A 42,290-nucleotide genomic window follows, 5' to 3' on the forward strand; every position below is an offset into this window, starting at 1 on the left:
GCTTCGGCTTCGGCTTCGGCTTCGGCAGTATTTGACTCGGCGCTGGCCTCGGCAAGATTATCTTTGTCGAACTGCAGCTCTGAGTTCAAAGAATCTAAATCGGCAATCTCAGCCAGACTGGGCAGTTCGTCGAGATTACTGAGATTAAAATAGTCCAAAAACTGACGCGTGGTCGCATACATGGCCGGTCGGCCCGGCACATCTTTATGGCCAACAACGCGCACCCACTCTCTCTCCAGCAGTGTTTTAACAATGTGAGAGCTGACCGCAACACCCCGTATTTCTTCGATGTCACCGCGAGTGATCGGTTGGCGGTAGGCAATCAGCGCTAGGGTCTCTAGCAGCGCGCGTGAATAGCGCTGGGGCTTTTCGTCCCACAAGCGACCTACCCAGGGCGCGAACTCTTCTCGCACTTGAAAGCGATAACCACTGGCCACCACTTTGAGCTCGTAACCACGACCCTCACAATCCCGCTCTATTTGCGCCAGAGCATCGCGAATTTCATTGGCCGCAGGCCGTTGTTGTTCGTCAAAGAGTTCAGCCAGCTGAGCGAGTGTTAGCGGCTTTCCCGCTGCCATCAGCGCCCCTTCGAGTATTCTTTGTAACTGCTGCGCGTCAATCATCAGGTGTTCTTAGCTTTAACGTGAATGGGGGCAAAAGGCGCTGACTGAACAATTTCAACCAGAGACTCCTTAATGAGTTCCATAATAGCCAAAAAGGTCACAACAACCCCGAGACGCCCTTCCTCGGGTTTGAACAGTGAGACAAAAGGCACAAAGGTATCGCCGCTCAGCCTCGCTAATACTTCCGACATTCTCTCACGAGTGGACAGCTTTTCCCGCTCGACCTGGTGGCTAATGTACAGATCTGCGCGCTGCAAGACTTCACTGAGCACCAGCATCAATTCTTTCAGATCAACATCGGGCTCTTGCTTAACCTTTTTCATTGGCGGCGGTGCCACCTCGCTAAGGTAAGTTTCGCGGCCTACTCGCGGCAGCTGATCGATATTCTCTGCGGCCTGCTTGAAGCGTTCGTATTCCTGCAGCCGTCTTATTAACTGCGCACGGGGATCTTCGTCGTCTTCCAGCTCTTCGCTGGAGCGCGGCAGTAGCATCCGGGATTTAATTTCCGCCAACATCGCCGCCATCAACAGATACTCAGACGCCAGCTCGAACTGCATGGCGTTCATCATATTGACGTACTGCATGTATTGCTCAGTGATCTGAGCAACGTTGATCTCCAAAATATCGATGTTCTGTCGCTTTATCAGGTAAAGCAGAAGGTCAAGCGGCCCCTCAAAGGCTTCCAGGAAGACTTCCAAGGCTTCAGGGGGGATATACAAATCCTTTGGCAACTCGGTAAGCGGCTTACCCTGGACGATCGCAAACGGCATTTCACCCTGCTGGGGCCGACTGCGCAGCGCCTTAAGGCTAACAATGTCCATGGCACGCTGCATGGGTGCACGGCGGGGCGCACCGGGCAGATTTTCTGCTACCGGCTGTTCGTTATCCTGACCGTTGCCCTGCTGCACGAGCGCCCCCTATTCTCACTAAGCCGGCGATTATACGGCTATCTGCTCGAGCGTCACAGCGCTTGTTCAAATTGACTGACATCGCCAAGGCCGCGGCGAAGCACTACTGGCACGTCATCCACGAGATCGACCACAGACGTTGCCTCCATGCCACAGTAACCGCCGTCTATCACCAAATCGACTTGGTTCGCCAGCGTATCGCGAATGTCATAGGGGTCCGTCATCGGCAAGTCTTCGCCTGGCAAGATCAGGCTCACGCTCATTAGCGGCTCATTCAGCTCTGCTAGTAGGTCCAGGCAAATTTGGTTGTCGGGTACGCGCAGGCCCACGCTCTTGCGCTTGGGGTGGTGAAGGCGCTTAGGGACCTCGGGCGTGGCACGCAAGATGAAAGTGTAAGGCCCGGGAATAAGGTTTTTGAGCAGGCGAAAGCTGCTGTTATCAACCCGGGCATAATTACCCAGCTCAGAAAGATCTCGGCACATCAGCGTGAAATTGTGCTTGTCGTCCAAACGACGAATCGTTCGGATACGCTCCAATGCACTTTTATCCCCGAGGTGGCAGCCCAGCGCATAGGCCGAATCAGTGGGGTAAGCGATCACGCCGCCACTGCGGACGATATCGGCCGCCTGCTTGATTAACCGTGACTGTGGATTTTCGGGGTGGATCTGAAAAAATTGACTCATAATTATCCTTAAATGCGGTCAGCTGGCCCTTAGCCAACGCTGCCATACCGGCTGACAATTTCCCACTACCTCGGCATCACAGCCAAGATCACACCACTGGCTTAAGTGGTGAAAATCACTGCCAGCCGACGCTTCAAATTCAAAGTGCCTGCACAGCTCACGTAGGTAACGTAACTCTTGGTCCGCAGGCCGGCCATTACACACCTCCAGCGCCTCGCCGCCCAGGTCTTTAAACTCTGTGAGCAAGCGACGCAGCTTTGCATTGGTCATTTTGTAGTGCATAGGGTGAGCAATCGCAGCCACACCACCGCCAGCGTGTATCCATGACAGCACAGACGCCAACGATGGCCACATCGCCTTTACATCGCCAATTTTGCCAGCGCCCAAAAAGCGGTCAAAGGCCTCATTCATCGACCCCACATAGCCCTTTTCAACCATATAACGGGCGAAGTCTGGTCTACCCAGCGGCCGGTCAGCCACACTGCTCCGCAATGCCTCAACATCAATATCGATGCCCTTCTTGCTTAAACGGGCGGCAATTGTCTCGCTGCGCTGCTCCCGCGCCACTTTCTGCCCCGCGATGGCATCGCACAGCAGCGGCTCAGATACGTCCAGCCCCAAACCCAATACGTGAATGTTGACGCCATTCCAGTTGCATGAAAACTCCGCACCACACACCAGCTGCAGATCGCCGGGAAGGTCTTCTAGCGCCTGGTAAGCATCGACCGTATCGTGATCAGTAATTGCCAACAGATCAACGCCACGATCGACCGCGCGCGCCACCAACTCCTTGGGGGTCAAACCGCCATCGGAGGCGGTGCTATGGGTGTGTAAATCGATTATCAAGCTTTAATACTCCAGCACCTCTGTGGCGCTCACCCCCTGCGCTAGTGATAACGCGGGAAAATGGTTATAGTGAGCCGCGCATTCGCGCAGACAATCCCGACCACAGGACGAACCATGCCCCCAAACAATCAGGGCAAGCCACGGCACAGTGCCGTGACCAACCTTTTATTCAATATTGTGATACCGACGCTGATACTCACCAAGTTCAGCGGCGAAGAAGACTTGGGGCCTAGCCTGAGCATCATTATCGCACTGGCTTTTCCCGTGAGCTTCGGCGCATGGGATTATATTAAAACCCGCCGCACCAACATTTTTTCCATACTCGGTTTCGTCAGCATCTTACTGACCGGCGGGATCAGCCTGTTGGAGCTGGACCCTCAATATATCGCCATTAAAGAGGCGGCGATCCCCGGCCTGATAGGCCTTGCTACGTTGCTGTCACTATACACGCCCTATCCGCTGATCAAAACGCTGTTGTTCAACGATGAGGTTGTCGACACCGCGCGTATCGAGAAGGCGCTTAGTGAGCACAATGCCCACAACGCCTTCAACGTAGCCCTTCGCCGAGCAACCTACTTACTGGCTTTCTCTTTTTTCCTGTCCTCGACCCTGAATTACCTGCTCGCCAAGTTTATTTTGGTCAGCCCTCCAGGCACCCCGGAGTACAGTGCCCAGCTGGGAAAAATGACCGGACTCAGCTTTCCCGTCATCGCACTGCCCTGCACAATCGTGATGATGGGCGCCCTGTTCTACCTAATGAACAGAGTTAAGAGCCTCACAGCACTGGAGCTCGAACAGATTTTTAGATTACACCAGGATCAAAACTAATCATGTTTTACGCCATTCTCAGTGAAGACGTCAGCAACAGCTTAGAAAAGCGCCTGACCGCGCGCCCTGCCCACCTCGCGCGCCTAGAGGAACTAAAAGCCGATGGCAGGCTCTTAGTTGCCGGCCCTCACCCCGCCATTGACAGCAACGACCCGGGAGACGCGGGTTTCACCGGAAGCCTGGTGATCGCCGAATTTCCCAGCCTGGAAGATGCTCAGCGGTGGGCCGATGCAGACCCTTACATTGCGGCCGGCGTGTACAGCAAAGTTAGTGTAAAACCGTTTAAAAAAGTACTGCCCTAGAACAGGGCGCCAAATTGCAGTCTGCAACCATGTACATTACTCTTATTCATTAATACCTTACCGCAATTTTTTAAAGTGGAATTAACAGTGAAGAAACTCACCCTTCTCGGCCTTGTGACCGTCCTGCTCACCCTGTCTGGCCAACTGTTCGCCGAAACCCGCTATATCAGCGACAAGGTTTATGTACCACTTCGTGTTGGGGATGGCAGCAAATACCGAATCGTTCATCGCGGCCTGCCCAGTGGCACTAAGCTTGAACTCATTACCACCAACGAGAGCACGGGCTACTCTAAAGTCAAAACAACAAGCGGTACCGAAGGCTGGCTGCCCAGCCACTACCTTGTCGAGGCGCCCGTTGCACGCACACGCTTAAAAGAAGCGGAAGCCAAACTCAGCAGACTCAGTGAGGCAAACAAAGCCCTCCGCGAGCAACTCAAAAACACCACGCAAAGCAGTGAGCAAACTGCCTCCATTGTGGAACAACTAGAACGTGAGAACACCGCCCTCAGCGAAGAGCTGGATGCGATCAAACGCATCTCTGCCAACGCCATTAAACTCGACAGCGACAACCGCCGTCTGCTTGAGAGCAACCAGATGCTGAGCAGTGAGGTCGATGTGCTCAAGACCGATAACGCTCGCCTGCGTGAAAACAAAGAAAACGAATTTTTCCTAAACGGCGCTTTCGCGGTGCTTATCGGCGTAATGATCGCTCTAATCGTCCCACGCATGATGCCTAAGCGGCGTTCCGAATGGGGCTAAGACGATGCGTATAACCGCTTTTTTATGCCTTTTACTCTCACTCAGCATCGCGCCTGCCCACGCTGGCGATAAGCCCGTTGTCACCCTGCACACCAGCAAGGGAGATATCCGCATTGAGCTGTTGCCAGACCGCGCGCCCATTACCGTGGAAAATTTCCTCAATTACGCGAAAAGCGGTTTCTACGACGGAACCATTTTTCATCGCGTCATTCGCCGCTTTGTCGTTCAAGGCGGCGGCTTTACAGCGGATATGGTTGAAAAACCCAACGGCGAACCGATTGTTAACGAGTCCAAGGCCAGCCGGCTGAGCAATCAGCGCTGGACGGTTGCCATGGCGAGAACCGACGACCCGAATAGTGCCCGCTCGCAGTTTTTTATTAACCTGCGAATGAATCTGTCGCTCGACGCACGCATGGGCCGCGACGGCTATGCGGTGTTCGGCCATGTCATTGATGGGCAGCATGTCGTAAGAGACATTAGCAATGTGCGCACCCAGCGCGTCGGCGACTTTGAGGACGTGCCCATGGAGCCGATTATTCTGGAGCGAATCAGCATCAGCAAGGCAAGCCCCGCCACTAAATAGCCAGAGGCCGCGATGACCGCACTCAGCATCAACCTGAACAAAATTGCCTTAATTAGAAACTCGCGCGACACCGAGTACCCAAGTGTCATCGAACACGCGAAGCGCTGTATTGCTGCAGGCGCACAAGGTATTACCGTCCACCCTCGCCCCGACCAGCGCCACATACGGGCAGACGACTGCTACGCCTTAGCAGACGTGCTGGACGTGGAGTTTAATATTGAAGGCAACCCGCTGGCCGCCCCCATGAAAAGCGATCGGACTGGCGTCAGTGACTATCCCGGTTTCATGGAGATCATTCGCCGGACTCGCCCCGCTCAGTGCACCCTGGTGCCGGACAACAACAGCCAGCTAACCTCCGACCACGGTTTCGACCTCAAGCGCGACGGAGAAAAAATTGCGCCTATTATCGAAGAGCTTCGTACAATGGGTGTGCGGGTCAGCCTGTTTATGGACCCCGATGCCGAACAAATACGCCTAGCCAAAACCTTCGGCGCCGACCGCATCGAGCTGTATACCGGCCCCTATGCCCAAGCCTATGGGAGCCCTCAGCAGGAGAACTGCCTCGCCCGTTTCGTCAACGCCAGCCGCGTTGCCGCCGAAAGCGGCTTGGGCCTGAATGCAGGCCACGACCTTAACCTGCACAACTTAGCGCTCTTCAAGCGCAGCGTGGATCAACTGCTGGAAGTGTCGATCGGCCACGCCTTCACCGTGGACGCTATTGAACTTGGCCTGGATCGAGCGATTGCCGCCTACCTGGACTGCCTGCGCTAGACTGCTCCGCGAGGCGGCGTTATTAGCAGCGCGCAAACACAGGCCGCTGGAACGCCGCCGGGATGCCCACCCAAACGCAATAAACAAAGCATCAAAACATAATGCACGAAGACACGACGACCGTCGCGATGCTCTACGGCAAATAATTCGAGGAGAAAATTAAGACAATAAGATGGGGTGGCCGACGGGGCTCGAACCCGCGACAACAGGAATCACAATCCTGGACTCTACCAACTGAGCTACGGCCACCATAACGTATGACTTGACCTGTAATGGCACGCCCGACAGGATTCGAACCTGTGACCGACGGCTTAGAAGGCCGTTGCTCTATCCAGCTGAGCTACGGGCGCAAAAAGCGTCAAGAGTTGACGAAATGGTCGGGGTAGAGAGATTCGAACTCCCGACATCCTGCTCCCAAAGCAGGCGCGCTACCAGACTGCGCTATACCCCGAAACATGTGTAACTCATGCCCCCTTACAGGAGCTGCGCATGATACGCAGACACCTCTGAGGCGTCAACAATTTTAGAAAAAAAACTTACGACTTTATTGGCCAGTGCATTTTCGGCGTGCGACAATAACAGCTTATTTTCAATCATCTTTTTCGGAGACAACCGGGATGGCGGCACAAATTCTGGACGGCAAGGCACTGGCGGCAAGCTGGGAACAACAGCTTTCAACTCGAGTGGCAGCACTCAAAGAAAAGTCCGGTGGCAAAACCCCCATTCTGGCGACGATTTTGGTTGGCGACGACCCCGCCTCTGCGACGTACGTAAAGATGAAAGGCAACGCCTGCAGACGCGTGGGCATGGACTCTATGGCCGTTGAGCTGCCCTCCTCCACGACCACCGAGCAGTTGCTGGCAAAGATCGACGAACTGAATAACGACAGCAATGTGCACGGCATCCTCCTTCAACACCCCGTGCCCGCCCAAATTGATGAGCGCGCCTGTTTTGACGCTATCGCCTTGCATAAAGATGTCGACGGCGTCACCTGCCTGGGCTTCGGCCGCATGGCAATGGGCGAAGACGCCTACGGCTGCGCCACCCCCAAAGGCATCATGCGCCTGTTGGAGCACTATAAGATTGATATCGAAGGCAAGCACGCTGTTGTCGTTGGCCGCAGCGCGATTCTTGGCAAGCCCATGGCAATGATGTTGCTGGAAGCCAATGCCACAGTCACCATTTGCCACTCCCGAACGCAAAATTTGCCCGTGCTGATCAAGCAGGCCGATATTCTCGTCGGCGCCGTGGGCAAACCGGAGTTTATTAAAGCTGAGTGGGTGAAAGATGGCGCCGTCGTCGTCGATGCCGGTTACCACCCAGGCGGCGTTGGCGATATTGAACTCGCCCCGCTGCACGAGCGCGCAAGTGCCATTACTCCGGTACCGGGCGGTGTTGGCCCCATGACCATTAACACCCTCATATTCCAAAGCGTCGATTCAGGCGAGAAAGCACTGGCCTAAGGCGACTCCGTGGCAAAACGACAACGCAAGCCCAAGGTTATTGGCCCGGGGCAGAAAGCAGCACGCGGTATTTTAATCGGCTTTATGCACGGTTTATTTTTGCTGACGCGCAGCGTGCGCTTTCGCAATAAACCTAGCATTGAAACGCCGTGCGTAATCGCGGTGTTTCACGACGAGCTACTGCCGCTGTGCAAGTACTTTGCGCACAGCAACGCCAGCACGATCGCATCACAGAATCACTTTGGTTACGCCATCGGTAAAGCCCTAGAGCGCTACGGTTACCAAGTGGCACTTGGCTCACCGAGCCGCGGCGGCCGCGATGCGTTTTTCCAGCTGTTGCGACGAAGTAAAACGGCATCGGTAACGGTATTCACGGTAGACGGCTCTCGCGGCCCACGCCACGAAATGAAAGCCGGCGCGGTAGCACTCGCGAGAAAGACCGGACTCCCGCTCTACTTAATGCGTGTGGATTACAAAGGCTGGCGGATTCAATCAACCTGGGACAAATTCAAGGTTCCACTGCCCTTTACTTCAGTGACATTCCATAACGAGCGCTTCCCGCTTGAAGATTATTCAGCAGACACCGATGTGGATGCGATCACTAAGGTCGCCGAGCGCCGACTGCAAGGACTGCTGGCTGACGACTACCGGCAAGAGAAGGTATAGCCATGTGGCTTAAGCGCTGGCAGCAATGGCTGCTGCTGTCCGTGTACGCCACTGTAATCACCGCCCTATCACTAACGCCCGCCAGCACCTTGCCGGACATCACGCTCTGGGACAAAGCCCAACACTTCATTGCCTACGCAGTGTTTATGGGCTTCGCTTATCCGGTTGCCAACACCCTGCGCGGGCGCCTGCTATTCGCCATCGCGATTATTCTCTACAGCGCCGCCATGGAATACGGGCAATCCTGGATGCCCGGCCGCGCGCCCTCAGGCGGCGACCTGCTTGCCAATAGCCTCGGAGTGGTTATTGCCTTTGCAATAATGAGCGCGGTTGGCGCAATAATTAAACGCCGACGTCGGCGAGCTTAGGCCCGCCGCCAGGTCGTCCCCTCGCGACTGTCTTCTAGCACCACGCCACCTTCAAGCAGTTGAGCACGAATACCGTCGGCGCGAGCAAAATCCCGGTCTTTCTTGGCCTGTACCCGCTCGGCGATCAAGGATTCAATCTCCTCGGCGCTCAATTCACCCGCACTACCTGCCTGCAGGAAGGCCTCTGCCTCGCAACCCAGAATACCCAGAAGCGCACCGAGCGAACGCAGCAGCGCCGCCTGTTCTGTCACTACTGCGTCCTCGCCAGCGGCGCGGGCGTTATTGAGCTCGCGCACCAGGTCAAATAACACAGCCAGCGCTTCCGGCGCTGCAAAGTCATCACTCATGGCCGCATCAAAGCGCTGCACATAGCGATTGTCTGCTGGCAATTTGTTGTATGGCGTTACCGGCTCGACGGGCAGCCCTTTCAGGGCGTGGTAGAAGCGCTCGAGGTTTTGCCTGGCAATTTGCAGATTATCCTCGGAGTAGTTGATGGCACTGCGGTAGTGACTGGAGATCAGAAAATAGCGCACCACCTCCGGGTGATATTTGTCGAGAATTTCCCTAATAGTGAAGAAGTTACCCAGTGACTTGGACATCTTTTCGTTGTCCACACGCACGGCCCCGGCATGCATCCAGGTGTTCGCATAGGGCTTACCGGTAGCCGCCTCAGACTGCGCGATTTCGTTTTCATGGTGAGGGAAAACCAAATCCGGGCCACCGCCATGAATGTCAAAATTATCGCCCAGGCAGCAGGTGGACATCGCCGAGCACTCGATGTGCCAACCAGGACGCCCCTCTCCCCAGGGTGACGGCCAGCTGACTTCGCCACTTTTTGCGGCCTTCCACAGCGCAAAATCGCGCGGGTCTTCTTTGGCCTCGTCAACCGCTATTCGCGCTCCCGATAGCAATTCGTCTGGCTTCTTACCGGATAGCTTGCCGTAGCCCTCGAAGCGACTCACACGATAGTAAACATCGCCGTTGTCTGCCGCGTAGGCAAAGCCGCGCTCGATCAACCGTGCGATCATTGCCAGAATATCTTCTATATGCCCAGTCGCTCGCGGCTCGGCATCCGGAGGCGCTACCCCCAAACGCTCCGCATCTTCATGCATCGCCGTAATGAAGCGCTCGGTCAACGCGGTGTAATCCTCGCCGTTTTCGTCTGCACGGCGCAGGATCTTGTCATCGATGTCGGTGATATTGCGCACATAGTTCAGCTCGTAACCCTTGGCGCGCAAATAGCGGCTGATCACATCAAAAGCCACCAACACCCGCGCGTGCCCCAAGTGGCAGTAGTCGTAGACGGTCATGCCGCAAACGTACATCTTCACTTTGCCAGCTTCGATCGGTGTAAAGGCTTCTTTCTTGCGACTCAGGGTGTTGTATATCTGCATACTGATGCTTTCGCTTATTCCGTCGGCGCGTAGAGAAGCGCCGAGTATCTATTTAAGGGTAGTGACTATTTATGTGTCGTGCCTATGTGGTGGCCTCAGGCCTCCGCCTTACCCCAACTATCGCGCAGCGCAATTGTGCGGTTGAATACGGGCTGCTCCGCCGAGTGCTCGTAACGGTCAGCAACGAAATAGCCGGTGCGCTCAAATTGGAAACGGCTCTCCGGCGCGCAATTGGCCAAGCCCGGCTCTATCCAGCAGTCTTCCACAACACTCAATGAGTCGGGGTTAACATGCTCCAAGAAATCTTCACCGCCGCGATCCGGTGAGGCGTGGTTAAAGAGCCGGTCATAAATGCGAACCGTCGCCCGACGACCTTCACTGGCAGAAACCCAGTGAATCACCCCCTTGGGCTTTACGCCATCGCTGGGGTCTGCACCGAGAGTATCTGGGTCATAGCTGCAGTGAACCTCAACAATATTGCCCTGCTCATCTTTGACCACCTGCTCAGCGAGCAGCACATAGGCATTGCGCAACCGCACTTTTTTACCCAGCACCAGCCGTTTGAACTTCTTGTTCGCCTCTTCACGGAAATCATCACGCTCGATATAAACCTCGCGCGTGAACGGTAGCTGGCGCTCACCCAGGTTATCGCGATTGGGGTGGCCCGGTGCGCCAAGCTGCTCCACCTGGCCCTGCGGGTAATTGTGAATAACCAGCTTTAGCGGATCCATCACGCACATTGCGCGCGGCGCATTTTTATCGAGGTCATCGCGGATCGCGTGCTCAAGCATCGCCATGTCGACAATCCCCTCACTGCGGGCCACACCCACCATCTCGCAAAAATGGCGCAGCGCTGCGGGCGTGAAGCCACGGCGACGCATCCCGGCAATAGTCGGCATGCGCGGGTCATCCCAGCCAGCGACAATATTCTCGTCAACCAGTGCTTTCAACTTGCGCTTGCTGGTAACGGTGTAATTGATATTCAGGCGCGCAAATTCATACTGCTTGGGCTCGGCTGGCACCGGCAGGTTTTCTATAAACCATTCGTACAGCGGGCGATGATCTTCAAACTCCAAGGTGCAGATCGAGTGCGTAATCCCCTCAATGGCATCGGACTGACCGTGAGTGAAGTCATAGGTGGGATAAATACACCACTTATCACCCGTTTGGTGATGGGTCTGCTTGCGTATGCGGTAAATGATCGGGTCGCGCAAATTAATATTCGGCGCTGACATGTCGATTTTGGCGCGCAGCACTTTCGCACCCTCTTCGTATTCACCGTTGCGCATCGCCTCAAACTCAGCGAGGTTCTCTTCAGGACTGCGCTCGCGAAAGGGACTGTTTCGGCCCGGCTCAGTTAACGTGCCGCGATACTCTCGCGCCTGCTCTGCGCTAAGTTCGCACACGTATGCCTTACCGGCGTTGATCAACGCCACCGCGTAGTCATAGAGCGTGTCAAAATAATCAGAGGCATAGCGTACTGGCCCTGCCCACTGATAGCCCAACCACTGAATATCTTCCTGAATAGCATCAATATAGGCCTGCTCTTCCTTGGCGGGGTTGGTGTCGTCGAAACGCAAATGACACTGGCCGCCAAAATGCTCAGCCAGACCAAAATTCAGGCAAATCGACTTGGCGTGACCAATATGTAAAAAGCCATTGGGCTCCGGAGGAAATCGGGTGACCAGTGAACCACTCAGGCGGCCTTCCTCGATATCCTTGCGGATGATGCCGCGCAAAAAGTTATTACCAGTGACGTCTTGTTCACTCATTGAATCGCAAATCTCTTGGTTTATTGCGCCAGTGACAGGCGCACGATGCATAAAGGTTGTCGACGGCAAACGTAGGCCCGGTTTCGCCGCCAATGCAAAAACCGTATTATAGCGGCTTTAATTTCGGCTTATAAGCGAGAATCAACGCAAATGGTTATCTTTAAAACAAATTTTGGTGACATCAAGATCGAACTCGACTTCGAAAACGCGCCCAAGACCGCAGAAAATTTTAAGCAGTACGTTGAGGAAGGCTTTTACGACGGCACCATCTTCCACCGCGTTATCGACGGCTTTATGATTCAAGGCGGCGGTTTCGAGCCCGGCATGAAACAAAAAGCAACCCGCGAGCCCATTGAAAACGAAGCAGATAATGGCCTCAAAAACACTGTTGGCACCTTGGCAATGGCACGCACCATGGACCCACACTCTGCCAGCGCGCAATTCTTTATCAATGTGAAAGACAACGACTTCCTGAACCACAGCGGCAAAAACATGCAGGGCTGGGGCTACGCGGTATTTGGCAAAGTCAGCGAAGGTATGGACGTTGTTGAAAAAATTAAAGCGGTACGCACTACCAGCGCCGCGGGTCATCAAGACGTTCCCGCCGACGATGTGATCATCGAAAAAGCGGAGTGGCAAGGCTAGGCTATGCGCAGTCTGTTTATTTCAGACTTGCACCTTGACGAGCAGCGCCCGGATATCACCCGGGCGTTCTGCCAGTTTCTGCAAGACGACGCCTCCAAGGCGAACGCGCTCTACATTCTTGGCGACTTCTTTGAGAGCTGGCTGGGCGACGATGACAGTAGCCCCCTGATTGAGCAGGTCAAAACCGCCCTCCTCGAACTCAGCAATACCGGCTGCCAAGTGTATTTTATGCACGGCAATCGCGACTTCTTAGTCGGTGATGCATTTTGCCAAGCGGTCTCGGCAACACGCCTCGACGACCCCTGCGTGATCGACTTACTCGGCGAGCCCACGCTGTTGATGCATGGCGATAGCCTATGCACCGGCGACGCCGAATATATGCAGTATCGGGCAATGGCTCGCTCTCCAGAGTGGCAGGCACAGGTGTTAAGCAAAAGTCTTAGCGAGCGCCGCGCCCTCGCCAAACAGCTGCGCGCCGCCAGCAGTGAAGCCAATAGCAACAAGGCCGAAGATATCATGGACGTCACGCCCTCAGAGGTAGAACGCATCATGACCCAGCATCATTGCCAGCGACTGATTCACGGCCACACTCATCGTCCCGCGCGACATGCTTTTACCCTTAACAACAAGCCAGCCGAACGCATCGTACTCGGCGACTGGCACCGCCAAGGCTGGGTGCTCGATTGCAAGGATAGCGAGATCGTACTCCGCGCCTTCGATATCTAAATTGCGCACCACTTTTGGGCGTTTGCGAAAGGCCGCCCCAAACTCGCGCACTTTCTTTTTCACTGGGGCGGTATGGCATGCTCGTCATTAGCGCCCACACTGCACAACGCACCCCGAAAGCCCCCAAGAAGACTGGCATAAGTATTGCTGAGTTACCCCGTATATAACGACCAATACGGTAATATCAGGAACTCTTGGCATGCCCCACCCCACAACGGCAACACCGCCAGAAAAGCCGCGCCTGCGGCTGGGCTTCATCCCTCTCACGGATTGCGCACCCTTGGTCATTGCCTTTGAGAAAGGCTACTTCGCAGCAGAAGGCCTTGACGTTGAGCTTTGCCGGGAAACCTCATGGGCCGCCATTCGCGACAAAGTAGGCTTGGGAATTCTGGATGGGGCGCAGATGCTCGCCTCCATGCCACTGGCCAGCCGACTCGGCATTGGCGGTCCACGTTTCGATTTTGTCAGCGGCATGGTTCTGGATCTCAACGGCAATGCCATTACGCTCAGCAATGAGCTGTTCCAACACCTGGCCGCTATTGACCCCCACTCCGCTCGCTGCCCCAGCGCCGCCGCAGGGGCACTAAAACAGCACCTTCAAGTGCGCGAGGCGTCAGCGGCGCCCTTGCGCTTGGGCATCGTTTACCCCTGCTCAACCCAAAGTTTTGAGCTGCGTTATTGGCTGGCGAGCGCTGGCATCGACCCCGAGCGCGATGTCGAGCTGGTCGTGGTACCACCACCGAAGATGGTTACCGCGTTGAGCGAGGGTAATATCGACGGCTTTTGTGTTGGCGAACCGTGGAATACGCTGGCCGTTCAACAACGACTCGGGCATGTCGTGGCGACCAAATACCAATTGTGGAACAACAGCCCGGAGAAAGTCTTCGCCGTCACTGAGCAATGGAGCCACCATCATCCCAACAGCCACCGAGCAGTGCTTCGTGCACTGCTTCGGGCCTGCCAATGGCTGGATAAAAAAGAGAACCGTCGTCGCGCCGCCAAGATCATTAGTCAAGCTGCCTATATCGCCCTACCCGAGGACACTGTTGCGCTATCACTTCGCGGCTTCTCTCAGCGCCATCACGGGGAAGCCCCGGAAGAGGTGGCCGACTTCCATGTTTTCCACCGCTACTGCGCCAACTTTCCCTGGCTGAGCCACATTGATTGGTACATCTCACAAATGTACCGCTGGCAACTGTTAAAAATGCCCATCAAGCTCGACGACACGGCAAGGGCCATTTTCAAACCCGACTTATATCGCCAGGTCGCCGCCTCCCTGGGAATCGACAGCCCCCAGATCGACCGCAAAACGGAGGGCAATCTGCCTCAGAAAATGCTGTTTTCAGACTCCCAGCAGCTGGGACCCAACCAGTTTATAGATGGAAAAATCATTGGGGTTGGCGGGACCTTAAAGTATCTCGAAGCGCTGCCGCTACCAGAGCCCGAATTGTCGGCACTGCGACTTATGAACCCCCAACAGGCATCGGCACGCGGATGAGAGCACTACTTATCGACCTAGCACCTGAGGACGCCAAGCACTTGGCAACAGCACTCGCTCGCGCCGGCATCGAATGCAGAAGCACGGAAAAGGACAGCGACCTGTACGATGAGCTGGAGCGCTGGCCACCGGAGCTCATTTTCGCCCGCACTGGCTCGCCACGGCGCGATGTGCTCGAACATGTCGCCCACACCCGGCGCGACAGCCCCCAAACCATTATCAGTCTCTTCGGCAGAGCATCTGAGGGGATCGCTCGGCTAGCCGCCGAACTCGATATCAGCCTGTACGCCATCAGCAGCCTTCGCGACAGTTTGCTGCAAGCGTTAATTGATATTGCGATTAGCGAGCTTCACAGCCATCAGCAGTTGCAAACTGAAGTCGCTGCTGCGCAATTTTCATCCAAACAGCGGCTGAAAACCCATGAAGCTATCACCTTCATCGTGGACAACTTCTCACTTGCCCCTCACCAGGCCGAGGCCCTGCTAAAGAAAAATGCACAGCGACAAAACCGCAGTGTTGAAGACTTAGCGGATCAACTGCTCAGCACCGGCTCCATGGGCTAGACCAGCTCAGCCGGCACCTTAGGCTGCGAGCAGCGGCCCGCTATGGAACCGGAACACCTCATCAGGCGTGAGAATCAACTCTTTCTCTCGCTCACAAAACAGCGCGACACGCGGCGCAATGGGCTCGTCTGAATAGCGCTGTGCGAGGCTTAAATAGTCTTTGAAATGCCGGGACTCAGACTTGAGCAGAGAGAGGTAGAATGCACCCAGTTCGTCATCGAGTTCCGGCGCGATCCGCGCAAAACGCTCACAACTGCGGGCCTCTATCAACGCCCCACAGACCAAGATATCCACTAATTTACCGGGATCGCTGCTGCGGCACAGCTCCCGTAAACCATTTGCGTAGCGCGCCGACGAAATATGCCGGTAGGCAACCCCGCGTTTTTTCATTATCGCCAGCACCTGCTCAAAGTGTCGCAACTCTTCGCGAGCAAGCCGGGACATCTTGTTGAGAAGATCCAGCTTATCCACATAGCGAAACATTAAGTTCAGCGCAGTGCCCGCGGCCTTTTTTTCGCAGTTGGCGTGATCAATGAGCAGCTCTTCGGGGTGGGCTAAGGCCGCATCAACCCATTCATTGGGCGTCTCACAAGGGAGAAAATCCAGAATTTCAGAAATGTCGACGGCCATACTCACTGCCCTGAAAAAACGCGGAAGTATATCAGCACGATGGGCCGGCCTCAGCCCTCTTTTTGCATATAGCGGCCGATGTAGCGCTCGTAGTGAGCCTGCGAAAGCAGATAGAACTCGCGGTCAATGGCCTCCCGCAATTCCAGCAGGCTACTGTCGCGCCAGACACTATCGACAACAAAGCCATACTTTCGCGGCTCTGTTATTTGCCCGGCACCGGCGCGCAGCAATTGAAACAACCATATATAAGGGTCTTTCTGCGCGGGATAGCGCACACGTTGCACGCCCAACTGCCAGGCCAGCAGCTCGGCATTAATAATATGAAGTTTGTCCTGCATCACCTGCACCAGGAACTGGTCCAGGCGTTCGTCAATGATGCGCTTCTGCTCCTGGTTGTAGCTATTCCAGTGAATCACCTCGTGACAAAAACGCTTGCAGCCACGGCAAACATCGTCACCGATACCAGTAGAGCAAACACCAATACAAGGTGTCGCCACACGGCGTAGCAAATCAGACAAAACAACTCCCGAGAACGTTTTTAAACGAGGCAAAAGAGTAAGCGAGCGCGTCCCCTGAAACAAGGGTCAGCCCACCGCGAAAAGATAGGTGAATGCCATTGCCCCCGCGCCGACCTTTCCAGGCGGGGCGGCACACTCACCGCTTGCGGCACCAACGCCGCTATCGTCATTAAGGTAGCCAAATCACTGCATTATTCACGCTTATGTTACGTCGGCGGTGGCTTTTTGGAGGAAAACCGCAGCAGTGGTAATAATCCTGTCGATATCCACGCCCTATTCTTAACAAACCTTAACCTGGGTAGGGTTTTTCAGTATACTTGCCACCCCATTTCGCATCGATGACGGGCATCGATAGCCCCGGCCTCCGGCGATCCCGGACTACGGGTACCGAAACTGATAGAGAGAGGAGTTAACAGTGCTAGAAGCATATCGCAAGCATGTCGAGGAGCGCGCGGCGCAGGGCATCGTCCCCAAGCCCCTGAACGCAGAGCAAGTAGCCGGCTTAGTTGAGCTACTCAAGAATCCGCCAGCCGGTGAAGAAGAGACGCTGGTAGATCTGATCTCGAACCGCGTGCCACCGGGCGTGGATGAAGCAGCCTACGTAAAAGCAGGCTTCCTGTCTGCCATCGTTAAAGGCGAGGCTAGCAGCCCTCTCATCACCAAAGAAGAAGCCGTTAAACTGCTGGGCAACATGCACGGCGGCTACAACATCGCAACACTGGTTGAACTCCTCGACGACGCAGCACTGGCTCCTCTGGCTGCCGAAGAGCTCAAGCACACCTTGCTGATGTTTGATGCTTTCCACGATGTGGAAGAAAAAGCCAAAGCCGGTAACGAGCTGGCTAAAGCGGTTATGCAAAGCTGGGCAGATGGCGAATGGTTCACCAGCCGCGATGACGTGCCCGAAAGCATTGTTAAAACTGTCTTCAAGGTGACTGGCGAAACCAACACCGATGACCTGTCACCCGCGCCAGACGCGTGGTCGCGTCCTGATATCCCGCTGCACGCACTGGCCATGTACAAAATGGAGCGCGACGGCATCAAGCCCGACGAGCAAGGCAAAATTGGTCCCTTGGCCCAAATTGCTGAGCTGGAGAAGAAAGGCCACCCAATCGCAATGGTTGGCGACGTTGTTGGCACGGGCTCTTCACGTAAATCTGCCACCAACTCGGTACTGTGGTTCTTCGGTGACGACATCCCCGGCGTGCCCAACAAGCGCGGTGGCGGTGTGTGTATTGGCGGCAAGGTTGCCCCTATCTTCTACAACACCATGGAAGATGCTGGCGCCCTGGTTTTTGAAGCCGACGTTGAAAAACTCAACATGGGCGATGTGATTGAAATTCGCCCCTATGACGGCGTGATCAAGAACGTTGAAACTGGCGAAACTCTCAGCGAATTCAGCCTGAAATCCGACGTCCTGCTGGACGAAGTGCGCGCTGGTGGCCGCATCAACCTTATCATCGGCCGTGGTCTGACCACAAAAGCACGCGAATCATTAGGCCTGGAGCCCTCGACTCTGTTCCGCGTGCCTTCGCAGCCCGCCGACACTGGTAAAGGCTTCACATTGGCCCAGAAAATGGTCGGACGCGCTTGCGGCCTGCCCGAAGGCCAAGGCGTACGCCCCGGCACTTACTGCGAGCCCAAAATGACTACCGTCGGCTCTCAGGACACCACTGGCCCGATGACCCGCGACGAGCTGAAAGATCTGGCCTGCCTCGGTTTCTCTGCCGACCTGACCATGCAGTCTTTCTGCCACACCGCGGCTTACCCCAAGCCCGTTGACATCGACACCCAGCACAGCCTGCCAGACTTCATTATGACGCGCGGCGGTGTCTCTCTGCGCCCCGGCGACGGCATCATCCACAGCTGGCTGAACCGCATGCTGCTTCCTGACACAGTCGGTACTGGCGGCGACTCTCACACCCGCTTCCCAATGGGTATCTCCTTCCCTGCAGGTTCTGGTCTGGTCGCTTTTGCTGCAGCCACTGGCGTTATGCCACTGGATATGCCCGAGTCTGTGCTGGTGCGCTTTAAAGGCGAAATGCAGCCCGGTATTACCCTGCGCGATCTGGTTCACGCGATTCCCTACCAAGCCATCAAAGATGGTCACCTGACGGTTGAGAAAAAAGGCAAGAAGAACATCTTCTCTGGCCGCATTCTTGAGATCGAAGGTTTGGAAGGCCTGACGGTAGAACAAGCCTTTGAATTGTCTGACGCCTCTGCTGAGCGCTCTGCTGCGGGCTGTACCATCAAGCAAGGTATCGAGGAAATTTCAGAATACCTGCGTTCAAACATCACCCTGCTGCGCTGGATGATCAGCGAAGGCTACGGCGATGCACGCACACTTGAGCGTCGCGCTCGCAAAATGGAAGAGTGGCTGGCCAACCCAAGCCTGCTCGAAGGCGATGCAGATGCGGAATACGCAGCAGTTATCGAAATCGATCTGGACCAGCTGACCGAGCCCGTGGTTTGCTGCCCGAACGACCCAGACGATGCCAAGCTGTTGTCTGAAGTTGCCGGCGACAAAGTTGATGAAGTCTTTATCGGTAGCTGCATGACCAATATCGGTCACTTCCGCGCAGCCGGTAAACTGCTGGACGCCCACAAAGGCAGCCTCTCTACCCGTCTGTGGTTGTCGCCACCAACCAAGATGGACCAGCACACGCTGATGGAAGAAGGTTACTACAACATCTTCGGTGCCGCTGGCGCGCGTATGGAAATGCCAGGATGCTCGCTGTGTATGGGTAACCAGGCACGTGTTGCCGATGGTGCCACGGTGCTGTCTACGTCTACACGTAACTTCCCCAACCGCTTGGGTACTGGCGCCAACGTTTACCTGACCTCTGCCGAGCTGGCAGCGGTTGGCGCAATTGTTGGTCGCCTGCCTACGCCTGCAGAGTACCTGGAATACACTCAAAACCTGAAGAGCATGTCAGCGGACATTTACCGCTACATGAACTTCGATCAAATTGAGTCCTTCCAGAAAGGCGCTGAAGAAGGTGCGCGCATTGCCTCAGTAGAGATTACTGAAGTTTCTGCCTAAGCCATTGCGTTAAAATCAAGCCGCCTCCGGGCGGCTTTTTTTATGCCTGCAATACGCGAAAGTCTATTAGCGCTAATCGTCATTGCATGGGTTGCGGCGATAACCTCGCCAATCAACTAGGCGCGGCACGGAGAAAAAAAGAAGTGAGCTACAAGGCATAGCGTAGTGGCGGTTTTGTCACAACTCAAAGGGCTGAAAGCGACACTCGCCCCCAATGGCACGTATTAACCCGCTCTAGAAAGCCTTAGGGGAAAAGCCTGTCACCTCTTCAAGCCCCATCTCGCGCCCCAGTGCGGTAAGCGGGTGCACAACCACCAAGCCTTTTACCGATTTTTTCAATTTACCCATGTCAGCTTGCTCGGCCTTGCTTAGAGCCCGCTTGAACTTCATTGCCTGCAGCATTTCAGCCTTGCTGCTGTTACTGCGTGACTGCTGCCCTTTAATACTGGCACGTCGTTTTTCCAATGCCGCAATTTCACGGTCAAATTGAGCGATCAAGATATCATCACCCCGACTCACCGCCGCTTGACGCTTTCGGCGCTGTAAATCGAGCTTGTTATTAATTTGCTGAATTTCTTTATTGAGGTTCACTACCCGGTCCTTTTACCCACGGCTACGGCGCGCAGTGTAACAAAAGCGACGCCTTATTCCCCCTTGAAACAATAACTGTATACATATACAGTTATAAAAAATCACTACAGCAAGAGGTGAACCATGGCGGTTGTAGCCAAGTGGATGTGCGACAGGGACAACACGATGTTTGACAGCAAAAAAGACGCGGACGCTTACGACAAAATGCTCGAGCTCGCCGAGCAATTTACCGCGCTACTACAGCGTGAAATTCCCGGTGTAGACGATGCCAAAGCGGAAAATTTCGGTATTTTACTCGCCAAAAATAAGGATGCACTCGTTCAGGCCTGCAAGGGCAAAGTCGAAGCCTTAGAGACCTTGTCGCAAGAACAGGACAACAACGTTCACGCATTGGCCCAAGGTCAGTGAAAAAAGCATAGCGGCTGCCATCGATACAGCCGCTACCCCCCTCCTTCGCACACACTAAAGCGGTGCTGACAGCTGTTCTTTAGGCTCGGCTTTCAATTCATCCTCAGCCAAGCCGGGGAAGTATTTCATCAAGTAAGGACGGCGCAGTACCAGAAAGCTGGTGGGTACGAAGACCAGCGAAAGAATAGTGGTCAACACCGTGCCGCCAGCAAGTACCACCGCAAAGGGTGGCCAAAATGTTCCCTCAGCGATCAACAGCGGGACGAGCCCGGCGACCGTGGTAATTGTCGTCGAGGAAATGTGACGCGTACACTCAGAAACGGTTTCAACAATCTCTGCGCGATTGCCCGCCATCGCCAACGGCGATGCCTTTAGCTCCGTGAGAATAACAATCGCCGCGTTAACCGCCAGCCCCATCAGCCCCATCAGACCGATGATCGCGGTAAAGCCGAAGGGATAACCCGCCAACCACAGACTAAAAATACCCAGTCCCGCCGACTGAAAGGCCACTGCAAACACCAGCGCCGACAGACGGAAAGAATTGAAAGCCATTACCACGGTCACGATCAGCAACACCAATATGATGCCAACGCTGCTCATCAGCTTACCAACGGCCCGGTTGCGACCCTCGGCCTCTCCGCCGATCTCCAGCTCGTAGCCCACTGGAACGATAAAGTCGTGCTCATCCAGGGACTGGCGCACCGCCGCTAACACCACCGCTGGCAGTACACCGTCGCGAACATAGATTTCAACCTTGTTCATTCGCCGACCATCGCGCCGGGTGATCTGGGCTTGCGCGGGACGCAGTTCTGCGCTGGAAATCGCCGACAATGGCCGCGACCCCGTCGGTAAAATAAGGGGGAAGGACAGGAAGCGGTCAACACTGGTTTCTTTCACGCCCGCCCCAGACACCCTAACCGGCAGCTGCTCGCTGCCATCGAGTAAACTGCTGCTAATAACACCATCGACACTTGCCGCGAGCAGTTGTGAAACATCGCGCAGCCCAACCTGACTGCGCTGGGCCTCGCTCTCTTCCACGTCCAGCCACAATTTCGGCACCACTTCGCCGAGAGAGTCTCGCACGTGCACAACATCATCGAGGTCTAGCGCAATACGCCTCACCTCATCGCCAAGGCGTTTTAGCTGTGCAATATCGCTGCCGTATATACGCAGCTCAACCGGGGCAATGGTTGGCGGCCCCTGGCCCAAACGCCGAACAATTGTCTGATACTCGGGAAAGGCCTGGTCCAGCTCATCTTGCAGCACTGAAACAAGACGGTTTGCATTGGTGGGGTCACTAACCGTTGTCATCGCCTGCGCGTAATTTGGCGTGCCGTCGCGATTATCCAGCAGGTTGTAGTAAAACGAAGGAGCACTGCGCCCAACAAACCAATGCAGGGCCTCAATCTCACTGTGGCTATTGATCCACTCGGACATACGCTCAGTGGCGCGCTGGGTTTCGCGTATGCCAGTACCTGCCGGCAAATACACCTCGATATCAATCATGTCTCGATCCGAGGGCGGGAAGAATTGCTCGGGCAGGGTTTTCAACACCATAAAGCCAATAAGCGGAAGCACGCAGCACAGCAATGCCACGCGTCGCGGCCACATCAGCGCACGACTGAGAAATGCTCGAAACCAGCGGTTGATGGCCGACGACGACATTCCCGGCGCCTGCTCGGCAGACAGCCAGCGCCCGGCGATAGGCGCGATGATAAAGAGTGAAATAATCCAGCTACCGAACAGCGCAAAAATCACCGAGTTCGCCAAGGGCCCAATAAATTCGCCAGCGGAGCCCGGCATCATGGCTATCGGCATAAAGGTCAGCATGGTCGTTAGCGTGGAGCCCAGCAGCGGTACCCACAAATGTTTAAATGCCTTAACCGATGCCGCAACCGCCGAATAGCCGGATTCGCGATAGCGACGCACCATATCAGCGACAACAATGGCGTTGTCGACCATGATGCCCAGTGCCACGATTAAGCCCGTTACCGACATCTGGTGAATGGGCAAGCCGCTGATATTCATGCAGGCCAGCGCGTATAGCATGGTCAGCGGTAGCGACAAAGCGACGATTACCGCCGAGCGCCAGCCCAGGGTAAATAGCAAAATGGAGAAGATAAACAAAAAGCCCAAGGCGATATTGCTGACTAACTCGCTGAGCCTCGCACTGGTATAGCGCTCCTGGGAAAACAACTCTTCAACAACAATTTCATCGGGGAGATTCTTGGTGAATTCCTGCAACTCGTGGCGAAGATCCTCGGCCCACAAATCCCCGCGCACGGTTGGCAGCATTCGCACTGCAATGGCGATACTCCGCTCGCCATCAATAATCGCCAGCTCGCTGGGCACCACCGGCTCACCGCGATAGACCCTGGCAATATCTTGCAACTGCAACGAGCCACCATCAGCCAGGGTCAACAGCGGTGTGCGACGAATGCGCTCGATCTGATCGAAGCCACCCAGTAGCTCCATGGACAGACGTTGCTTATCGCTCACTAACTCACCGGCGGCCGTTTTTGCATCGCTATTGCCCAATAGCGCGGCAATTGCGGGCACGTCCAGACCCACAGCACCGGCCTTGATCACATCTACCTTAACCTGAACTTCCTCGGCCGGTGCCCCCCACAACTTAACAATATCGGTACCGTGAAGATTGCGCAGATGGCTGGCCAATTCTTCTGCGTAGCGCCCCATACGCAGTAAATCCGCCTGCCCTTCCCCCTGCCAGCGAAGGCTACCAATCCAGGTAAAGGCGTAGTTGCGCTCATGATCCAACTGCGGTGGCGCCGCATCAGCGGGCAGATTTTTCGCTGCCTTTTCCAGCTTGTCGCGAACTTCAGACCACAGGCGGTCGGTATCATCGGGCTTTACTTCATCGGCAAATTCAATACTGATCGCGGCAACCCCGGATTTGGCGGTGGAGTCCAGGTGGTTGATCTCCGGAATGCTGCGCAGCTCGGTTTCTATCGGCTCGACGATCAGTGTTTCAACTCGTTCGGCACTGGCCCCGGGCAGGCTCGACAACACAATTCCGTGACGATTGCCAAAACGCGGATCTTCCAGCCTGGGCAGACTGGCCACCGCCGCCAAACCGGCGACGAGGACCAACGCAACGCCGAGGGCAATGTAGCGCGGATTATTCAGCATCGACACTCTCCTCGCCCTGCCACAGGGTGACCTTTTGCCCCGGCGCTAAGCGGTGTGTGCCGGCCTCAACAAGCTGGTCGCCATCGTTAAGTTCAGCTTGCACATAGACGCGCCCGCGGTATTGGTACAGAGGCTGTACCGAACGTTTGCGCAGGTGGTATTCACCCTTGTCATCTTGGCTCACCTGATAGACCGCCCATGTACCGCGCACATCACCCAGCAGTGCACTCATCGGCAGCCAGAATCCCGCGCTTTTGCGCACGACCGGCAAAATCAAATGCACGGTCTCGCCATCAACGAGCGGGGTGTCGTCCACCAACTTCACGCGAATGCTGCGAGTCTGCGTTCGCCAATCCAGGTTTCGCGACACCGACAACAGCTTTACCGCCCACAGTTGAGAGCCCCGCCTGATCTGCATCTCCTGGCCGAGAACCAGGTCCCTGCCGAGCTGGTCGGAAACCCCAAAGACGGCTTCGTTATTGCCCGTTTCAACCAGCTGCATAACCGCCTGGCCCGGGCCAACGACCACTCCCTCTTCAATTTGAAGCGAGGCAATCTCGCCGTCAAAAGGGGCCAGTAGCCGCGATTTTTGCAAGCGTAGCTTTACGCCTCGCAATTTTTCTTCCACTTGATTCAGCTGCGCGCTGGTCGCCCTTTGACGGCTATTGATATCATCCATCTGCCCAGCGGACACATACCCTTTTTCCGACAGAGCGGTGAATCGCTCCAAGTCCCGTTTAATCTGCTGCAAGCGTGCCTGAACTTCTAAGCGAGCAGCCCTCAGCTCGCCCTGCTCGATACGCAGCGCCTCGGTATCGAGTTCCGCCAATACCTCGCCGCGCATTACTGGCTGGCCATTTTCGACGTGTAAGGTCACCACCCGCCCGGCAAATTCAAAGCCAATATCCGCACGCTGACTACCCACAACGCGCCCGGCAAATAATCGCTGTACCTGGTAACTGTCTTGGCGTTCCACCACCACCGTTTTCACCGGATGCGTGTTCGCCATCGTGCAATCCGCCGCCAACATCAGCGATACGCCCATCAACAACGGCAGTAATACACTGGTCAGGCGGCAGGGAAAGTTCGGATATAACATAGGGCGGAACTCTAATTAGACTCGGTAGTCTAGAATATAGGGAAATCAGACTGGACTGTCTAGTCCATTTTGGTTACGGTATTTCAACAATCTAAAGTAAGGCCTAAGAAGTGAGTCAAGAGAAAAATCGCGGTCGCAGTAAGAGCGAGGAAAAACGCCGCTTAATCATTGATGCGGCAGGCGACCTATTTATGGAGCAAGGCTATGAAAATGCCAGCATGGACGGTATCGCCAAGCTCGCGGGCGTCTCTAAGCAGACGCTCTACAGCCATTTTGGCGGCAAAGAGCAACTATTTAGCGCCGCGATTGAATGCAAATGCGAGGAGTACCAACTCGACTCCAGCCTGAGCAACACCGACAACAACTACCGAGACAGCCTGCAGGAATTTTGCGAGCAGCTTGCCCGCCTACTGGTAAGCCCTGAGGCCTTGCAGGTTTTCCGTGTATGTGTGGCAGAGGCTGACCGCACAGAGGTCGGCAACTTGTTTTGGCAGGCAGGCCCTGAAAGAATCCGCAATCAACTGCACGTTTTTCTGAATAAACAATGTCAGTTGGGCAATTTGGTTATTCCCAATATCGACCAAGCCTGTAGCCAATTGATTGCCATGCTCCACGGTGAGGCTCACGCCTGCGCCCTACTCGGCATGCCCTGCGATGAAAGCAATAGAGACCTGTCGAATTACAGCCGCGCCTGCGTTGATATGTTTCTCTGCCGCTACGAGGCCTGATCGTCCTCTTTCAATGCCTTAGGCGGCGCTACCCACCCCGGCGGTAATTTAATCACCGGCTTCTGCAATAGCGCGCTATTCGGGTAGGTGATCGTGCCACCGTCGTCGCGCCGAATCAGCACATGGAACGAGGCAATTTCCACTATCTCGCCGGAAATATCTTCATCGGCATCAACCACCTTTACTCGGTCGCCAACCCGGTACGGGAAGGCAAAGAAGATAATCACCCCCGCCGTTAAATGACTCAGAATCGACCACTGAGCAAACAGGGCAATACCAATTACTGCGAGCACAGAACTGAGGAAGATATACACCTGGTGATACCCCAGGCCCAGCACGAAACATGCCGCCAATATAGAGAGAAGCACCATAGAAAAGTTGAGTAGCTTGCGCAGCGCAAACACTCGGCGGCTCGCTATCGAGCGCCGCTCAGCAAAATCGTCCACCAGTCGATTAAGGGCTCTATTGAAATAAATAAGGGCCACAACCACAGCAATGGCCAACAGTGCCTTAAGCATTTGCTATTTCCTTCTCACTGAGTTTTTTTCGGGCGCTTTAATGCCCGCAACTGGGATAACGCGTCACTGTCTCGGCGGTACTGACAGCGCTCAAAGGCGCTGCTAAACGCGGCAAACCACGGCGCCCACTCCGGTGCTTGCTCACCGACCCGCCGAGAAAAAGCAGCAACCGTTTCCCCTGGCTCACGCCGCAGGCCCGTTCGCCGAGCCAGTCGCCGACACGCCGTATGATAATAACGCAATGCCGGCTCGCGGCGAGACGCACGCCAGGCGGGTTTGAACATCATTAATGCCACAAGTGCCATCGGCAATGCACCAAATATCAATAAACCCACCAACATCCGCTTAACACTGATCCCTCCCATCAGCGACGACAGCACACCACTCTGACGCTCGCTATCGTAATTCAGCACCCAATTTGCCCATGCGTAGTTCACGCTATCCAAGTACAGCCGTATATCCCGCGCCCAGTCAAAGCGTCGCAAAGACAGCGGTGATTTACCGAGAAAGCCCTGTTGCGCACTCAGCATAGAATCTGCACCCAATGCCACACGATCCGGCGCGACTGTCGATGTTGGATCAATTCGCTGCCAGCCTCGCGCTGGTAACCATACTTCGGCCCAGGCGTGGGCATCACTCTGGTGAACCAATAAATAGTTGTCGGTGGTATTGACCTCGCCACCTTGATAGCCCACTACCAGCCTTGATGGCACACCGGCGGCGCGCATCAAGAATACAAAGCTGCCGGCGTAATGCTCGCAAAAGCCCTGCCGGCTCTCAAAAAGGAACTCGTCGACATTGTCCCGCCCCAATAACGCCGGCTTGAGCGTATAGTCAAACGGGCTATCCCTAAAATACCGCAGCGCGGCAGCGACGCGATCAGCAGGGTTCGGGTATTGTCGCGCCCACTGCAAGGCCAGTTCCCGCGCTCTTGGGCTATCGTTCCCGGGCAGTCGCAGGTTTCGCTGCAATACACGATTGCTGGCCTCGGTTCGCGGTTGCGTCAGCACAGAATCCACCACGTACTGAAGGCGCCCGGTCAGCGGCGCTTTTGGCAACCACTGATAGGCGCCAGCGTATCGAATATCATCCCGGTTTACCCGCGCGACCGGCAAGCTGTAAAGCCACTCATGAGCCCCCGGCTCCAGCGTGACCACGTAGCGCTGTCTCTCCCCTTGTAAAGGCGGTGGTGGTGGCGTTGTCAGTCGCCCCATGCGGTTGACCGTCCACCGCTGGGAATCGTAATTTTCAAGCACCAATCCGCGCCAATAGCGCTGCGACGGGGGAGGTAATTGGCCGCCTTCAAAGCGCACACGAAAGGCTAATGCAGCGTTTTGACTCAGCTCCGCAATATCCCCAAAACGCAGCTCATCCGACATACCGGTCTGGGCCTTTGCGCTAGGCAAAGGCATGGACCACAGCGGGCCAATGCGCGGAAATACCAAAAACAGGAAGAGCATTAGCGGTAAGGCCTGGATCAACATCAGCGCTGAAAGGCGCACACTCGCGGCAATAGCAGGCTTTTCTCGATACAACATTTGCTGGGCAGCAAGTATCGCCAGCAGTTGTAAAACGGCAACGGGCACCGCGTTGATCTGCTGCTCGAAAAGAAAGCGGCAGGCAACCACGAAATAGCACAGCAGCAGTACCAACCAGTGATCGCGGCGCTGTTTCAGCTCCAGGACTTTGAGAATGACGGCCAGCACCAGTGTTGCCACCATTGGCTCTAGCGCTAACCACTGGCGATATTGCAAGTAAATGCCCGCGACAGAGAACACCACCAAGCCCACTTTCACCAGTGCCGACGGAAAGCTCCAAGCCGCTGTCACAATGCGCCAATACCACCACGCCGCCGCGCCCCAGACCAAGACCATCCAAATCGGTATGGTTGGCGCCAAGGGCGCAATCGCGGCGAGCTGCGCCAGCAACAGCCACATAACAGCGGGGGCAGAAGTTCTGGTCACCGGCCTGCCTCTGCGGGATAAATGGCCAGTTCGCGCAACACCGCAGCGAGATGGGCAGGCCCCTGGCCCGCCGAAATATCCGCGGTCGGTAAATGAAGGGAAAACGGTAACTCTCGGCGGTCACATTCCAGCGCCCAGGCACACAGCGTGCTCAACCGATCCTCCACCGCCAATTCGGGCAAACTCTCCCAATCCAACGATAGGTCATCGGCCCTGCTCTCTTCGTAGCGCTTGCTAAACAAGCCCTGTCCTTTGGCATATGCCTTCCAAAAAATACGTCGCGGCGATTCACCCGGCTGGTATCGTTCGAAACCGCTGAACTCGTCGCTGTCACTGCGCATATCGAACACCTCTCCGTGCCCATCACCGCGCGCGCTGCTCATGAGTGGCCGCAGCGCTCTCGGGCGCGGGTACACCAAGCAGTGCCAGTCCAGAGCCGGCATTGCCCAGCAACGAATCACGCCCAATGGGTAATCAGAGCGAACTTGTATGCGGCCGGGATAGAGCCTCCCACGGCGCGGTGCCGGACAGGGCACCCTAATTTCAACGCCCTCGCCTTTGGCTAACTCGCTCACCTGCTTGCGTTGCTGGGGGAAACCAACCTGCAACTGGAAGCGCGGGCGTTGCTGGCTGTTGATATGAACGTGAAAATGCGCGGTATCACCAGCGAAAACCGGTTCACAGGCACCCGCCCGAATCTGCAAACCCGACAGATTGGTGTAGGTGTGCAGAATCACCACTAATAACAAGCTGAACAGCAGGAATGCCAGCGCAAAAATAAGGTTGTTTTGGTAGTTAATGGCCAGCAGTAGCAAGCCCGATAGCATCAGTAAAAAACCGAGACCTGCTGAGGATGGGAAAATGAAGATCTTATTCTGATTCAGTACCCACGCGTTGCGCCGGGGGTTTCGCTTATCCAGCCACGCCTCGAAGCGTCGCTGAATTGCCGAGCGCAATGCTGACATGGCTAGGCCAGTACCGATACCTGCGCGAGCATCTTTGCAACCAGCTCGGCGCCATCGGCATTGCTATCTGCTGCAGGCTGCAAACGGTGCGCCGCCACCGGCTCTAACACAGCCTGCACATCGTCGGGCAGCAGGTAGTCCCGACCCTCGAGCAAGGCCCACGCCTTAGCACACTGCAGCAGGGCGAGACCAGCGCGCGTCGAGAGACCAAAGGCTATTTCGGCATCCTGACGGCTAAAAGCGATGAGGCGCTGAATGTAGCTGACAACGCTACTGCGCACCTCCACTCGTTTTACCAATTCCTGCAAACGCTGTATTTGCGCGTCATCGAGGCAACTTGGGAGCGTCGTCAGCATCTCTCTAGGGTCACCGCCCTCCAGTAGCTGTCTCTCGGAGCGCTCGTCGGGATAGCCGAGGGAAATACGCATTAAGAAGCGGTCAAGCTGGGACTCGGGCAGCGGAAAAGTGCCCGACTGAAACCATGGGTTCTGCGTTGCAATAACGAAAAAGGGTTTTGGCAAGGAGCGCGTTTCCCCTTCAGTGGTCACCCTGCCCTCTGCCATCGCTTCCAACAGCGCACTCTGGGTTTTGGGGCTCGCCCGGTTGATCTCATCAACGAGCAAAAACTGGGTGAATACCGGGCCGGGGTGGAAGTGAAAGGCGTTACTATTGCGGTCAAATACCGACACGCCAAGAATGTCCGATGGCAGCATGTCACTGGTGAATTGCACTCTGCGGTAAGCCAAACCGGTCACCGCCGCAAAGGCCTGAGAGAGCGTCGTTTTACCGACACCAGGCAAATCCTCGACCAGCAAGTGTCCGCCAGCAAGCAAACAACACATTGCCTGCTGTATCTGCCGATCCTTACCCAGCAGAACGCTTCCAATCTCTGCGCGCGCGGCGCTCAGCTGTTCCAGATCAGACGGCATCTAGCCCTCTCTGCAAATCGGCCTTGAGATCGGTGAGCTCTTCCAGGCCCACGGCAAGCCGGATCAAATTGTCACTGATGCCGCTCTCGGCGCGCTGCGCGTCACTGAGACGGCCATGAGTGGTGGTCGCTGGATGAACAATCGTGGTCTTTGCATCACCCAAATTGGCGGTGATTGACACCAAGCGGGTAGCATCGATAAAGCGCCAGGCGGCATCGCGCTGCCCTCTCACGGTGAAAGACAATACACCACCAAAGGCTTTTTGTTGCTGCGCTGCAAGTTTGTGCCCTGGGTGCGAGGGCAAACCGGCATAATAGACCGTTTCAATCTTATCTTGCTGCGCTAACCATTGCGCCAGTGCCAGCGCACTCGCACTGTGCGCCATCATACGCAGACGCAATGTTTCCAGGCCTTTTAAAAATACCCAGGCATTGAAAGGGCTCATTGTCGGGCCGGCGGTGCGGATAAACCCGAGGACCTCATCCATATGTTCGCGGCGCCCAACCACAGCGCCACCTACGCATCGTCCCTGGCCATCGAGATATTTGGTCGCCGAATGCACGACGATATCGGCGCCCAGGGCCAAGGGCTGCTGTAGCGCAGGGGTGCAGAAACAGTTGTCGACCACCAGCAAACTGTCGCTCGCTTTTGCAAGCGCTGCCATCGCCGCAATATCGGCGACTTCGGCCAAGGGGTTGGAGGGCGACTCCAGAAACAACAGGCGAGTCTGTGGGCGAATCGCATCGCGCCACGCGTCCATATCCAGCGGCGAAACAAAGCTGGTTTCAACGCCAAGCTTGGCCATGTACTTGCTCAGCAAGTTGGTAGTGGTGCCAAACACACTGCGCGAGCAAACGATGTGATCGCCGGCTTTTAACAGTGCGATACAGGTGCTGAGAATCGCTGCCATGCCCGACGAGGTCGCCACAGCCGCCTCACCACCTTCTAGCGCGGCAATACGCTCTTCAAATGTGCGAACGGTGGGATTGGTATAGCGGGAGTAGACATTGCCTGGCTGCTCACCGGAAAAGCGCGCAGCGGCTTCTTCCGCAGAGGCAAACACGTAGCTGGACGTGGTAAAAATAGGCTCGGCGTGCTCACCTTCAACGGTGCGGCGCTGCCCCGCCCTGACAGCCAGGGTATCCAACTCGCACTCAGCGAGCACATCGAGGCGCTGCTGTTGGTAATCCGGTTCTGTCATAGTTGGCGCTCCCTACGACACATCGTTGTGTAAGCCTACCAGGGCACCATCGCCCACCGCCGCGTTACGCGCAGTTTGCTTACTGTCGTTGCGATCGGCAGCCAATTTATCCAGATAGGCCTGGTCGACATCGCCCGTGACGTAATTGCCGTCGAATACTGCGCAGTCAAAGGCGTCGATGTTGGGGTTGCCCTCTGCGGAACACTCCACTAGGTCATCCAGGTCTTGATACAGCAGCCAGTCTGCCCCTATTTCCTTTTCGATCTCTTCAACGCTGCGATCATTGGCGATCAGCTCCTGCGCCGATGGCATGTCGATACCGTAAACATTGGGGTAACGAACCGGTGGCGCAGCCGAGGCAAAATACACCTTCCGCGCACCCGCATCTCTGGCCATTTCAATAATTTGCTGGCAGGTGGTACCACGCACAATGGAGTCGTCTACCAGCATCACGTTCTTGCCTTTGAATTCCAGGCCAATGGCGTTGAGCTTCTGTTTAACCGACTTCTTGCGCGCGCTCTGGCCCGGCATGATGAACGTACGACCGATATAGCGGTTCTTCACCAAGCCTTCACGGAATTTAACGCCGAGAACCGAGGCCATGGACTGGGCAGCGATACGGCTGGAGTCTGGAATGGGTACGACAACATCAATATCGTGATCCGGGCGCTCGCGCAGAACCTTCTCAGCCAGGCGCTCACCCTGACGAAGGCGCGACTTGTACACCGATACGCCATCCATGATCGAGTCAGGTCGGGCAAAGTATACGTGCTCAAAGATGCAGGGGCGGCAATGCGTCTCCGCCGCGCATTGGCGAACGGTGATCTCGCCCGCGTGACTTATGTAGACGGCTTCGCCGGGTGCAACATCGGCCACCAGCTGAAAACCCAGGGCATCCAGAGCTACGCTTTCCGACGCGAGCATGTACTCCTTGCCCTGTGCAGTTTCACGCACACCGTAAACCAGGGGGCGAATGCCGTTGGGGTCGCGAAAGCCAACAACGCCGTAGTTTGCGATCATTGCCACTACCGCATAGCCACCACGACAGCGTTTATGTACGCCCGCGACCGCAGCGAAAATATCGTCGTCGCTCGGCACCAGTTTGCCCAACTTTTGCAGCTCGTGAGCAAAGACATTCAGCAGAACCTCCGAGTCTGACTCCGTGTTCAAGTGGCGGAGGTCCGACTGGAATAACTCTTGCGACAGTTGCTGAGAGTTGGTCAGGTTACCGTTGTGGGCCAGGCTAATGCCGTAGGGTGAATTCACGTAAAACGGCTGTGCCAGCGCCGGGCTTGAACTGCCCGCTGTTGGGTAGCGCACGTGAGCAATCCCCATGGTGCCCACCAGGCGCTGCATATGCCGCGTGTGGAAAACATCCCGCACCAGGCCATTACCCTTGCGTTGGTTCAGGCGGCCATCCTGGCAAGTAACGATGCCCGCAGCGTCCTGGCCACGATGCTGGAGTACAGTCAGGGCATCATAGAGATCCTGATTGACGTTGCGTTTGGCGACGATGCCAGCGATACCACACATGCAGCCTTACCTCGTTGTTGCATATTGGTTAAATTAGCGGTGAGCATCCCACAATGAGGACACCCAGCCGACGAGATCGTGAAAACTTTGTTCAGACCAGTCTCTCATCAATAGAAACTCAGGAATCAGTGTCGACTCCTGCCACCATTGGTCGTTTTCAATGCCGGTGAGTAATGACGGCAGTAGCACCAAGGCCGCAAGCACCACAATCATTCCTCTGGTGGTGCCAAAAATCATGCCCAACAGCCGGTCGGTGCCGCTCAAACCACTGCGTTTAACGACTTCGGCAATCAGGTGAGTCGCCAGGCTCCCCAGTACCAGCGCCCCCGTGAACAACAGCACGTAAGCGAGAATATCGCGCAGGTACGGCTTATCGACCAGAGGTGCCAACACCTCGACCATTTGCATGTGGAATGCAACGGCAATAAAAAAGGCGACCGCCCATGACACAAGGGATAGCGCCTCGCGGACAAAGCCGCGCAGTAAGCTGATCAGTGAAGAAACAATGACGACAGCAAGGATGGCCCAATCAGCCCAATTAAAGCTCGTCAGCACCGCGTGCGACTCCAGCGACCCGTGAAGGGGCGAATTCTACCAAGCTGTGCAGCCCAGCCCAAGCGTTTATCCTTCAAAGCGGCTGAGTATCGACTTCAGCGAGAAGCGGCGGTTGATTTCCGCTTGCAAGGCCTCGGCGCGCTCACGACTCAGAGCCGGCCCAACAAGTACCCGATAAAGCGTTCTATCGCCGCGCTTCAAGGGCTCGCTGTAAGCTTTATAGCCGCCCTTGCGCAGGCGCTGCACAAGATTGTCAGCGTTACTTTGCTGGCCAAAACTGCCACATTGAATCACCCAGGCAACAGGCAAGCCGCGTGCTTCCTTACTGGGTTCAGCGGGCGGTGTTTTGCTAACGGTTGGCGCGGCTGGTTTGGCAGCCGGTGTAGTTGGTGCTGGTCGGCTATCGGTCGCTACTTTCTTTTTAGTTACTTCGTTTTGCGATACCGGCGGTCGCTCTGGCAGCGCCGCTGCCGCTTTTACACCATCGCCACTGTAGCGACCATCGCTGGGCTCGAGCACTTGCTGCGGCTCAACGATCGGCGCCAACGCCGAGGGGATATCTTTGGGCTTCTGGGGCTCTTGGACTTCGGGGGCCTCAATGCGCGGCGCCGGCGGGATTTGTGTACTGCGATCCAATTTGTACTCGGCGGGCCCCGTAAAGAGTAGCGACCAAAGTATCACACCACCACAAAGCAAAACCAAAGTTCCAACTAATCGCTGTCTCATCATTAGTGCAAAGTCTCAACAAAAGCGGTAGCAGGCATCGCTTGCATAACCGCCGAAACGGTAAAGAACGAGCCGAATACGACCAAACAGTCCCTGTCACACAGCGTCGCCCGAATAGCAGGTAAGGCGCTGGCAACATCACCAACAGTGTGTACTGCAGCGCTATCAACACCTTCATTTAACAAGTGACGCGCCAACACAGCTGGCGCCATCGCCCGCGCTATGCCAGGTAATTCCGGCAAGTACCACTGATCAATATAGGGGCTTAGCTCCCTCAAGCTCCCCGCTATTTTTTTATCTTCCATCACCGCCAGCACGGCTGTGCACTTGCCACCGTTGGGCATGTCGGCCAACTGCTTGGCCAAGCGCGACAGGGCCGCTGGGTTGTGGGCAACATCGAGCAGCAAACCATGCTCACGCAAGGGCAGCACTTCCCCGCGGGCAGCGATGTGAACCTGCGCTAAGCCCTCTCGAATCGCCGTTTCACTGACCGGTAGTTCAAACAGACAAACAGCTTGCAGGACTGCTGCCGCGTTGTCCAACATCACCGGCGGCAGCGGTAGTGATCGCAGCGAGCGCTCAGAGCCATCTCGTCGCTGCCCCCGCCAATGCCAGCAACCTGCGGCCTCTTCGAAGAAAAACTCACTGCCCCGAGCGTAGAGCGGCGCATCAAGTTGCTGCGCAATATCGACGACCGCCGCACTGCTGCGCGGATCACCGAAGATCAGCGGTGTGTTCTCCCTGGCAATGCCGGCTTTCTCGCGAGCGATGGTTTCTCTGTCATTACCCAACCATGCCTCGTGGTCGAGATCCACGGAGCTGATCAAAGCGAGATCGGCATCGACAATATTGACGGCGTCCAAGCGCCCTCCTAAGCCGACTTCAAGAATCAGGACATCCAGCTGAGCGTCGGAGAAAAGCTGCAGCGCAGCAAGGGTGCCAAATTCGAAAAAGCTCAGCGACAATGAGCCGCTAGCCCGGTCGACCTTGTCGAAAGCTCGTACAAGGGCGGCATCTGCCACCTCTTCACCATCAATACGAACCCGCTCGTTATAGCGCAGTAAATGCGGTGAGGTATAGGCCCCCACCCGGTAACCTTCTGCCTCCAATATTGCCGACAACAATGCCACACAGGAGCCTTTGCCATTGGTACCTGCGACGGTGATCACCGGCATGGTGAGCGCAAGATTCATTTGCTGAAAGACCTCTGAAACACGGTCTAGGCCGAGGTCAATCTGGCGAGGGTGCTGCGCCTCCATCCATTGCAACCAGTCTTGCAACTGCACAAACCGCATGGGGCGCTTACCTGTTTAGTTTTGGTAGAAAGTGAGGTTACCCAGCACTCTGGCAAGGGTGTCGCGCATATCTGCACGACGAACAATCATATCTATGGCGCCATGTTCCAGCAAAAACTCGCTGCGCTGGAAGCCCGGCGGGAGTTTTTGACGAATGGTCTGCTCGATGATATTCGGCCCAGCAAACCCAGCGCGAGCGCCCGGCTCTGCCACATTGATGTCGCCAAGCAGTGCCAAACTGGCAGAGACACCGCCATAAATTGGATCGGTCATTACCGAGATATAGGGCACTCCATTTTGCTTGAGGCGCTCAAGTACGGCACTGGTCTTCGCCATTTGCATCAAAGAAATCAGTGCTTCCTGCATGCGCGCTCCGCCAGATGCGGAAAAGCACACCAACGGACGGCGCTCTTGCAGGGCGATGTTCGCAGCCTGGGTGAACTTCTCCCCCACTGCCGAGCCCATCGAACCACCGTGGAAATTAAACTCGAAAGCCACCGTCACAACAGGTACGTCTTTCACTGTGCCTTTATAGGCAATAAGAGCGTCTTTTTCGCCCGTGCTTTTCTGCGCCGCGGCGAGGCGGTCTTTGTACTTTTTCTTGTCTTTGAACTTCAGGCGGTCAACAGGCTCGATGCCACTGAGAATCTCTTCGCGACCCTGCTCGTCCAAAAACAGTGCGATCCGGCGTCGGGCGCCAATGCGCATATGGTGGTCACACTTCGGACATACATCCTGATTTTCTTCAAGCTCAGGCCGGTATAACACCGCCTCACACTTTACACACTTCTTCCACAACCCTTCTGGAACAACACCGCCCGACTTCCGCTTTTCCGAAGGATCTGAACGGCGCACCCCTGAGGGCAGAATTTTATCAACCCAGCTCATTGTTATTTCCTGTCTGTTATCGTGCTTTTAGTTTTTACTGTGGCGCCGCTTCAAACGTCGGCTACCGCATCTATGGCTTTGCGAATATCGGCGATCAGTGACACCGCCTCCGCTATTTGTTTGTCAGTATCTGCAGCGTTATCCCATTTGGCAAGACGGTCCACCAGTGCACTACCGACCACAACGCCCTCACACAAGGGCGCAATCGCCGACGCAGACTCACCGTCTTTAATACCGAAACCAACGGTTACCGGAAGATCGCTATGCTGGCGAATGCGCTGCATTTGCTCACGCACGCTGACTATGTCTAAGTGACCCGCACCAGTGACGCCCTTTAAGGACACGCAGTACAGGTAGCCACTCGCCAAAGCGGCCACTTTCGCAACGCGCTGATCGCTACTCGTTGGCGCTAGCAAAAAGATGTTATCCATACCAGCGTCACGCAACAACTGACTGGTTTCTCCGGCTTCCTCCGGGGGCATGTCAACAGTGAGCAGCCCGTCAACGCCTGCCTGCTTGGCGCGCTCGGCAAACTGCGAATAACCCATGTGCTCAACCGGATTGGTGTAGCCCATCAACACCACGGGGGTGTCCGCGTTGGTTTGGCGAAACGCCGTCACCATCTCCAATACTTGGGAGAGCGACACATGGTGTTCCAACGCGCGCTCGTGAGCCAGCTGAATGGTAGGCCCCTCAGCCATGGGGTCTGAAAATGGTACCCCCAGCTCAATAATGTCTGCACCGCTGTCGACCAGCGCATGCATCAGCGAGACCGTATGCTGCGGCGCAGGATCACCCGCAACAATATATGGCACCAGGGCTTTAGCACCGCGCTCGGCAAGTTGTTCAAATACTTTCGCTAGACGACTCAATGTCCTTCCCCGTCAATCAATTCCAATGCCGTCAATGCCGGCTACCGTATGAATATCCTTATCTCCGCGCCCGGATAAATTCACCACAATGCTTTGATCTGGGCGCATTGTTGCGGCCAGCTTCTCCGCGTAAGCGATGGCGTGGCTGGACTCCAGTGCCGGCATAATACCTTCAACTAAGGTGAGCTTACGGAAGGCATCGAGCGCTTCATCGTCGTTAATTGCCACGTAATTAACGCGGCCAATGTCTTTCAACCATGAGTGCTCAGGGCCAACACCGGGGTAATCCAAGCCGGCAGATACTGAGTGCGTATGAATAATCTGCCCGGCTTCATCCTGCATCAAGTAGGTGCGGTTGCCGTGTAATACCCCCGGGGTGCCATCGCTGAGCGGCGCAGCGTGCTCACCGGTGGCAACGCCGTGTCCACCCGCTTCTACGCCGTACATCGCCACGGATTTATCATCGAGGAAGGGGTGGAACAAACCAATGGCATTCGACCCACCGCCGACACAGGCGACCAGGGCGTCGGGCAGTTTGCCGGTCTGCTCCAGGTGTTGCTCACGCGCTTCGCGACCAATGACCGATTGAAAGTCGCGCACCAGCATCGGATAAGGGTGCGGGCCGGCCGCCGTACCGATAATGTAAAACGTATCATCTACATTAGTAACCCAGTCGCGCATCGCTTCGTTCATCGCGTCTTTAAGCGTGCGTGAACCCGATTTAACCGAGATCACTTCGGCACCAAGTAACTTCATTCGATACACGTTCAGCGCCTGACGACGAATATCCTCTTCGCCCATAAATACCTGGCATTCCATGCCTAGACGGGCCGCAACGGTAGCCGAGGCGACACCGTGCTGGCCGGCGCCAGTTTCCGCAATCACGCGCTTTTTGCCCATGTACTTGGCAAGCAGGGCCTGACCGATGGTGTTGTTAACTTTGTGAGCCCCGGTGTGGTTTAGGTCCTCACGTTTCAGGTAGATCTGCGCCCCGCCGACTTCACGAGACCAGCGCTCAGCGTGATACAGCGGTGATGGTCGACCTACATAGTAGGCAAGATCGCGATCGAACTCCGCCCGAAACTCAGGGTCCTGGCTCAAGCGCTGGTAATTCTCAGCAAGTTCATCCAAGGCAAAAATCAGCGTCTCCGACACAAAACGGCCACCATAAGGGCCGAAATGCCCCTCCGCATTGGGGAACTGGCTAAAATCAACGTGCTCTTGCTGCTTACTCACTCAATACTCCCGTCGGTCTGCTTCTGCGACCGCTTGAAAAAACTGCCGAATACGCTCGGCGCACTTAACACCGGGCGCACTTTCCACTCCGCCACTGACATCCACCGCCCAAGGACGACAACTCGCAATCGCCGCGCCGACGTTTTCACTGTTCAAGCCACCGGCTAACAGCAGCGGAAACGCCCTTTGCGTCGGAATCTTTTGCCAGTCGAAGACCTCGCCTGTGCCGCCTGGAACGCCCGGCTTATAGCTGTCGAGCAGAATGGCTCGGGCGCCGCTGTAACTTGCGGCAACACCACTCACATCCATCCCTTCTCGCATTCGCAGTGCGCGCATATAAGGGTGTCCCAGCGATTCACAGAATGCCGGCGACTCATCGCCATGGAACTGCACAAGATCGAGTGGACACACTGCCAAGGTGTCTCGCAACACCTCAATCGGTGCGTCGACAAACAAGCCAACGCTGGTAACAAAGGCGGGCAATTGCGCAATGATGTCAGCGGCCTGTTCAGGGCTCACTGATCGTGGACTCTTTTCATAAAAAACAAAGCCCAACGCGTCTGCACCGGCGTTAACAGCGGCTTGCGCATCTTCCAGCCGGCGAATGCCACAAATTTTTACGCGGGTTCGAAACACTCAGATTCAGCCAAGCTATTAAAGGCTGGAAATACTAGCAAATTTACGGCCTGTCTGCCGCAAATTCAGCACCGAATGAGCGGATAAATTCCGGCCCTGGCGATAGTTGAGGGAGGTCAAACTCGGAAGGGTAATTCACATCTACAAGATACAGGCCGTGGGGTTTAGCCGTAACGCCCCCTTGACTGCGATCTCGACTGGCAAGCACCTCTGCGGTCCAACCAACGGGCTGCGCACCACTCCCCACCGCCACCAAGACGCCGGCGATATTGCGCACCATGTGGTGAAGAAAGGCATTGCCCTGAATATCTATCACAACGTATCGGCCGTGGCGGCTTACGTTGACGTAATGGATATTGCGCATCGGGCTGTGAGACTGGCAGGACGCCGCGCGAAAAGCGCTAAAGTCCTGTTCACCCACCAACACTTGCGCCTCTCGATGCATCAACGCTTCGTCTAATGGCACATCGATATGAGTAACGCCGCCCACCAAGTGCGCGGAGCGCCGCAATTGATTCAGAATTACATAGCGATAACGGCGTGCAGTTGCGGAGAAACGGGCATGAAAATCACCGGCGACAGGGCGCACCCAACGCACAGCGATATCAGTGGGAAGCAAGGCATTACATCCCGCGTGCCACGCCTTAACACTGCGCCCCACCGGGGCATCGAAATGAACGACTTGGTGACTGGCATGAACGCCCGCATCGGTCCTACCCGCGCAAATCACGGTTACCGGGCTAGCCGCAACGGAAGACAGGGCCGACTCCAACGCGTCTTGAATGGTTGCAACCTTTGGCTTGTCCTGGCTCTGCCAACCCCGATAAGCGCCACCTTGATATTCCAGCGCCATGGCTATGCGCGTTCCTTCAGGTAGCGTTTCGGTATCGGCGCGCTCGAATGCTTGCGGCTCGAAACTAGGGGTGCTCAATGTTACTTCAACTGCTCCATTAATGCCTGGGCTGCCGCTTTCTGTTCGTCGCTACCCGCCTCCAGCACTTCATTAATAATATCCCGGGCACCGTCTTCGTCGCCCATGTCGATAAACGCGCGGGCGAGATCCAGCTTGTTCGCAATATCATCACTGTCTGACAACTCAGGCATGTCCTCCTCGGCCGAATCAGCAGAGAATTCATCAAAAACCAAGTCATCCAAATTCAGCGCACCGACCTCGTCGGCGTCGCCCTGAGCTTCGTCGAGCGCCACGCCATCGGTTGACGTTAGCGGCTCCTGATCAGCATCGGCGTCGGCGGCATCGACCACGGTTTCAATGGCCTGGTCCTCGGTGTCTGCCCCGGCATCCTCAGCCAGCGACAAACCCTCTACCTCGGCATCCAAGTCCGCCAATGCGGCGTCGAGATCATCCAATTCAGACAATTCCTCTGCCGCCGCCTCCGGCTGGGGCTCGCTGTCGTCAGTGCTCAACATTGACTCACCGAGGTCGCTGTCTTCTAGACTAAAGTCAAAGTCGCTGAGGTCTGCACCAAGATCATTACCTTCTGCAACCGTGTCGCTCTCTGCAACGGCATCATCGCCAACGGATAATTCGCTCAGGTCTAGATCAGCGTCACCGAGCTCGTCCAGGGCTTCAAAGCTATCGTCGTCCAGCTCCAGGTCGCTGCCTTCTGTCGACAATGCATCCAATTCCAACTCGTCATCACGACCATCGACGTCGAGGCTATCATCGGAAGCAAAATCAAAGTCCTCAAGCCCTTCCAAAACCGGCTCGTCAGCTGCCGTTTCGCTGCCGGTGCTGGAATCATCGTCCAGAGAAAGCGCCTCAGCACCCGCCGCCGAAATCGGGTCAGCTTCCGGCATCGGCGTAGCGTCCACCTCTTCGTCTATGGCCTCGCTGCCATCATCTTCGTGCTGATCTTCTCCGTCCAGAAAGGCCAACTCTTCATCCAGGTTATCGAGAGATTCCAGCTCTTCGGACGCCGCAGACGACGGCTCATCACTTAACCAACCGCTAACACCCTCGATAGCAGACATCGACTCTTTAACGCGCGCCAGCGCATCGGCATCGCCATGCATTTCTAGCTGCTGATAGGCCTCAAGGAAGGCCTCCCGGTCGCGCGTATCCAGATAGATATCAAGCAACTTAACACGCAGCTCGGTGTTTTCCGGCTCATTGGCGATAGCACTCTTCAGTAAGCTCGCCGCCTGATCGTAACGACCATAAGCCACATAGATTTCAGCCTCTGAAATCGCGTCGCCGGTCTGCGGCTGAACCGCCTCTTCCACCGACTCTTCCACTGATTCGCTGCTGGGCTGCTCCGAGAAGTCATCGTTTAAACTGTCGAAATCGAAATCACCGGCAATTTCTTCGGCCGCGGCGTCAGCCTCAGCGCTCGGCTCATCAAGCTCATCGACAGGCGCTAGTTCGTCAGCCGAGGGCGCATCCAGATTATTGAGCGCACCGGCATCGGCAAGTGGTGGTTCGATTTGTGGCTCTGCATCATCGTTGGCGCCAGCTCGGCGACGCACCAACAACAGAAGCAGTAGCAATACACCCAGCCCTGCCGCGGCGTATTGGTATAGCGGCACTAAGTACCACGGCGTCTCTGCCGGCGCTGGCGAGCGCTCCTGCTCGGTAGACATTGGGGGCACTGACTCTGCGGCTTCGCTCGCTACGTCGGCGGCATCAGCGGCAGGTTCGGCGTCACCACCCTCTTCATTCGCATTCGGGGCAGTCGCATTCAGGGCATTGCGCGCCGCCGCCGTAATCTCAGCCTCGCGCTCTTCCAAAGCACGCTGGTCTTCCTCAAGGCTGGCTTCTACCTCGGCAATTTCCGCTGAGATGGCGTTAGCTTCCTCTGTCGCATCAGCAGAGTTGGCCGCCAGGCCAGCCTGCAGCGCGGCCAACTCGCGGTTTTTGAGTGCGATCAACTTTTGCAAGGTATCAACTTGCTTCTCCATTTCTCGCACACGGCTCGCCATGGAGGCATTCTCAAGCTGTACTTGTTCGAGCACTTCTTGCTCTTCGCTCAGTCGGCGACGCAGCTCATCAACCTCTTCACTTGACGCGGTGTCACCCGCACTGCCAATACTAAAGCGCACATCATCACTGGTCGCGGAATCAACTGGTGTTTGTTCTGCCTTTTTTGTTGCGTCGAGTTGAGGTGCCTTTTGCTCGGACGCGGCACCCGCGTCTACGGGAACCGCACTGGAAGTCCGGCGTTGTCGCCAATCTTTCGCTTGCTGCCTAATTGTCTGAAGTGCTGTTTCATGATCGAGCGCGTTAATCTCATCCTCACTGGGGATCTCGAGAACATAACCCGACTTAACGCGGTTGATATTATTACCTATGAAGGCTTCGGGATTTTTGCGCAGCAGCGCGATCATGGTTTGTTCGGTTGTTACAAAGGCGCTAGGGCGAAGCTTTGCCGCCACCTGCCACATCGTAT

41 protein-coding genes and 3 tRNA genes are annotated in these 42,290 nt (G+C 55.8%); 15 read left to right on the top strand and 29 right to left on the bottom strand.

The window, feature by feature from the left end; genetic code table 11:
• The 4 genes from scpB to B3K78_RS12380 form a co-directional block, all read right to left on the bottom strand.
• Positions 1 to 623, bottom strand: a 623-nt coding sequence (gene scpB, locus B3K78_RS12365; RefSeq protein WP_286695703.1) for an SMC-Scp complex subunit ScpB, incomplete at its 3' end; no start/stop codon positions are given.
• The gene (locus B3K78_RS12370; protein WP_204996583.1) at positions 623 to 1,456 is read right to left on the bottom strand and encodes a segregation and condensation protein A; all 834 of its coding nucleotides are present in this window, start codon (positions 1,454 to 1,456) and stop codon (positions 623 to 625) included. The genes scpB and B3K78_RS12370, both read right to left, overlap by 1 nt.
• 128 nt (positions 1,457 to 1,584) lie before the next feature.
• Positions 1,585 to 2,214: an L-threonylcarbamoyladenylate synthase gene (locus tag B3K78_RS12375; RefSeq protein ID WP_286695704.1), complete on the bottom strand. Its 630-nt coding sequence runs from the start codon at positions 2,212 to 2,214 to the stop codon at positions 1,585 to 1,587.
• Between the two features lie 18 nt (positions 2,215 to 2,232).
• Positions 2,233 to 3,060 carry a PHP domain-containing protein gene (locus B3K78_RS12380; RefSeq protein ID WP_286695705.1) on the bottom strand — a complete coding sequence of 276 codons (828 nt, stop codon included), beginning with the start codon at positions 3,058 to 3,060 and terminating at the stop codon, positions 2,233 to 2,235.
• 114 nt (positions 3,061 to 3,174) lie between these two features.
• On the opposite strand from B3K78_RS12380, the gene B3K78_RS12385 reads away from it, so the two are divergent.
• From B3K78_RS12385 to B3K78_RS12405, 5 genes are all read left to right on the top strand, one after another.
• On the top strand, positions 3,175 to 3,888 hold the full coding sequence (locus tag B3K78_RS12385) for a VC0807 family protein (RefSeq protein ID WP_286695706.1): 714 nt from the start codon (positions 3,175 to 3,177) through the stop codon (positions 3,886 to 3,888).
• A 2-nt stretch (positions 3,889 to 3,890) separates the two neighbouring features.
• Positions 3,891 to 4,190, top strand: coding sequence for a YciI family protein (locus B3K78_RS12390; RefSeq protein ID WP_204996362.1), 300 nt, complete (start codon positions 3,891 to 3,893; stop codon positions 4,188 to 4,190).
• An 87-nt stretch (positions 4,191 to 4,277) separates the two neighbouring features.
• The gene (locus B3K78_RS12395) at positions 4,278 to 4,949 is read left to right on the top strand and encodes a TIGR04211 family SH3 domain-containing protein (RefSeq protein ID WP_204996361.1); all 672 of its coding nucleotides are present in this window, start codon (positions 4,278 to 4,280) and stop codon (positions 4,947 to 4,949) included.
• 4 nt (positions 4,950 to 4,953) lie between these two features.
• On the top strand, positions 4,954 to 5,532 hold the full coding sequence (locus tag B3K78_RS12400; RefSeq protein WP_286695707.1) for a peptidylprolyl isomerase: 579 nt from the start codon (positions 4,954 to 4,956) through the stop codon (positions 5,530 to 5,532).
• A gap of 12 nt (positions 5,533 to 5,544) precedes the next feature.
• Positions 5,545 to 6,303, top strand: a complete 759-nt coding sequence (locus B3K78_RS12405) for a pyridoxine 5'-phosphate synthase (RefSeq protein WP_286695708.1) — start codon at positions 5,545 to 5,547, stop codon at positions 6,301 to 6,303.
• Between the two features lie 173 nt (positions 6,304 to 6,476).
• On the opposite strand, the gene B3K78_RS12410 is transcribed toward B3K78_RS12405, so the two are convergent.
• The 3 genes from B3K78_RS12410 to B3K78_RS12420 form a co-directional block, all read right to left on the bottom strand.
• Positions 6,477 to 6,552 (bottom strand) — tRNA-His (locus B3K78_RS12410).
• Between the two features lie 24 nt (positions 6,553 to 6,576).
• A tRNA-Arg gene (locus tag B3K78_RS12415) sits at positions 6,577 to 6,653 on the bottom strand.
• Between the two features lie 24 nt (positions 6,654 to 6,677).
• A tRNA-Pro gene (locus tag B3K78_RS12420) sits at positions 6,678 to 6,754 on the bottom strand.
• 166 nt (positions 6,755 to 6,920) lie between these two features.
• Between B3K78_RS12420 and folD the strand changes: the two genes are divergently transcribed.
• The 3 genes from folD to B3K78_RS12435 are packed head-to-tail and all read left to right on the top strand — an operon-like array spanning position 6,921 to position 8,800.
• On the top strand, positions 6,921 to 7,766 hold the full coding sequence (gene folD / locus B3K78_RS12425; RefSeq protein ID WP_286695709.1) for a bifunctional methylenetetrahydrofolate dehydrogenase/methenyltetrahydrofolate cyclohydrolase FolD: 846 nt from the start codon (positions 6,921 to 6,923) through the stop codon (positions 7,764 to 7,766).
• A gap of 9 nt (positions 7,767 to 7,775) precedes the next feature.
• Positions 7,776 to 8,432 carry a lysophospholipid acyltransferase family protein gene (locus B3K78_RS12430; RefSeq protein WP_204996358.1) on the top strand — a complete coding sequence of 219 codons (657 nt, stop codon included), beginning with the start codon at positions 7,776 to 7,778 and terminating at the stop codon, positions 8,430 to 8,432.
• A 2-nt stretch (positions 8,433 to 8,434) separates the two neighbouring features.
• The gene (locus tag B3K78_RS12435; protein WP_286695710.1) at positions 8,435 to 8,800 is read left to right on the top strand and encodes a VanZ family protein; all 366 of its coding nucleotides are present in this window, start codon (positions 8,435 to 8,437) and stop codon (positions 8,798 to 8,800) included.
• On the opposite strand, the gene cysS is transcribed toward B3K78_RS12435, so the two are convergent.
• Together cysS and B3K78_RS12445 are read right to left on the bottom strand one after the other, a co-directional pair.
• Positions 8,797 to 10,194, bottom strand: coding sequence for a cysteine--tRNA ligase (gene cysS / locus B3K78_RS12440; protein WP_349676120.1), 1,398 nt, complete (start codon positions 10,192 to 10,194; stop codon positions 8,797 to 8,799). The genes B3K78_RS12435 and cysS overlap by 4 nt on opposite strands.
• Positions 10,195 to 10,289: 95 nt before the next feature.
• Positions 10,290 to 11,966: a glutamine--tRNA ligase/YqeY domain fusion protein gene (locus B3K78_RS12445; RefSeq protein ID WP_286695711.1), complete on the bottom strand. Its 1,677-nt coding sequence runs from the start codon at positions 11,964 to 11,966 to the stop codon at positions 10,290 to 10,292.
• A gap of 150 nt (positions 11,967 to 12,116) precedes the next feature.
• Between B3K78_RS12445 and B3K78_RS12450 the strand changes: the two genes are divergently transcribed.
• The 4 genes from B3K78_RS12450 (at position 12,117) to B3K78_RS12465 (ending at position 15,398) form a co-directional block, all read left to right on the top strand.
• Positions 12,117 to 12,611, top strand: coding sequence for a peptidylprolyl isomerase (locus B3K78_RS12450; protein ID WP_204996355.1), 495 nt, complete (start codon positions 12,117 to 12,119; stop codon positions 12,609 to 12,611).
• Between the two features lie 3 nt (positions 12,612 to 12,614).
• A complete protein-coding gene (locus B3K78_RS12455) occupies positions 12,615 to 13,337 on the top strand; it encodes a UDP-2,3-diacylglucosamine diphosphatase (protein WP_204996354.1) in 723 nt (240 codons plus the stop codon).
• A 199-nt stretch (positions 13,338 to 13,536) separates the two neighbouring features.
• The gene (locus B3K78_RS12460; protein ID WP_204996353.1) at positions 13,537 to 14,835 is read left to right on the top strand and encodes a CmpA/NrtA family ABC transporter substrate-binding protein; all 1,299 of its coding nucleotides are present in this window, start codon (positions 13,537 to 13,539) and stop codon (positions 14,833 to 14,835) included.
• The gene (locus B3K78_RS12465) at positions 14,832 to 15,398 is read left to right on the top strand and encodes an ANTAR domain-containing response regulator (RefSeq protein ID WP_204996352.1); all 567 of its coding nucleotides are present in this window, start codon (positions 14,832 to 14,834) and stop codon (positions 15,396 to 15,398) included. The genes B3K78_RS12460 and B3K78_RS12465 overlap by 4 nt, the downstream gene beginning before the upstream one ends.
• A gap of 18 nt (positions 15,399 to 15,416) precedes the next feature.
• On the opposite strand, the gene miaE is transcribed toward B3K78_RS12465, so the two are convergent.
• Both miaE and B3K78_RS12475 read right to left on the bottom strand, forming a co-directional pair.
• Positions 15,417 to 16,028 (bottom strand): MiaE family protein, encoded by a 612-nt coding sequence (gene miaE / locus B3K78_RS12470; RefSeq protein ID WP_204996351.1) that lies wholly within the window; start codon positions 16,026 to 16,028, stop codon positions 15,417 to 15,419.
• A gap of 50 nt (positions 16,029 to 16,078) precedes the next feature.
• Positions 16,079 to 16,546, bottom strand: a complete 468-nt coding sequence (locus tag B3K78_RS12475; RefSeq protein ID WP_204996350.1) for a DUF1289 domain-containing protein — start codon at positions 16,544 to 16,546, stop codon at positions 16,079 to 16,081.
• A gap of 415 nt (positions 16,547 to 16,961) precedes the next feature.
• Here B3K78_RS12475 and acnB point away from each other — a divergent pair, with 415 nt between their 5' ends.
• Positions 16,962 to 19,589: a bifunctional aconitate hydratase 2/2-methylisocitrate dehydratase gene (gene acnB, locus B3K78_RS12480; RefSeq protein WP_027873897.1), complete on the top strand. Its 2,628-nt coding sequence runs from the start codon at positions 16,962 to 16,964 to the stop codon at positions 19,587 to 19,589.
• Between the two features lie 234 nt (positions 19,590 to 19,823).
• On the opposite strand, the gene B3K78_RS12485 is transcribed toward acnB, so the two are convergent.
• Positions 19,824 to 20,180 (bottom strand): YibL family ribosome-associated protein, encoded by a 357-nt coding sequence (locus B3K78_RS12485; RefSeq protein WP_286695712.1) that lies wholly within the window; start codon positions 20,178 to 20,180, stop codon positions 19,824 to 19,826.
• Between the two features lie 123 nt (positions 20,181 to 20,303).
• Here B3K78_RS12485 and B3K78_RS12490 point away from each other — a divergent pair, with 123 nt between their 5' ends.
• Positions 20,304 to 20,588, top strand: a complete 285-nt coding sequence (locus tag B3K78_RS12490) for a YebG family protein (protein WP_286695713.1) — start codon at positions 20,304 to 20,306, stop codon at positions 20,586 to 20,588.
• 54 nt (positions 20,589 to 20,642) lie between these two features.
• On the opposite strand, the gene B3K78_RS12495 is transcribed toward B3K78_RS12490, so the two are convergent.
• Positions 20,643 to 23,738 (bottom strand): efflux RND transporter permease subunit, encoded by a 3,096-nt coding sequence (locus B3K78_RS12495; protein ID WP_204995752.1) that lies wholly within the window; start codon positions 23,736 to 23,738, stop codon positions 20,643 to 20,645.
• Complete coding sequence (locus B3K78_RS12500) at positions 23,728 to 24,837, bottom strand: efflux RND transporter periplasmic adaptor subunit (protein ID WP_286695714.1); 1,110 nt, start codon at positions 24,835 to 24,837, stop codon at positions 23,728 to 23,730. Before B3K78_RS12500 ends, B3K78_RS12495 begins: the two co-directional genes overlap by 11 nt.
• Before the next feature lie 110 nt (positions 24,838 to 24,947).
• On the opposite strand from B3K78_RS12500, the gene B3K78_RS12505 reads away from it, so the two are divergent.
• Positions 24,948 to 25,565 carry a TetR/AcrR family transcriptional regulator gene (locus B3K78_RS12505; protein WP_204995754.1) on the top strand — a complete coding sequence of 206 codons (618 nt, stop codon included), beginning with the start codon at positions 24,948 to 24,950 and terminating at the stop codon, positions 25,563 to 25,565.
• Here the strand turns inward: B3K78_RS12505 and B3K78_RS12510 are convergent.
• The 15 genes from B3K78_RS12510 to B3K78_RS12580 form a co-directional block, all read right to left on the bottom strand.
• Positions 25,553 to 26,083, bottom strand: a complete 531-nt coding sequence (locus B3K78_RS12510) for a mechanosensitive ion channel domain-containing protein (RefSeq protein WP_204995755.1) — start codon at positions 26,081 to 26,083, stop codon at positions 25,553 to 25,555. The genes B3K78_RS12505 and B3K78_RS12510 overlap by 13 nt on opposite strands.
• A gap of 14 nt (positions 26,084 to 26,097) precedes the next feature.
• A complete protein-coding gene (locus tag B3K78_RS12515) occupies positions 26,098 to 28,047 on the bottom strand; it encodes a transglutaminase TgpA family protein (protein ID WP_286695715.1) in 1,950 nt (649 codons plus the stop codon).
• Positions 28,044 to 29,012, bottom strand: a complete 969-nt coding sequence (locus tag B3K78_RS12520) for a DUF58 domain-containing protein (RefSeq protein ID WP_286695716.1) — start codon at positions 29,010 to 29,012, stop codon at positions 28,044 to 28,046. Before B3K78_RS12520 ends, B3K78_RS12515 begins: the two co-directional genes overlap by 4 nt.
• Before the next feature lie 2 nt (positions 29,013 to 29,014).
• Complete coding sequence (locus tag B3K78_RS12525) at positions 29,015 to 29,941, bottom strand: AAA family ATPase (protein ID WP_286695717.1); 927 nt, start codon at positions 29,939 to 29,941, stop codon at positions 29,015 to 29,017.
• The gene (locus tag B3K78_RS12530; RefSeq protein WP_286695718.1) at positions 29,931 to 31,142 is read right to left on the bottom strand and encodes an O-succinylhomoserine sulfhydrylase; all 1,212 of its coding nucleotides are present in this window, start codon (positions 31,140 to 31,142) and stop codon (positions 29,931 to 29,933) included. Before B3K78_RS12530 ends, B3K78_RS12525 begins: the two co-directional genes overlap by 11 nt.
• A gap of 12 nt (positions 31,143 to 31,154) precedes the next feature.
• Positions 31,155 to 32,675, bottom strand: coding sequence for an amidophosphoribosyltransferase (gene purF / locus B3K78_RS12535; RefSeq protein ID WP_286695719.1), 1,521 nt, complete (start codon positions 32,673 to 32,675; stop codon positions 31,155 to 31,157).
• Positions 32,676 to 32,708: 33 nt separating this feature from the next.
• Positions 32,709 to 33,230, bottom strand: coding sequence for a CvpA family protein (locus tag B3K78_RS12540; RefSeq protein ID WP_051171142.1), 522 nt, complete (start codon positions 33,228 to 33,230; stop codon positions 32,709 to 32,711).
• 66 nt (positions 33,231 to 33,296) lie between these two features.
• Entirely contained in the window at positions 33,297 to 33,866 is a 570-nt protein-coding gene (locus B3K78_RS12545; protein WP_286695720.1) for an SPOR domain-containing protein, read from the bottom strand.
• 92 nt (positions 33,867 to 33,958) lie between these two features.
• Positions 33,959 to 35,251 (bottom strand): bifunctional tetrahydrofolate synthase/dihydrofolate synthase, encoded by a 1,293-nt coding sequence (gene folC / locus B3K78_RS12550; RefSeq protein WP_286695721.1) that lies wholly within the window; start codon positions 35,249 to 35,251, stop codon positions 33,959 to 33,961.
• A 15-nt stretch (positions 35,252 to 35,266) separates the two neighbouring features.
• Positions 35,267 to 36,139 carry an acetyl-CoA carboxylase, carboxyltransferase subunit beta gene (accD, locus tag B3K78_RS12555; protein WP_027873910.1) on the bottom strand — a complete coding sequence of 291 codons (873 nt, stop codon included), beginning with the start codon at positions 36,137 to 36,139 and terminating at the stop codon, positions 35,267 to 35,269.
• 50 nt (positions 36,140 to 36,189) lie between these two features.
• Complete coding sequence (gene trpA, locus B3K78_RS12560) at positions 36,190 to 37,011, bottom strand: tryptophan synthase subunit alpha (protein ID WP_286695722.1); 822 nt, start codon at positions 37,009 to 37,011, stop codon at positions 36,190 to 36,192.
• 12 nt (positions 37,012 to 37,023) lie between these two features.
• Entirely contained in the window at positions 37,024 to 38,247 is a 1,224-nt protein-coding gene (trpB, locus tag B3K78_RS12565; RefSeq protein WP_286695723.1) for a tryptophan synthase subunit beta, read from the bottom strand.
• Positions 38,248 to 38,883: a phosphoribosylanthranilate isomerase gene (locus B3K78_RS12570; protein ID WP_286695724.1), complete on the bottom strand. Its 636-nt coding sequence runs from the start codon at positions 38,881 to 38,883 to the stop codon at positions 38,248 to 38,250.
• A gap of 43 nt (positions 38,884 to 38,926) precedes the next feature.
• Complete coding sequence (gene truA / locus B3K78_RS12575) at positions 38,927 to 39,814, bottom strand: tRNA pseudouridine(38-40) synthase TruA (protein WP_239547683.1); 888 nt, start codon at positions 39,812 to 39,814, stop codon at positions 38,927 to 38,929.
• A 2-nt stretch (positions 39,815 to 39,816) separates the two neighbouring features.
• The coding region (locus B3K78_RS12580) for a FimV/HubP family polar landmark protein (protein WP_286695725.1) at positions 39,817 to 42,290 on the bottom strand (2,474 nt) is incomplete at its 5' end.

It is taken from the genome of Spongiibacter sp. UBA1325 (assembly GCF_002306875.1).
In the GTDB taxonomy this organism is placed as follows: domain Bacteria; phylum Pseudomonadota; class Gammaproteobacteria; order Pseudomonadales; family Spongiibacteraceae; genus Spongiibacter; species Spongiibacter marinus.

What these genes read in the sequence shown, in the direction of transcription:
- B3K78_RS12370 (WP_204996583.1), bottom strand. Translation starts at nt 1,456, where the DNA reads ATGCAGCGTGCCATGGACATTGTTAGCCTTAAGGCGCTGCGCAGTCGG.
- B3K78_RS12375 (WP_286695704.1), bottom strand. Translation starts at nt 2,214, where the DNA reads ATGAGTCAATTTTTTCAGATCCACCCCGAAAATCCACAGTCACGGTTA.
- B3K78_RS12385 (WP_286695706.1), top strand. Translation starts at nt 3,175, where the DNA reads ATGCCCCCAAACAATCAGGGCAAGCCACGGCACAGTGCCGTGACCAAC.
- B3K78_RS12390 (WP_204996362.1), top strand. Translation starts at nt 3,891, where the DNA reads ATGTTTTACGCCATTCTCAGTGAAGACGTCAGCAACAGCTTAGAAAAG.
- B3K78_RS12400 (WP_286695707.1), top strand. Translation starts at nt 4,954, where the DNA reads ATGCGTATAACCGCTTTTTTATGCCTTTTACTCTCACTCAGCATCGCG.
- B3K78_RS12405 (WP_286695708.1), top strand. Translation starts at nt 5,545, where the DNA reads ATGACCGCACTCAGCATCAACCTGAACAAAATTGCCTTAATTAGAAAC.
- folD (WP_286695709.1), top strand. Translation starts at nt 6,921, where the DNA reads ATGGCGGCACAAATTCTGGACGGCAAGGCACTGGCGGCAAGCTGGGAA.
- B3K78_RS12435 (WP_286695710.1), top strand. Translation starts at nt 8,435, where the DNA reads ATGTGGCTTAAGCGCTGGCAGCAATGGCTGCTGCTGTCCGTGTACGCC.
- cysS (WP_349676120.1), bottom strand. Translation starts at nt 10,194, where the DNA reads ATGCAGATATACAACACCCTGAGTCGCAAGAAAGAAGCCTTTACACCG.
- B3K78_RS12445 (WP_286695711.1), bottom strand. Translation starts at nt 11,966, where the DNA reads ATGAGTGAACAAGACGTCACTGGTAATAACTTTTTGCGCGGCATCATC.
- B3K78_RS12450 (WP_204996355.1), top strand. Translation starts at nt 12,117, where the DNA reads ATGGTTATCTTTAAAACAAATTTTGGTGACATCAAGATCGAACTCGAC.
- B3K78_RS12455 (WP_204996354.1), top strand. Translation starts at nt 12,615, where the DNA reads ATGCGCAGTCTGTTTATTTCAGACTTGCACCTTGACGAGCAGCGCCCG.
- B3K78_RS12460 (WP_204996353.1), top strand. Translation starts at nt 13,537, where the DNA reads ATGCCCCACCCCACAACGGCAACACCGCCAGAAAAGCCGCGCCTGCGG.
- B3K78_RS12465 (WP_204996352.1), top strand. Translation starts at nt 14,832, where the DNA reads ATGAGAGCACTACTTATCGACCTAGCACCTGAGGACGCCAAGCACTTG.
- miaE (WP_204996351.1), bottom strand. Translation starts at nt 16,028, where the DNA reads ATGGCCGTCGACATTTCTGAAATTCTGGATTTTCTCCCTTGTGAGACG.
- B3K78_RS12490 (WP_286695713.1), top strand. Translation starts at nt 20,304, where the DNA reads ATGGCGGTTGTAGCCAAGTGGATGTGCGACAGGGACAACACGATGTTT.
- B3K78_RS12495 (WP_204995752.1), bottom strand. Translation starts at nt 23,738, where the DNA reads ATGCTGAATAATCCGCGCTACATTGCCCTCGGCGTTGCGTTGGTCCTC.
- B3K78_RS12500 (WP_286695714.1), bottom strand. Translation starts at nt 24,837, where the DNA reads ATGTTATATCCGAACTTTCCCTGCCGCCTGACCAGTGTATTACTGCCG.
- B3K78_RS12510 (WP_204995755.1), bottom strand. Translation starts at nt 26,083, where the DNA reads ATGCTTAAGGCACTGTTGGCCATTGCTGTGGTTGTGGCCCTTATTTAT.
- B3K78_RS12520 (WP_286695716.1), bottom strand. Translation starts at nt 29,012, where the DNA reads ATGTCAGCATTGCGCTCGGCAATTCAGCGACGCTTCGAGGCGTGGCTG.
- B3K78_RS12525 (WP_286695717.1), bottom strand. Translation starts at nt 29,941, where the DNA reads ATGCCGTCTGATCTGGAACAGCTGAGCGCCGCGCGCGCAGAGATTGGA.
- B3K78_RS12530 (WP_286695718.1), bottom strand. Translation starts at nt 31,142, where the DNA reads ATGACAGAACCGGATTACCAACAGCAGCGCCTCGATGTGCTCGCTGAG.
- purF (WP_286695719.1), bottom strand. Translation starts at nt 32,675, where the DNA reads ATGTGTGGTATCGCTGGCATCGTCGCCAAACGCAACGTCAATCAGGAT.
- folC (WP_286695721.1), bottom strand. Translation starts at nt 35,251, where the DNA reads ATGCGGTTTGTGCAGTTGCAAGACTGGTTGCAATGGATGGAGGCGCAG.
- accD (WP_027873910.1), bottom strand. Translation starts at nt 36,139, where the DNA reads ATGAGCTGGGTTGATAAAATTCTGCCCTCAGGGGTGCGCCGTTCAGAT.